Origin of the sequence: Planctomicrobium stercoris, assembly GCF_051465655.1 — a bacterium.
Taxonomy (GTDB): domain Bacteria; phylum Planctomycetota; class Planctomycetia; order Planctomycetales; family Planctomycetaceae; genus Planctomicrobium.
Map to the genome: position 1 here is coordinate 4,844,411 of NZ_CP195791.1, position 57,671 is coordinate 4,902,081.

Below are 57,671 nucleotides of genomic sequence, written 5' to 3' on the forward strand. Positions count from 1 at the left end.
GGTTCAGAACGAACTCCCGGGAGCAGCGACACCGCTTGCCGAGATGCCCACGGAACTCAACACCCGGTACTTCGAAGATCCAAAGTCCGTCTTCGCCGCTGCTCCCCCTGAGCAAAGACAGGTTCTGGCCCGGTTATTTGTCGTCGAACTTCTCTCGCAACGAATTCTGAACGTCGCGCGTCCCGACGGCAGCAACGCCTTTGAAATCATGGACCGCCTGCAGTCGGAAGTTCCCGAACGGCGTGACCTGATCGAGAAATACAGAGAGCTCGCCATCGCCTGGGGTCAGCAGAAAGTTGACGTCTTCACCCGCGCCCAGCTCGATGAATTCACAAACCGGCTTGAAAAACTCGGACAGAAGGAACTCTCCGAAGCGGTCAAAAGGAAATGGCTGACCGCGAGAGATCCGTTCTACCGGCAGGACGGGGCCCGTGGTCTGGCCGACCTTGCCCAGCAATGGATGTCACTGCTGAAAGACGAACCAGCTGCAGCTGCTTTGTATATCGATGCTTTAAAAGAGAACCCGCAGTACACGCCAGCCACGGAGTGGTTGACCGCGCATGGGTATCGTCAGGTCGGAGAGACCTGGCTGCTCGAAGCGGAAGTGGCAGCCATGCCGCTGAGCCCGCGCGAACAGGCCATCAGAGAAGGACGTGTCGAAACCGGCATGACCGCCAGTCAGGTGCAGGCTGCTCTCGGGACGGTCCCCAGCAGTGTCACCCGCCTGGCCAGTCGAAATCAGGTCACGGAATGGTGGACGTATCGCGAAGCTGGCGTTGTCATCCAGTTGGTGAAAGTCACCCGCGCTCCGGAGAGCACAGTTACCAGAGTCGAAAAGCTGCAGAGCCCCTGAGGACTCAAATTTCCAGTTACACCCGCAGTTCTTCTGCTGCCGCTTTCAGTTCTTGCGGGTAGCGTGCCCGGATGGGGTCGACCACGTCACGGATAAACTCATCGACCTGTTCGGGACTGCGACCGATGAAGCGCTTCGCATCCAGGGCGTTCTTCAGATCGACTTTCGCGAACAGCGGGTCTTTGGCAAGGCGTTCCAGCAGATCGTTCTGCAGACCATGCTCTTTCACCTGCCGGGCTGCTTCGACGCTGTGAATTCGCACCTGTTCATGCAGTTGCTGACGGTCCCCACCCGCCTGCACACCGGCCATCAGAATCTCTTCGGTCGCCATGAATGGAAGTTCTTCAGCCAGCCGGCGGGCGATGACCTGCGGATAGACCACCAGTCCTTCCGCGATGTTTCTGTAGAGAATCAGCACAGCATCGATCGCCAGAAACGCCTGCGGAATGGAGAGTCGACGATTGGCACTGTCATCCAGTGTCCGTTCCATCCACTGCACCGCAGCGGTCTGGTCACCGTTCTCCGCCAGGCTCATGGCAAAACGGGCCAGCGCACAGATCCGTTCGGCTCTCATCGGGTTGCGTTTGTATGCCATCGCTGAAGAACCGATCTGCTTGTCCTCTTTAGGTTCCTCGATCTCCTTCCAGCCCTGCAGCAGTCGCAGATCGCTGGCTGCCTTGTGAGCGGACTGGGCGATGCCGCTGAGAGTCGCCAGCACCTGGGCATCCACTTTGCGTGAATACGTCTGACCGGTCACCGGGTATGTCTGCTCGAATCCCATCTTCGCTGCGACCATCCGGTCGAGCTTCAGAACCTTCTCGTGATCTCCCTGAAACAGCGTGAGGAAGGTGGCCTGCGTTCCTGTGGTCCCTTTAACTCCGCGGAACCGCAACGTTGCCAGACGGTGTTCGACTTCTTCCAGATCGAGCACGAGATCATGGCACCACAACGTGGCCCGCTTGCCGACGGTGACGGGCTGAGCCGGTTGCAGGTGGGTGAACCCCAGGCAGGGGAGGTCACGGTACTGGGCCGCGAACGTGGCCAGACGGTCGATCACCTGCACGAGCCGAGCCCGGACCAGTTGCAGGGCAAGCCGGGTCTGAATCAGTTCCGAGTTGTCGGTGACGTAGCACGACGTCGCCCCCAGATGAATGATGCCGGCTGCCTGCGGGCACTGGTCGCCATAGGCGTGAACGTGAGCCATGACGTCATGCCGGACCTGCCGTTCGTATTTGGCGGCAGCGGCGAAATCAATGTCTTCCACATGCGCCCGCATTTCTGCCAGCTGCGCATCGGTAATCTCCAGTCCCAGTTCCTGCTCGGATTCCGCCAGGGCAATCCACAGCTTTCTCCACCACGAGTGTTTGGCCTGCGCGGACCAGATGCCGCTCATCTCCGGGGATGCGTAACGGGTATTCAACGGATTCTGGTAAATGAGATGATCCACGTGAGCAACCACATCTCTGAGTGCTGGAGAGTTGAAGAAAGGGTCTTCAGAGTTCCGCAGGCGGATGCATGGAAGTCCATGCACGACACGCCCGCATCACCTGCGGAGCAAGCTGCCCTGAGGAGAAGGGAAGGATCTGAAGAGATTTCCAGGATTCTGACTCAGACCTTGGAAAGAATCAACGACACGTTCTGTCCGCCGAACCCCGCGTTGTTGGTCATCACAGTGCTGACCTTCTTTTCACGAGTGACATTGGGGACGTAGTCCAGATCGCATTCCGGATCCGGGAACTCGTAATTGATGGTCGGGGGAATGATGCCGTCCGCGAGAGCCTTGAGCGAAAAGATTGCTTCCAGTCCGCCGCAGGCTGCCACGAGGTGACCGGTCATGCTCTTTGTGCTGGACATCGGAATCTTGTACGCATGGTCTCCCAGTGCGGTTTTCACAGCCTGTGTTTCCGTGCGGTCGTTCGCACCGGTGCTGGTGCCGTGAGCGTTGATGTACTCGATCTGGTCCGCATTCAGGCCCGCGTCGCGGAGTGCCATGCCCATCGCCCGGCTGGTGCCGTTGCCGTCAGGCGGAATGTCGGTAATCCGGTAGGCATCGCAGGCCACACCATATCCGCGAATTTCACCGTAGATCCGTGCACCGCGCTGGCGAGCATGCTCGTATTCTTCGAGGATCAGCATGGCAGCCCCTTCGCCCATGACGAAGCCGTCCCGCTCTTTGTCGAAGGGACGAGACGCTGCCTGCGGATTGTCGTTGCGGGTGGAGAGGGCCGTCAGCAGACAGAACCCGGTCACTCCGTAGGGGTGAATCATGCTGTGCGAACCGCCGACGATCATCATGTCCGCACAGTCATTGCGAATGAACTCGGTCCCTTCGCCAATCGCCTGAGCAGATGCCGCACAGGCGGTGAGGCAGTTGGCGTTGGGTCCGCCGGCATTGAACATCCCGGCAATGCGTGCTGCCAGCATGTTCGGTTCCTGATGCCGTTCCGACTCTGCATCGAGTCGTTGAAGGGCCAGCTTAGTGAAAATCTCCATGTCGAAGTCGCGCCCGGGGAGCGTCGCTTCGGAGATCATGTCCATGAAGATGTCAAAATCCTGCGAACCTTCCCCGGAGCCCATGTAGACTCCCAGCCGGGTCGGGTCTTTCAACGACTTCACATCGAGCCCGGAATCAGCGACAGCCTGAACCGCCGCTGCAATTCCGAACTGAATATTCGGTCCGGCCTTCTCCAGTGATTTCACCACGGCCGGTTCCAGCCACCGGTTGAGGTCGAAGTCCTTCACTTCACCTGCGATCTGAGTCGGGAAGTGCGAAGCATCAAACCGGGAGATCCGACCAATGCCGGACTTCCCTTCGCAGACTGCCTTCCAGGTGGTTGCTACATCGTTTCCGACAGGACAGACAGCTCCCACACCGGTGACTACAACACGTCGACGCATCTTGAACTCACTTCGCTTCAGGACTCAAACTCTTCCACTCTCCCGCTCCAGAGAGTGTAACATAATGAACGGGTTTGCCGAATTGCTGATAGACCTGATCACCTGATATCAACATCTGTTGAATTGACGGAAGATCACCCATGCGATTTTACCGAAACATGACAACTGCAACTTGATTGATGAAAAAATGTTACAAAGAATTGAACGCTCAAGGAGATCGAGAGTCAATTCGGGGAATTTTTCGTAGAGGCTTTAGGTATTCCGCAGGCGATAATATGGACTTTCATGTGTAAAAACGCCTGAATCGCCTGCACTCGGTAGAGCAAGCTGCTCTAAAAAATTGGTCCGGGGACCCAGGGGGCGAACTCCTCGTCCCCGATTCCCTGAACTTCACTCTTCGTCTTCTCGCCGCTGGCGACTGAGATGATTTTTTCGAAGATCTCACGACCCACTTCCTCGACCGATTTCTCGCCATCCAGAATCGTTCCGGCATTCATGTCCATGTCGTCCTCCATCCGGGAGTACGTCAGTGAATTCGTGGAGACTTTGATGGTCGGAGTCGGTTTGCTTCCAAAACAACTTCCTCGACCGGTCGTGAAGACCACAACGTTTGCTCCGCCAGCGACAATTCCCGTGACCGAAGTGGGGTCGTTCCCCGGTGTGTCCATGATCACGAAGCCTTTCTCCGTGACAGGCTCGGCATACTCATAAACAGCCCGCAGCGGGGCGGTTCCCCCTTTGGCAATGGCCCCCAGTGACTTTTCGAAGATGGTCGTCAGTCCGCCGGCCTTGTTCCCGACCGAGGGATTGTTATCGATCGTCGCACCGAACTTGCCGGCGTATTCTTCCCACCAGTGAATCCGCTCGATCAGCTTTTCGCCTACCTTCTTCGAGACAGCTCGACGTGTGAGCAGGTGCTCCCCTCCGTAAATCTCGGGGATCTCCGCCAGAATACTGGTCCCTCCCTGAGCCACCAGCAGGTCACTGGCGATGCCCAGTGCGGGATTGGCGCTCACTCCGCTGTAGCCATCGCTGCCGCCGCAATTGGTTCCGAGAATAATTTCCGACACGGGGATCGGCACACGCTGCACGTTGTTCACTTCGGGGAGAAGTTCGTGCAGGGCCTCAATGCCGCGACGGACCGTCTTGGCGACGCCCCCGACTTCCTGAATGTTCATGATCAACGGCTTTTTGGCTGTGGCACCGGAGTTCCCCAACTGCACGAGATGAAACTGCTCATCCAGAAAGGATGCCTGTCCCGTTTCACATCCCAGTCCCAGCAGCAGATACGCTCCGATATTCGCATGTCGCGCGTAACCAGCCAACGTGCGTGCCAGCTGACGATGATCCGAACCGCCGTACTCGAAAGAACAGCCCCCTTTATGAGTCAGCGCGATCACGCCGTCGATGTTCGGGAAGTCTTTCAGGATCGACTGATCGAATGCATTGACGATGTATCTGGAAGATGTCGCGGAGCAGTTCACCGTGCTCACGACCGCAATGTAATTCCGGGTGGCAGCACGGCCATCGGCTCGGCGATACCCCTGAAACGTCCGGACTTCGTTTGCGGGGGGAAGCTCCTTCACCCCCGTGCAGAACTGATAATCACGGGTCAGTTCCACCATGTCGACATTGTGCGAATGGACCCAGTCCCCAGCCTGAATGGGAGCCGTGGCAAAGCCCATCGGCTGGCCGAATTTATAGATCGTTTCTCCCTGCGCGATGGGACGGATCGCCATCTTGTGCCCCATCTCGATCCGTTCTCGGGCAACGACTGCGGGAGCCCCGTCAGACGGTGACCACAGACTCCCCGCTGGCGCCGTCAACCGGGCCAGGACAACGCTGTCGGCATCATGCAGCTTGAGAAAAACCGAGGGAATTGCCATCGCGATCACCGCTTTCGAACTCAGGAACGGTCGGCTTGACGTCGTTTCAATCTCAAAAGGATGAGTGCCCCAGATCAATCAGTTGTCGGGGGGGGTGTCGGACCTGGGCGAAACCAGTTGCTGATCGAAATAATTGACCCCCATCCCGGCATCGATGACCAGTCCCTGTGCGTTCAGTCCCGAGGAACGAGGGCTCAGCAGGAAGACGGCAGCGTTCGCCACTTCCTCTGTCTGCACAGCTGAGTGCCGGAGTGTCGCTTTCTCGGCAAACAGATACGAATCGACGTATCCCGGAATACCCGCGGACGCCGACGTCTTCAACAGTCCCGGGCAGACAGCATTGAACCGGACATTGGAAAAGTTCGAGAAGGACTTCGCCAGAAAGCAGAGTGAGGAATCGAGAGCCGCTTTCACCGGAGCCATGTAGCCGTAGTTCTCGGCAGCCATGCGTGTTGTCGAAATCGAGATCGTCACGACGCTCCCGTGCGGATCGAGCAAGTCGCGAAACGCATTGGAGACAGCCATCAGCGAAAAGCAGGAGATGTTTACCGCCTGCAGAAACGCTTCGCGTGGAGTTTCGTGGAACGGGAGCCAGCCCGCTGAGTAATCTGCAAAGGCAATGGAATGCACGATTCCATGCACCGTGGAACGGTCCTTGGTCACACTTTCCTTGAGAGCATCGATTTCGCTTTGACGTTCAACGTCGCAGACGTAGATCGGCAGGTTGGGGCCGACCAGCTTGCGAAGACTCTCTTTTCGGGCTTCGCTTCGCACGGAATAAAGCACGTCAGCCCCGGCGTCCGTCAGCAGCTTCCCGATCTGAAAAGCCACGCTTTTCCGGTTGGCCGCCCCCATGACGAGAATCGTCTTCTTTTCAAGCTGCAGAAAGTCCATTGTTCCATTCATTTTCTCAGGCGATCTCCCATGCAGCGATCACCTGACGTTTCACGTCTTCACTTGTTCCCTCGCCCCATCGAATCAGACGTGGAACGACTGGAACGGGCCGATCACGTGCAGGCGAGTCGGGATTTTCAACTTCTGAAAGTCCCGCACTTCGCCCGCAGCACGTGATCACACTGTTGCGAATCCGCTCTAGTCTGGAAGCCAGAGTTTCTTTTCGCTGGTCGAAGTCTGGGCCGTATCCGCGGACCATGCTCCGACGCCAATTCCAACTCCTCCTGCCTGTGGAGTGAGGATCGCTTTGTTCCACGGGGCTTCAATCCCCAGGGCCTGCACGAACTCATCCAGACGGGCGCGAACAGCCGGAAGCTTGGCTCCGTAGTGATTCCAGAGTTCGAGGAGCACTTCCTGGAACTTCGGATCATCCGTATCGCGAGCGCGGAGTGAAAGCTCTCGCATCTTCCACATCAGCTGCGTCTCGAACGGGGCGCCATGCGCCTTCGAGAACTGGAATCCGCGTTCCAGCCAGCTCAGTGCTTCTTCATCCAGAAGCGAGCGACTGCAGATGTCTGCCAGAGTCACATGAGCCTGTTCGGCTTCCTGTGTCTGCTGTTCCACGAGCTGCGGACGCTGATTCAGAAACTCCGACAGCAGCCGATATCCGAGTCCGCAGTGCTTCACCACGAGAGCCCGCTGCATCAACCGCTCGAACAACTTGTCGGACAGTTTCGACGTTTCGAGCCGCTCGAGTTGAGCGACCGCCAGCGTATTCAGGTCTGTCTCTTCCGCAGGAACGATGGGCGATGCTTCCGGGAGATTCAGCTGAGTTCGCAGCGGCTCCTTGTTGAGGATCACGCTTCGACGATCCATAAAGGAGTCGAACACCCGCAATGCGGCAGCGAGTGCAACTTTTAGGCTTTCATCGCCGGCGGCCTGTGAAGGAGACTTCCCGCCCAGGGCCACGGACGGGGTTGCGAGCCAGGTCTCTTCGCTGCACTTCTCGACGAATTCACGCCGCAGACTGTTCCGCAGCTGATTCGAAGTCTTGGGCGGGAAGAACGCCGACTCCGAGAGGGCGAGCTCGTCCGAAGAATACCAGCCGAGGACATCGCTCCCCTCATCATTCCCTTCCTGCTTTTCAGCAGGCTGCGGTTTGGCGAGTTCTCCTGCAGCCGCTTCGAAGATCCGGACGGACTCGTTGAGACGATCTCCTTCCAGACCGTTGACATGAGCCACAGCGGGGGAACCGTCTTCCTGTCGGTCGAACAGAGTCACCTGACCGATGGTGCGTGGGACAGTCGCAACAGTCAGAGTCGACAATTCGCTTTCTGGAGGAAGCGGTCGATCCAGAACATCGTAGCCGGCAGCCACACCCGAACGGATGGCTTCTCCCAGCAGCGGGATGCGGCTGAGCCGGTCTTCGTTGTCCAGCCGTGTCAGCAACCGCGAGAGAGAATCAATTTCGTAAGTGCGGACCCGGGCAGCGATCAGATTCTCAGGCTGACGCCGGTCCAGCAGCTGGGCGATCGTTTCGACATCCACAGCCTGATCGAATTGTGTGTACAGCTTGGCGGCACGGTGCAGGGCGGCTGCCGCACGGGCTTCATCCCCGTCCCAGGCCCGCATGAGTCCGATCGTGTGCCACAGCTTCGGAGATTCCGAGTCCTGCTGGGCGATCTGGTCGAGGATGTCGGCCGCTTCGGAGAAGCAGGCATGCACGTAAAGTCGTTGAGCCTTCTTGAACTGCGCGAGCTGATCTTCAGGCGGCTGATACTGCGGGAGCGGCTGAGCACCCCGCAGCGGATACGGAATGTTGGTGTCCGCATCCATTTCGAGCATGGCCATCAACGTGCGCTGACGCTCTTCTTCGCGCTCCAGACGCAGGACGACCGCCATGTGCTGGCGGGCCGCCATATCCCGGCCGGCTGCCATGAAGCTATCGACCAGCTTCCCGGCGAGAATTGCGACGATACGAGGCTCGGCCGCCATGCTCTTCAGGAAGGCGCGATGAATCACCTTCTTGCACTGGGCGACCGGCTCGAGTTCCGTCATCGACAGGGCCAGCAGGCCGTTGGACAGGGGATGATCCGGGTTCTTGCGCAGGAATGCGACCAGCCCGTCTCGAGCCTCTTCATACCGCTCGTCGCCAATCAGCGCCATCGCGCGCTGGTTGTTCAGCCAGGCGTTGTCCTGGTGGTCTTTGAGTAGTTTGTCGACCAGCTGCAACGCCATGCGGGGCTGGTTGTTTTGCTGCAGACGTTCAATTTTGCCCATTTCCGGCAAAATGGCCTGACAACAGAATTTGACTTTTTTGCCGCTGCCACACGGACAAAGTGCATACGAATCCATCAGTCTTGATCTCCTTGTGCCGAAAACACCCCATGCCTCTCAGGTCATGGCGGTTGTCCAGCTGCAATTCGGGATGAGGCGAAAGTGATTCCATTGAATACGCACCCGGAGACCGTCGGACTGGACATTCAGCCGCGGCACCCGGAGCCAGCGCACCATAAGTGGTTGATTTCCATTCAGTTTAGATGAAATGGCAGGGATTTCACAGCCTGCCTGCGGTTCACCCGACCGACGTAGAAAACGTCAGGAAATCGCCATTCCGCCCCACTTCTCCGGGGGGAAATGGGCGATCACGTCGCCCAGCCTTCGCTCGCATCTTCCGGTGGCGGAGTGAATTGCAGCGAATGGGCGGCACGCCACGTCTGCCATCGCTGCATCGCTCGTCGGCGAGTCTCATCCGTGGTGAGGATCGGAGCATTCGGGTTGAATCGCTGGTCCACATCGATTCGGATCGAAGTAAATCCGTAGTCGTCCGGGTCCTGACCAGTCAGCTGCAGCAGTCCCAGAAGTGCCAGATCGCTGATCTGATGCTCCGGGACCTGGGTGCCTGCCCCCTTCGGCGCGGTCGTCTCCGGAATCGGCTCGCGTTTCAGAACTGGAAGATCCGATTTCGCCGAATTCAACAATGGCTCGAGATCGTTGACCGCGTTCAGCGGACGATAGGTCGTGATGAACCGAATCGCATTCTGCAGCTGCGTCCGGGACGCCCCGACCGCATTCCGGTTTGCGATGATCTCCCGGGCCGCTTCCACTCCGGCAGGCAGCTGATACTTCGTCGCCAGATCCAGCCGGCTCGATGGCGAAGTGTGTCCGGAACGTCGCACCCATTCGCTGAGCAATGCCCGGCAGACTTTCTTTTCTCCTTCCGAGCAGCTCTGAACGTAATTGTAAAACGCAGAGTCGATCAGCATGGTCGAGATCGTCTGCGAAGAGAACACGTTCAGTTTGTTCTCAGGGTGATCCGCCAGGAATAACAGCGTCAGGACGCTGACCGGAGCGAGCTCTCGACTCGGACGCCGATCGACAAACGTCCGCAGATCCGCACAGCGGCGTTCGAATTCCTGTGTCCACCGTCCCGGATGCAGGGCGACCGCGAGCATCAGCCCCCCTTCCTCTTCAATCATCCTGACATAGAGTTCGCGGGATTCCTGTCCGTCTCCGCAGATCGACTGATAGACTTCCCAGGCAGGAGCCAGTTCCAGCGGAGCGGTCCAGGGATTGTTCAACACCCGGTCCCGCTGTTCATGAAATGCTGTCTTTCTCAACATTTCAAGCAGCCGCAAAGAGCGCTGTCGAATCTCAGGATCGCTGGAATGAACGCCCGCTTCAATCAGATTCAGGCTGGCCGAGCCCTGTTGAAGTAGAATCTTCTCCGCTTCGACCCGCCTGTGAAACTGGGCATCTCCCAGTTGCTGAATCAGCGGAGGAACCGGTTCGTTGGCACTCAGCTGAGAGCTGCATAAAACGGGCAGCGCCAGCCAGAATGAACGAAATCGCTGCCGATCCAACATGGAAATGAAGTCTGTTCGCCCGTCGTGACTGATTGAGAACTTTCTTCAGGAACTTCGACCTTCAGGCCAGCACGAACAGATACAACGACCGCAGCACCCGCTCCGTGGCTTCTCCATGATCGACATCCCCGGCGAGGATGGCAAGATCAACCCGGAGAATTGACCGGTTCTTCCTGCGTCCGGACGTACAGCGAGGGATCACTCCTGGGTGTCTCGTCCAAAGAACAGGAGTCGTCGTCATCCTCAATCACTGGCCGATCCTTGCGAATCAGCCAGATGATCAGCAGAGCCGAAATAATGCCGCAGACAATCAGGGTCGGCCATTGAAACTGCAGCTGTGCCCCTTCGTCAGACTCTTTCAGAGAAACGATCCACTGCGCCACCGGTCCTTGAAGATGGGCAGAGGTCAGGCGGGTCGCCAGTACCTGCGTCCCGTTGAAGATGAAGTGAAACACAAGACCCGGCAACTGACTCCCGCTGCGAACCGCCAGCAGCCCCAGCACGATTCCCAGAAGCGCCGCATTGAACTGCTGCTTGGGGATCATATGAATCACACCGAAGAGCAGTGCGGAAATCACGATCGGCAGCCAGCGACGTCCAGATCGCTGCAACCCGCTGAGGATGAATCCCCGGAAGGCCAGTTCTTCGCAGACGGCGGGACCCACCGCAAATGCCAGAAGCGTGAGCCACAGCGGAACAGAATCGGTCCCCATCGCCTCCAAAAGTTGTTTCGCCCCCGGTGGAAGCGGCGGAAAGAACGGGTCCAGCCAGGTCATCAACTGCAGGGCCAACGGCTGCAGTGAAAAAGCAAGAACAATGCCTGCTGCCAGCATCTGCCAGCTCGGCAAGGTGAGTTTCAACGTCTTGCGGATGTCCGTCGTCAGCAGCACTGCCATGAACAACGGCGGTGCCCCGACGGTCGCAATCAGATAGATCAATTGAACTGTCACCAGCTTGCTGGGCGTGTCCAGAAACTCCGGAGATCCCTGCATCGACGTCAGGAACAGGAACTGCAGAAGTGCGATGATGACGAAGCAGACAGCCCCTTCCGCGAAACTGGGTGTCGATTCCTTTTCACGCAGAAGATGCTTCAGCCACAATCCCAGTTCGAATCGCTCCGACTCCCGGAACAGGACGTCTTCGCGATTGAACTGTTCGGTCGCCCACCACAATGCCAGAGCACTGTAGCCACAGCTCGTCACCAGGACGGGCAGGGCATAGAGCAGCACCTGCGTCTCCAGATTCCCCAGCAGCAGGGCTTTGAGCAGGAGCGCCGGACCAGTGACCGGCAGAACGCTGTAGTATGCATTCAATTCGACGGCTGGATTGAGACAGAACATCGTCAGTCCCATCGTCACCAGCAGGAGCGGCGTGAGATAATATTGACCTTCTTTACTGCTGCGGGCGAACATCGCCAGAGACAGGCTCAAGGCACTGAACAACGCTGCCAGCGGGATCGCCAGGAGGACGACCCACATCAACGATTCCCAGGGCGGGAACGAAAGGTCCCCGAGGGCATTCGACTTCGCGGTACCGATAGCCGTGAGCATGTGCTTTCCGGTGAACCCCATGCTGCAGAGATTCAACAGGGCGGTTGACAGGCTGAAGACCATGACCGTCAGAAACTTTCCGAAGACAATTTCTGTGCGGGATGCCGGGGAGATCAACAGGGTTTCCATCGTCCCCCGTTCCTTCTCTCCCGCCCCCAGGTCGATGGCCGGATAAAACGCCCCCGTCACCGACATGATCACCAGCAACGCCGGGAAGATCTTGCTCCAGACGTTGGCAGCCAGCTGGGACTCTTCCGCGAGATCCACTTTCGTCATGGGGACCGGATGGGGAAGCGAGAGCGGCAGCCCCGCCGACTGCAGTCGATGCTCGAGGAGCACCTGTTCCCAATTCTGGATGGCATGTCGCAGACGCTGGTACGCGATCTCCGACTTTTCGTTGGCGCTGTTATGAACCATCACCGGACGAGGAAGGGAAGCCTCTCCGAGTTCGCCTCGCTCCCCCTTCTGCAATTCTTCCGAGATGTGGTCATACTTCTGCAGGAAGCCGGGAGGAAAGACAATCAGAACCTGTGCTGGAGCGCTGGCGAACCAGGTTTCGATTTCCTGTCGCAGAATTTTTTCTTCCGCGACGAGTGTCGGCGCGATCGGGGAGGTCGGACTGATCGACTCGATCTCCTGCTGCACTTCTCCCAGCCGGGCAATCCGCGAACGACGTTGTTCGACCTGTTCGAGCAGATCCTGCAGTTCCTTCCGGATCTCCGGATCTTTTTCGTCGTCCAGAGAGCCGGGACGGTCCGTGATGAGTTTCAGCTTGTCCGTCGTGGAGGGGGTATCAAAGTAGGCAGGATCAAATCGATTGCCGTCCAGCAGCGAGGGGCTCGGAAGCTGATCAGCCCCGATAATCACCACACGGCGGACCTGTTCCGCGAAGGTCACCGTCATCTGCACCATGCCGACCCCCAGGAGGGGATACAACAGCAACGGGAGGACTGCGACCATGAACAGCGTACGGCGGTCGCGGAGTTGATCCCGGACTTCCCGCTGAAATATCAGTTTGACGTTCTTCCAGCTCATGATCGAGGGGGAGTTGACCTTGCTGCCTACGCGGTTTCGAGTGAGTGATCCAGGTCTCGAATCAATTTGAAGAAGACCTCTTCGATGTCTGGCTGCTGATGCTGTTCCACGAGATCCTCCACGGTTCCCATGGCCAGAATCCGTCCGCGATGGATGATGGCCACCCGGTCACAGAGTTTTTCGACTTCGCGCATGATGTGCGTCGAAAGGATGATGCATTTCCCTTTGGATTTCAGGTCGGCAATGGTCTCCAGCACGGCGCGGGCCACCAGCACGTCCAGACCGGCCGTCGGCTCATCGAAGATCAGGACCGGGGGATCATGCACAATTGTACGCGCGATGGAGACTTTCTGCTTCATGCCGGTGGACATCTTACTCCCCAGCACGTCGCGGATTTCATTCATCTGCAGCGTCTGAAAAATGTCATGCAGACGCGCCTGCAGCTGTTCTTCCGGAATCCCGTACAGACGCCCGTAGTATTCCACCATCTCCCAGGCGGTCATCCGGTCGTAGATCCCGGTATTGTTGGACATGAACCCGATGTTCGATCGGACTTTCTCCGGATGTCGAACGACGTCATGGCCAGCGATGATCGCCCGGCCGGAGGTGGGTTTCAGAACGGTGCTGAAGATTCGCAGACAGGTGGTCTTGCCGGCGCCATTGGGCCCCAGCAGTCCGAAGATTTCTCCGGGATGAACGTCGAACGAGACGTGATCGAGCGCGTACATCGGTCCCATTTTGAGGTCCGTGAACTGCTTCGTCAGAGATTCCACATGAATCATAAGTTTAGTCTGGTTCGATTCCGCGAACCGCTCCCCCGCCATGGTGAGTGCATCATACAGCCCGGAAGGTCAAACGAGGCTCGTCACGTCCGACAATTCCGGGAGTTCCCTAACTCTTACCGCGCGGACCGTCATGACGGGGACGGAATTAACCTTCTGGGGACATTTCCCTGACGCAAAATGCAACACCCTTCCAGAACCCGCACATTTGGACCAGCTTCCCAGTCGGAATCGGCTCGTCAGAAATCGAACAACCGTTGCAATCGAATTCATCGATTCCAAACGCAATTTTGCGCCGAGCGGACGACGTCAGTCTCCCGATCGTTACGGTCACTTTTGCGATCATCGGGAGACTCACGTCTCCCGCTCGCCGATCACTCATCGCTGATCTTCACCCGCACCAGCTTCATGATGCGCCCGGAGACGTTCCAGTCCTGCACGTACAGGTTTCCATCCTTGTCCCAGTACGAACCGTGGGTCCCGCTGAAGATCCCTTCTTTCCATTGGTCCTGCGGAACATTGAAATTTCGACCCAGTGCAGGGTCCGGGTTATTCCCGAGTACAGCGATGATCGTGTTGTCTTTGTTCAGAATGACAAGGCGGCCATGCAGGTCCGGTACAGATACAAAATCGCCCTGAATCGCAGCTGAGGTGGGCATCCCCAGTCCTGTGACCACTTCTTCAATGAAGTTTCCATCGAGGTCGTAGTGCACCAGCCGCCCTTTGGGCTCATGGTTGCGGTCGCAGATGAGCAGTCGAGGAGGATCGTAACGGGTGTCCAGCACCATGCCGTGTGCGGTATTGAACTGCTTGAGATCGTTCCCTTTCACACCGAAGTGCTTCAGGTATTTGCCATCCTTGTCATACTTGAAGATGTGATTGCTGGCATAGCCGTCGGAGAGGAAGATGTCTCCATTGGGGGCCACCGTAATGGCAGTCGGATGAAACTTGTCCAGCTTCAGCCCGGACTCTTCGGGGAACCGCAGCTTCAATACGATTTCACCCGTCATCGAGTCGAACTTGATCCCCTCGGCATTGTTGTTCCGGGCTCCATACAGGTACTCGACCCCTTCTTCCTCCCGGATCTTCAGATCGTGAATATTCGCATACTCTTCGCCCAGAAACTTGCGAATGACTTCCCCGGCGGGGGAGAAGACGAAGACACCGATCTGCGCACTGGTGTAGATGTTGCCCAGACTGTCGACCACCACTCCGCCATGCGTCGGTCCAAGAACTGACTTTCCTTCCGGACTCAGCCCCCATCCGGGAACGGTGTCGAAGGTCATGCTTCCGCTTCCCATCCGCACCGGTTCCACCGGATCGCCTCCGTGGGCGGGGAGAGTCAGGGCCAGCATGAGGACCGGGACCAGAAACTTCGAACTTGGGAGCATCAGCGCGATTCCTGATTTCGAGTTCAACAAAGGGTCAAGCAGCTGAGTATCTATTTTCGAACCCATTTATACAAACGTACGCTCACAACCTGGAAAAGCCGAAACCCGGTGAGTTTATGAACCACCGACAGACCGAGGTTTTCGTCGGACGGGACTTCTCTTGGCTCATTTGCCCGAAAATCGCTAATCTTCCCGAAGTTGCCAGTTGTTCAGCAGATTTCACGACTTGTCACGAAGAAAAGTGACCCGGTAGTGGAATCGGCCTCCCCACAACGGCAGCGTACGGAATCCAAATCACACGGAAGGTCAGGGAACAGATGTCGCTTCGCGTCTACAACACACTTACCCGCGAAAAGCAGGAGTTTCAGACGATTCAGCCGGGCCAGGTTACGATGTACCTGTGCGGTCCCACGGTCTATAAGCCTGCCCACATCGGCCACATGGTCGGCCCCGTCATCTTCGACACCATCAAGCGCTACCTGACCTACTCCGGCTACAAAGTCACCTTCGTCGTGAACATCACCGACGTCGACGACAAGCTCATCAACAAGGCCCGCGAAAAAGGGATGGAAGTCAAAGCCCTCGCGGAGCAGATGACCGAAGATTACTTCGACAACCTCAAGCTCATGGGAGTCGATACCATCGATCACTTCCCGTATGCCACCGACTACATCGGCGCGATGCAGGAGATGATTCAGGGGCTCATCGACAAAGGGTCTGCATACGAGCTGAATGGCGACGTCTACTTTGCAGTCACGCAGGATGCCGACTACGGCAAGCTGAGCGGCCGCAGCATCGAGCAGATGCTCGCAGGAACGCGTGTCGAAGCCAACGACCGCAAACAGAACCCCGCCGACTTCGCGCTGTGGAAATCCTCCAAAGCCGATGAACCGGCCTGGGACAGCCCCTGGGGACCCGGTCGTCCCGGCTGGCACATCGAATGTTCCGCCATGAGCAGCAAGCTCCTGGGCGACTCCATCGACATTCACGGCGGCGGACTCGACCTGATGTTCCCGCATCACGAAAACGAACTCGCCCAGTCCGAATCCGCTTCGGGCAAGACCTTCGTCAAGTACTGGCTGCATAACGGACTCATGCAGTCCGGGAAGAACACCGGCAAAGTGGGCGGGGCCCACAGCAAGCACGGCGACATTCCGGATTCGGCGAGCGGGGGATGTCAGTCCCCCGATCACTCGCACAACCACGACGCCCAGATCGCCGGAAAACTCGCGGGTTCCGCGGGTGCAGAATCGGTCAAGACAGCCGTCTTCGCGCACCACGCCCCGGAAGTCGTTCGATTCTTCCTGCTCTCAACTCATTACCGCAGCCCGATCGACTTCTCGCTGGAGAACATCGCCAACACCGGAAAGTCGATGGACGGGTTCTATCGTCTGTTCGAAACCGCTGGTCGAATTCTGGGAGTCAGCTTCTACGACCTGAAGGTTCCGGCCACCCGCAACGAAACCACCAACCTCGAAGGTCTCCCCGCTGACATCCGCAGCACGGTCTCCGAACTCCGCGACCGCTTCTGGGAAGCGATGGACGACGACTTCAACACCGGCGGCGCGATCGGCATGCTGTTCGAACTCCGCCGGGCCACCAACGGCTTCATCAGCCAGAACAAACTGGAAGAGGCTGCGACAGCAGAACAGAAGGCCCAGCTGACAACACTGCTCTCGCTGGTGAAAGAGCTGTCCAACGTCCTGGGCGTCTTCCGCCAACCGCAGCAGAAGAACGCCGCGGCCGATGACAGCTTCGTGAACGGCCTGATGGATCTGATCCTGGCAATCCGCAAAGAAGCCCGCGCCACCAAGAACTGGGCCGTCGCCGACCAGATCCGCAACAAGCTCACGGAACTGAAAGTGACCGTCGAAGACGGCAAAGAAGGAGTCCGCTGGACCAGAGGGTAGCTGAGTGTTGAGAGACGAGGGGTGAGTGTCCTGTTGCTGACAGCATTTGAGACTGGCACAGGTCCGCACAGCGGACCCTACTTGCTACCGTCTATCGCTCCTCAACTCCAGTCAATTTGCTCCAGCATCGCTTGCAGCCTCTCCGCTTTCTGCTGATTCAGCTGCCTGACATAGCCGATTCTGCCCGCCAGATGCGAGCGGAAATCGACGTGGCCTTCGTGATTTTGCGACTGTGGTCCTGCTTTGATGCAATTGTGAAGAATGGCATGCAGCGTCTTATACTGTCTTCGTTCCACATTTAACTTCTCATTGAACACGATTCCAAGAGAATGTTGTCTGCGGCTCCGTCGCATGATTCGCGATTTACTTGGGCGAATGAAAAAACCTTCATTCAAAATGATTGCCATCGCATGAATACGAAAGGCTTGCAGGTGCTTCCGAAAATATTCGCCACCAGAAAATAAGAGATCGTCTGCATATCGCGAATATTGGCCCTCGAATTTCTTCGCAAGCCCATTCAAACGGCAATCCAGCCCATACGCGACCAGATTCGCCAACGCCGGCGATGTCGGAGCCCCTTGTGGGAGATGCCACGCCCTGCCCAGACGCTGCAGCTCCAGTTGCCGGTCGCGGCTGAGCGTCCTTTGAATCGTATCAATCACAGGCGTCGGAATGGCGTTGGTGGTCAGCATGGCGAGGACGTCTGCCAATGACTCCGGATAACCCAGGAGCCGAAAGACTCCCGTCACTCGGAACCGGGGAATCGACATGAAGAAACTGGCGAGATCCAATGTCCAGGCAACGCACTGACCGGCGTGCGGTGCAACGCCACTCAGCGTCGATCGTCCCTTCCGAAATCCATGCGAGCAAGGGTGAATCGGGACCCGGTTGAGGATGCCGTCAAGCAGCTTGCGCTGAAGATTCCGCAGTGCAGGGCAAGGAACTTCGAGAATTCGGCGCCGGCCGGATCGCTGGACTTCAGAGCGGATTGAATATCGCTGCCATTTGGAGTGAGCCGACCGGGCCTGAAACCGACCGCAGAGCCAGTCGAGTTGAGCTGGCGAAACCTGCAACCAGGCCGCTAATTGGCCAGCGCTGTGTAAGGCGGGAAGCCCCCAGCCCCGGAACTCTTCGCTCCAGACTTCGAATTTCGGCCCGGAACAACGAGAGACATCAATTTTGTAATATTCGCACACCGCAGAACGCGGCAGAGATCTTAAAAAGTGACACAGCACTTGCTTCCTCGGAGGAAGCATGCAACTTCCGAATTCCGCACTCACGGACGCGACTACGAGCTGTATCCAATCCCTGGGACTGGGTGACTGTGGCGCATCTCCAGATCTCAAAAGCGAAGCGTGAAGGCGAGTTGCCATTTCCAAGGGCTCAAGAGAACCGTTGAGAATGACGTCGGCCAGCGACTGATAGAATTCCTGCATAGATCTGGAAGATACGCTGCGTTTTCACCAAACCAGTCCGGCCGGAGTCATCCTCCGCGTAAGCGGAGTGCCACTCCGGCATCTATTCTGCAAGTGAAATACTGTCCTCGGAGTGTCCCCGAGATGATGATTCTACCGAAGTAAAATCATCCGCTGAAAACGCAGCGCGATTCAACAATAAGTGGGCGAATGCCAAACTGCAATTCTCATGGCACCATCGGTAATATACAAGCCGCCGGGACGTCCACGACTTTTAGAAAAAGACACTGATGATGTCACACCGCCACACCTCTATGAACTCACCCTATCCCACCGTTGTTCTTGCCAGCCGCAATTTGAAGAAGAGTGCGGAGATTCGGGCGTTGCTGGAGCCGTTTGGGATTCCGCTGTTGTCGGTTGCGGATTTCGCACACGCTGAAGAAGTCGTGGAGGACGGAAAATCGTTTCAGGAGAACGCCGAAAAGAAGGCGGCCCAGACGGCATTGGCGCTGCATCACTGGGCCATCGGCGAAGACAGCGGGCTGCAGGTGGATGCACTCAAAGGGGCACCCGGGATCTACTCCGCCCGTTTCAGCGGTGAGCACGCCACGGACGATGCCAACAACGCCAAGTTGATCGAAGAACTCAAAAATGTTCCGGATGAGAAACGGGGAGCCGGTTACGTCTGCCACGTGGCTGTCGCTGATCCCAATGGCGCTATTCGTCTGAATGTGGAAGCGACCTGTCGCGGCCGGATCGGTCACGAACCTCGCGGCAAAAACGGTTTCGGCTACGACCCCTACTTCCAGATTCGCGAATACCATCAGACATTCGGTGAACTCAGCCCGCTGGTGAAGCAACATCTCAGCCACCGCGCCCGCGCCTTCGAACGTCTCATCCCGCAGCTACTCCAGGTCCTCTCCGCGAACGAAGACGAATCGGCGTGAAGAGCTGGGAGCGAACAGCGGTCAACTTCCTCTCAACGCGAATTGCGTCACTTCCCTTCAACCTTCAACCTTCAACCTTCAACCTTCAACCTTCAACCTTCAACCTTCAACCTTCAACCTTCAACCCTTTTTCAAATCGTCATCGCCGAAAAGCCGCCGTCAACCACGATGTTGGCTCCTGTCAGGAAGCTGCCCGCGGTGTTAGCTGCCATGAGCAGGACCGCACCAGCGAGTTCTTCAGGGGTGCCGAAGCGGTTCATCGGCGTGTGCCCCATGATCTTGTTGACCCGGTCTTCTGTCAGAATCTTGCGATTCTGCTCAGCGGGGAAGAACCCGGGCGAAAGTGCGTTCACGCGAATGTTCTTCGTGGCCCATTCCCGGGCCAGATTCTGAGTCAGATTCAGGACGGCTGCCTTACTCGCGGAGTATGCAAAGACTCGAGAGAGCGGGGTGATCGCTGACAGAGAAGCAATGTTGATGATCGAACCGGCGGTGTTGGTGCTGAGCATGTAACTGCCGAGCACCTGACAGGCGATCCGCACAGCACTGAGATTGACGCGAAGGATGCGGTCCCAGTCTTCGTCGGTGATTTCAAGGAACGGAACCGCAGCGTTGACCCCCGCGCCGTTCACGAGAATGTCGCAGTTGCGTCCGTGCGACTTCAGATGTTCGACGATCGCTTCCAGATCAGACCGAGAGCTGGCGTCTGCATGGAAGAATGTCGCCTGTCCCGGCCAGCGATCGACGACTACCTGTCCGGCATCACGGTTCATCCCGACGACGTAAATATGTGCACCGGCGCTGGCAAGCGTGTCACAGATCGTTCCTCCAAGGACTCCGGTGCCGCCGATGACAACCGCAGTCTTGTCCTGCAGCCCGAACAGTTTCTCGAGATATCTGGAAGGAGATTGATGCATCATGGTATCAAGCGGCGCGAAATGAAGATGAATCGGAATGCAATGATGTTAAAGGGAGTCAGTAAAAAGAGAAAGGGGACGAGTCTCGAAAGAGATTCTCACGCCCCCCGCTGGTATCTATCCCCGAGCGGACCAGCAGTAACCTGTATCCTGTAGATGCTTTACGCCGCGCAAGCATTCCGAGACGGAGTCGGTTTCTCGCCGCGTGATCGTGAGTCGAAGACAACCTCCCGGCAATCGATCGCCTACCTCAGAACCTCGCCAGCCTCGTCCCCGGAGTCGACTTCCGCAGATTTCGGAACGCCCGGCTGTTCCAGCGTCACCGTCATCCAGCCGTCGACCAGTGTGACATTCTGAACTCGCATCTTGAACGCGGGGCGATCGTCCTGACGGGGAACCTCGAAGTTCCTTGCGAATGTCGACTCCTTCAATCGCTGCTCGATTCCCTGTCGGATCATCATGGAGGCAGCGATTCCGAGTTGCCCCTCTTTGCCCGGAACCAGCGGCTCGATCGAGCGCAGCGTCGGTTTCAGCGTGAGTTGATCGTCCGTCAACGTCGGCTGCAGGACCACTTTCACAACCTGAGTCGGAATCTCCGGGCCAACGACGGGGCGAATCCCCAGGCGGATGGACACCACAAATTCACCACCATCAATTTCCGCAGTGACCGGTTGTTCTTTGGCAATCAACAGCGTGTAAAGCTGCGGCTTCGCATTCTCACCTGATGCTGGTGCGTCCCCAAAGAGACGTTGCACCTGCGTATCCGGAATCTCTCGACCAGCCACGCGGAACCGGTCCGCCAGATTCTCGATCAGCGAAGCGTGAATCAGCAGGCAGGCACGATCCCGCAGGGTCTTCGCATCCAGAGAATACGGCGTGGGAGCTTCGAGAAGCGATTCAAAGCCGGACTGCGATTCCAGCGTCGGCACCAGTCGCCGGGTGATGAGTTTCGTGGGGGCTCGCTGCGTGACCGCCAGAATCTGTGCACCACTGGAATCAGCTGCTTCGGCCAGTGGTGGCTGGAATTCAAACCCGCACAGCAGCGCATCGTCCGTTGTCATTGTCGAAATGCGGCTGGGGAGCATCCCTTTCGCAGCCATCTGATTCTTCAACGGACCGTGAAGTTGCTGATTCAACTTGGCCAGTTCCTGATCCAGACGCGAATTGAACTGCGGTGCGACCTGCTGAGTCACCCGGTGGGCCGCGATGTTTTCAGACATCGGCTTTCGCTGTTCAGCGACGTTCAGCACGATGTTATTGGCCAGTGGACCGAGCAGGGGAACATTGCTGACTGCCGTTTCCGCCCCCAGGTGTTCCTGTCGAATCTTCATGAACGCGGAAGGACTCCAGGTCCGGATCGCCTGCCCGTTGAATTCGATCTGCTTCGTCATTTCGAATTCGAACGTGCCTGCAGATCGAATCGCCGCGCGCTGCACGAGTGCCACGGTTTCATTCGCGGTGACCCCCTTCAGCACATACAGCATGCGGGCTGTATTTGGGTCGGGGGTGAAATCGAGGGTGGTATGGGCCTTGGTCTTCTGGGTTCCGTTGACCTGCGCCCCCATGACGAAGTCCTGAAAAGGGCCTTCGTCAGTCGTGTCTGTCCCGACGAAGCTGCTGGCGAGCCCTTCACCGACGACCAGACAGACGGAATGTCCGGAAGCAAGATTCACCAGTCGTTGATGGGTGCTGACTTTAGGGGCCGCTGGGCGGACGGGAGCGGTCGCAATCAGAGGAGGCCCCTGAATGTACGGACGGCCTGGAGGGACCTGACCGGGAAACTGTGCCTGAGCCTGGGGCGTGCTTGCCCAGAAGCCCCCCGCAAACGCCAACAGGAACCCTCCTTGACGAATCCATGAGCCGGCCCGCAATTGACTTCGAAAGCAGTACGGTTGTTGAAGCTCGATAGTTCGACGTGCGGATTCACTCAGAAGACTGGTCTTCATACTTCACCACCTTGGCCCGGACTCGGTCCACTTCACTTGCAGAACATGAAAGTTTAACCCCCCAGCAGTTTCGAAGAGGGGTCGAATTTTCGAATTGATCCATGTTCGTTCATTCGAAACAACCGACAATTTCATCAATACGGAGCAGGGAAGCTGATCCGGATTGGAAATCCTGGTTGCTCAGGGGATGTTTTACACGTATTTCATGTTGGGGGACCCCTGTTTTTCCCGTCCAAGGGCTGATTATGTGGAATATTTCGAAACATTGGGATCTACTGGTTCTCGCGGGAGCCGTGATTCTCGTCGTCGGAGGTGTGATTGCCTTTGACCGCAGCGGGCTGAGTGCGAAATCCGATGCCGAAGACGTTCTGAACGGGAAAGACTCGCTTTATCACCCCACGGAACGTCCGATTGCCGCCCAGATCGCTGACGCTCCTCAAGAGAGTCCAGCCTGGCTCGATGACGAGGACAACGGACCACGCGAACGGTCCCGACCAGTTCCAGCCCCTTACCAGAAGGGCGTCGTGCAGCTGGGACCCGGTGCGTCCCTGGGGGGGCAACTCCCGTTCCCCGAAGACGATCCGTGGAATCAGCGAATCGATCATCTGGAAGTGGATCCGCTTTCAGATGTGATCATTGCGAAAATCGGTTGTGAAAAGAATCTGTACGGGGATTTCGGCTCGGGAAGCTGGAACGGCGCTCCGATCGGCATTCCGTACGTCGTGGTGGATGGCCAACAGGAACGCTTTCACATCAAGTACACCGCCTACGGAGATGAAAGTGACCCGGGCCCATATCCGATTCCCCGCGATGCCCCGATCGAGGGAGACCCGAATATCGATGGCGACCGTCACGTCATCGTCGTCGATCGGGACAACTGGAAGCTCTACGAACTCTTTCGAGCGTTTCCGATTGCCGACGGCCAGCTCTGGCGGGCCGAGTCGGGAGCGATCTTCGATCTGACTGGCAAACAGAAGCGACCGGTAGGCTGGACCAGCGCGGATGCTGCCGGACTCCCGATCTTCCCGGGACTGGTCCGCTACGAGGAAGCGGTCGAACAGGGAGAGATTCGCCATGCCCTGCGGTTCACCGTTTCCAACACCCGCAACGCCTATGTTCCTCCCGCCAGCCACTGGGCCAGTCGTCAGTCGGACATCTCGCTCCCTCCCATGGGAATGCGGGTTCGCCTGCGTGCCAACTTCGACATCACCCCTTATCCGCCGGAAGTACAGGTCATCCTGACCGCCCTCAAACGTTATGGAATGATCCTGGCCGATAACGGCAGCGACTGGTTCATTTCCGGGTCCCCCGATCCCCGCTGGAACGATGACAATCTGCGAAAGCTGAAGGAGCTGCAGGGGTGCGACTTCGAAGTCGTGCTGATGGAGAACATTGTCGAGGAAGAGCCGTGTGATTGTCCGGAAGAGAAGGAAGCCCTGAGAAGAAAGTTTTCAAAGGGCGCAGCGAAGGAACTGGTGCCGACGCTTTCCCGAGATTCCTTCCTGAAGTAGAACGATCGACCGGAAGACTCTGACTTTCGGCTGCGTTCTCTGTCGGACATCACCCGCTGATTACATCATCGAGTTGATCAAAGGACGCACTCCAGCCCTGCGTCATACTCCCCAGCGTATCAAGGAATGCTTTGACCTCTTCGTCAGTGACGGTCCCCAGCGGTACTGTCGTAACAGTGACCCGGGTGTTCTGTTCATCCTCCGCAGCGAAGAGTACGGTCACCTCCAGTGACGGAGGAAAGACGGGCAGCCCCGGATGACGTGAGATGTTCCCAGCGGAATCGCAAAATTGCTGGATGTAGACCAACCTCGCTGGCGCGTTCAGTTCCTGATACTGAAATCTGCCGTGAAGCGTCATATCGGCGCCATCGCTCATGCGAAACAGGCACTCGCATCCGGTTCGAATTTCACCGCTGAGGACTTCCATGGTGAACCCTGGGGGCGGGAGCCATCGACAGAGATGCTGCGGGTCGGTCCACATCTCAAAGAGCAGTTCGGGCGATGCGGCGAAGCTGCGATTGATGACAAAGCTGTGCCGGCCGTTCGTCTTCGCATCGAGAAACTCGGCCAGACGATCCCAGGTCGCGTTTCCGCCAGCAGCTTTGATGAACTTTCGGGCAGCTGCCGCCTCTTCAGCGGTCGGAAGCGTCATGGTCATTTCCATGGTCGTCTTCCCCTTCGACTCTGCAAACTCCACGGTGACGCGAAACATCGGTGGGCGATCCACGTACGCGCCATGGTCGTAGACCAGCTTCCGGAACTCTTCCACCTCGTGGTACAGCGTCATGTTGGGGTAATCGACCCCGTCCGGCCCGTGCATCGTGTAGTGCCAGATCCCCCCGGGCCGCAACTCCTTGCTATGGGTGGTTAACGAGAAGCCGCGCGGTCCCCACCACTGCGCCACCTGCTCGGGATCGGTCCACGCATCCCAGACCATCTCGACCGGGGCGTCGTAAACGCGTGTGATGTGAATTTCATTTGGTTGACTTCTTGCCACCATCGGAGTTCTTCCCTTTGGATTTCTGGTGCGACGATTGTTTTTGCCTGGCGGTCACGGTTTCCAGATAGGCTCCGAGCTGATCAAACCGCTGTTCCCACATCTGGCGATATAGTTCGAGCAGTTCGGCGGTCTCTTTGAACCCTTCGGGATTCAGATCACAGAGTCGACGCTGGGCGTCCTGCGTTTTTGTGAGGAGTCCGGCGCGCTCGAGCACCTGCAGGTGTTTGGTGACCGCTGGAAGGCTCATCCGCTCCAGAAACGGCGCGGCGATTTCAGAGACACTTGCCTGCCCCTGTGCGAGGCGTGCGAGCATCGCCCGCCGCGTGGGGTCTGCAAGGGCTGCGAACTTCAGGCTGAGCGGATCCTGCACCGGAACGCCTCGTTTACCACTCATTTAATTAACCACTTAGTTAAGTTTAAAAACCATTGCCGTCGATGTCAATCCGCTCGTCCGGATTCAACAAGATTTCACATTCGAAGGCTCGTCAATCTGCCACCCAGCGTCCCCGGGTTTCCCGGAATCACTTCTGACTCTGAACACCTTACTCACATCTTCTTCACATGAAATTCACAGTGCATCTTAACAATTCCTGTCGATGAAATTGTTAACGACAGCGAGACGCCTCCCGCAGTGCGATCCTTCTCCAAGTGAACGTGACATGCCCGCAATCTTTCAGAAAGCTCTTCTCGTCAGCGTGCTGGCCTCAATTGCATTGGCACACGGATGCGGACAAGTGGGCTTCGGTCATTCCGTCTCGAAAGTGGCTGCGAACAGCTCCCACGTGGATGGTGAGGCTCCGCTGGATGCAGATCCCGAGCTGCCTGCACCGCCACAGCCGCGTGGTCAATTGCAGCTGTTCCCCCTGGGGGGCCATGAACATGGTGGAGCTTCCGGCGCGGAAATCTCCGCTTACGACGTCCATTCTATGAGACTCTTCACGGTCAACGGCGCAGCTGACTCTCTCGACATCCAGAACATCGCCGATCCGACAGCACCGCAGCTGATCACTTCTGTCTCGCTGAAGGATTTGGGACGTCCAACTTCCGTCAGTGCCCGACAGGGGATGATTGCGGTCTCTGTCCTTCCCGATGAACATGCACGAAAGGGCTCGGTCCTTTTTCTGACTGAAGATGGAGACGTCATCAAGAAGCTGGAAGTCGGATATGGCCCCGACATGCTCACCTTCAGTCCCGACGCTCGCTGGCTGCTGGTGGCGAATGAAGGAGAACCGGACTCCGATTACGCCTTCGATCCTCCAGGTTCCATCAGCCTGATCGACGTCCGCAAAGGGCCCGCGATGACCGAACAGGCGGACGTTGTTTCCATCGGCTTTGAAAAGTTCAACAAGCTGCGAGAAGCCCTCGCCCCCAGCATTCGCATCTACAGCCACAGCGAAAGTGTGGCTCAGGACCTTGAACCAGAGTACATCGCAGTCTCCGCGGATTCCCGGACAGCGTGGGTGACCTGTCAGGAAAACAACGCGATTGCGGTCATCGACATGGAATCGCGTGAAGTGACCCAGTTGAAAGGTCTCGGTTTCAAAGACCACAGCATCGCCGGACAGGGACTGGATGCCAGTGATGAAGATGGAAAGATCCGCATTCGCCCATGGCCGGTTCGTGGGATGTATGAGCCTGATGGAATCGCTTCCTTCCAGATTGATGGCCGCACGTACTTAGCCACCGCCAACGAAGGTGAGCTCCGGGAATACCGGGCACTCAATGAACAGAAACGCGTCAAAGATCTCGCGCTGAACGTTCAGAACTTTCCGCAGGGGAAAGAACTCAAGGAGGAGCCGAATCTGGGTCGGCTCCGGGTGTCAAATGCCTTTGGCGATCATGACAACGACGGCGTGTTCGAAGAGCTGTTCAGTGCCGGCACGCGGTCTTTCTCGATCTGGAGCGCCGACGTGGAACAGGTCTTCGACAGCGGAAATCAGTTCGAACGCTATCTCGCTCACGCCCATCCACAGCACTTCAACAGTGAACATGAGGCACTGAACTTCGACGATCGCAGCGACAACAAAGGCTGCGAACCGGAGTCGGTCACCACCGGAGTGATCGATGGTGGTACGTATGCATTCATCGTGCTCGAGCGGATGGGGGGCGTGATGGTCTATGACGTCACTTCGCCGCATTCGCCGGTCTTTGAAAGTTACACGAATACCCGCGGCTTTGACGGGACTGTGGGAGACACCGGCCCGGAAGGGGTGCTGTTCATCACAGCTGAGCAGAGCCCGATCGGGAAGCCACTGCTGGTGGTCTCCTATGAGATCAGTGGAACGACCCGCATCTTCGAATGCCGACAGAATCAGAACGCGCCCCGGCCGACAGCACAGCTCTGAACTCAACTGCAATCACCTGCGCCCGCCTGCGGCGCGGTCTGCACGGCGATGGATCCACCATCTCCGCGCTCAACTCACACACGAATGATTCTTTGAAAATGAATGACTGGAAAGACGAAATGATCACGAACAAGACTTCATCACGACGTGGATTCACTCTCATTGAACTGCTGGTGGTGATTGCCATCATCGCTGTGTTGATTGCCCTGCTGCTTCCCGCAGTTCAGCAGGCTCGCGAAGCTGCCCGCCGCAGCCAGTGCAAAAACAATCTCAAGCAGATGGGCCTCGCGCTGCACAACTACCATGAAACCCACAGCGTTTTCCCGCCGGGTGCTTTGTCCCTGCAGTCGAACGGGACCGCCTGGCCTGAAACAACGTCCAACTGTTCCAGCAAGCCTTCGAAGTCGAGTGTCGTAGGAGGTTGGGGCTGGGGAACCTTCTGCCTGCCATTCATCGACCAGGCCCCGCTGTACAACACACTGGCTCCCAACGGAAACAACTTCCCCGCGGTCACCGTCAATGTCAGTAAGACAACACTGACGGTCTTTCGCTGTCCATCTGAGCCGAGCGGTCCTCTCATCACCAACACCGACTTCGGAGGGGACGGTGCCGGAAATGGATACGCAAGTGCCTCCTATGCAGCCGTCATCGGCAGCGGCGGACTGGAGTATCACATCAACTGCGACGGCAACAATCCCAACCCCGAAGCTCGCTATGGAACCTTCTGGTACAACAGCCGCACCAGACTTCGTGATCTGACAGACGGGGCAAGCAATACTGTCCTCGTCGCGGAACGGATGTGGGACGGCACTCCGGAGAGCACCGGCGGGACTGGAGCGATCTGGGCCGGACGCCCGACGAACTCCAACAAGTATTGCACGCTGCTCCGCATGAACGACACTCCCGCATTCTCGATCAACGGAACCAACGACAGTGCCGCTCGCAGCAAGCATGTCGGCGGAGCACACTTCCTCCTCGGAGATGGAGCTGTCCGTTTCCTCAGCCAGAACATGGATGCCATGACTTATCGTCTTCTCGGCCAGAAGGCAGACGGCACTCCGCTGGGTGAGTTCTAAAAATCTCGGTCAAGTTGCTTTGTACTGCCGCCCCTGTCCATGTCCTCCTTCCAGGGCGGCAGATAACGCCTTCAAAACAGTATCCGCACTCCGAACAACTGGAATGCAGAAGACTCCTTTCTTGAAATCGTTCTCGATGCTCAGATCTCTTTCAGCTCATGTCGGCACACTTTCACTGATGACATTCCTCCTGAGCGGATGTAGCGGCGCTCAGGACACTCCGGGCCTTGTGAAGGTGACCGGCCTGGTGACGATGAACGGCGCTCCGCTCCCGGGGGCGGAGGTGACGTTTCGACCGGAGAAAGGCCGACTCTCCTCCGGCATCACCGACGACTCTGGTCGTTACTCACTCGTCTACATGCAGGGAGTTCCTGGAGCACTGCCGGGCAAGCACACTGTCTCCATCAGCACGCTCATCGAAGCGAACTCCGATTCCGATGACCCGCTCCAGCGTGACGGCCGACCGGAATCCATCGCTGCAAAGTTCAATACGCAGTCCACGCTGGAGGCGAGCCTCCCGGCCAAAGGGGCCGTCGAACTCAGCTATGACGTGGAGCCTGCACAGAACTCGACGAAGGTTCGCAAGAAATAGAGGCAGGTCCGGCATTTTCTGCCGCACTCCGGGGCGAAATCACCCTCGACACGACATTTTCGTAATGAAGTCAACAAATTCGGTTGCATCGGTCAGAGAAGAAATTCCGATAAAACCGATTGTGACGGACGAGGGTGCGTGATCAGATCGCTCATCAGCGAGGCAGGTCCGTCGATCAGACCGACCCTCCGCTCCGCGTGATTTCATGCCCCATCAACATGCTGACCGCTGCATTGTTGACGGGATCTTACACCGTCGAAGACTGCAGCTGCTGAGGCTGCTCTTCGCGTGCGTTGCGATACTGCAGGTGTCGTTGGTCGCGATTGCCGGGCCAGTCTTACCCGACATCCCCGATGATCCCGACCTGTTCACGTCTTTCGACACGGAAATTGCGCAGTCTGGATGGGCTACCATCGGCGACAGCTGTGTTCCCGAATCGTGTCCGGAGGAGGGCCTGACATTTTTCGCAGACCTCCTCTACTGGAAACTGACCGAGGGAGCTGCGGACAACTGGGCTCAGGTGATCACTCCCATGGGGACCGGTACAACGGCCGGCACCGCCACGTTGATTGAAGCGCCCTTCAACTGGAAAGCTGGCATTCGAGTCGGCATGGGGTATCAGCGCAGCCAGGATCTGCTCGACTTCTCACTGGCTTACACCAACTTCCAGACCAATGCCGCCAGTCAGGCAGCGGGTGAGGTGTATTCCGCGTTCCTCGCCAATTTCTATGCGAGCAATACGGACGGGAGCGGATTCGGTCCGCACTATCGCGGCGCCAGCATGGACTGGGACTTTGCATTTCACACCATCGACTTCGAAGCGGGGCACAACTTCGAAATTGACGAATCCCTGCAGCTGCGCCCGTTCCTGGGACTCAAAGCTGCCATCATCAATCAGTCCATGCATTCGACCTGGCGGGACCCCATCGACACCACGTCCCAGACGTATCTCTTCGATTCCGCAACAGAAAATCTGAAGCAGGACTTCTGGGGAATCGGCCCTTCCGTGGGGGTGGTTGCAACGATCCCCTGGGTTCAAGGTCCCCATAAGTCGCTGCGATTCTTTGCCTCTCCATCGGGGTCAATCATGTACGGCAACTGGACGTTTCAGGACCGCTATCAGAACGACGGCCCGACGTCGACCACTGTCCCTACGCAATCCACCATCTCCATCAACACGAGTCCCATCCGCGGAGCAGCCACGATGTTTCGGGCAGTCCTCGGAGTGGAATGGAATCAATATTTCTCACGAGCCACCACCACAGTCCGACTCAGTTACGAAGGCCAGATCTGGCTGAATCAGATGCAGTTTTATTCCTACAACATGGGCAGATTGAACAACCTGATGTCGCTGCAAGGAGGCGTTCTGGAGTTGTGTCTCAACTTCTAGAGAGCACTTTGCCTGACCGACCGGATTCAGGCGTGATGAAACATGAAAGTCCAACAGATCGCCTGAGGAAGGCAGACACTCTTTCGAAGAATGTCCTAAGCGAAACACGTCAATGATCCAGTTCACCCGTATCACCGCTTTTCTGAGTGTCCTGCTGGGATGCTGCAGCGCGAGTGCGCAAGGGATCAAACCTTTCGCGGACGTGCTCGTCTGGCAGGCCTCTGAAGAGACCTCGGCGGTCTGGGCCAGCGTGATCACTCCAAGTCCCGTCACTCCCAGCTCGCAAAGCAGCTTTATTGCGATGGAAGATGAGTTCGGCTGGAATGCGGGTCTGAGAACCGGGGTCACGATCGAACCGGAATCCGATCAGTGGAACCTGTCTGTTTACTGGACGTACTTCCCCACATCCCGCGAAGCAATGATCGCCCCTGGGAACCAGATTGTCATGCCGGAGCTCTTCAGCGGCTTTCTCGGTGGCGACGCCTTTGATTTCACCGCCGGTTCACTCAACTGGGGACTGAACTTCAACGCCTTCGATCTTGAGGTCGGCCGCGAACTGGCACTGAGCGACACGTTCTCCTTCCGCCCCTGGATCGGCATCAAGGGAGCAGTCATCACGCAGGCAATCCGTGCGACCTGGGCCGACCCCGACACAGACCTCCTGGCACGTGAAAAAGTGGATCACAACTTCTACGGGGTTGGTCCCAGCTTCGGAATTGCCGCACGGTGGATCGTCCCCAGCTGCGAAGAACTCAGCCTGGTTGGTTCGCTTTCGGGAGCGATCCTCGCGGGACGATGGAATGTGACAGACACGTATCACCGCATTTCACCCGCCACCGCACCGAACACGTACGACACATTCACCAGTACCTTGTCCGACTCCTCACTGGGGTCGGTCATGGTGCGATACTTCGTCGGGATCGAGTGGACACATCAGTCGACTTACCCCATCACAGCCCATCTGGGATATGAACTGCAGTGGTGGGCCAATCAGCAGAGATTATTGACGTTCCAGCAGCTGCCGATGCATGGAGATCTGACTTTACAAGGTGGCTCATGCGGTCTCTCGGTCTGCTTCTAACCCTGTTGCTGTTCCCGGTGCAACAGCTCTGCGCGTCGGAGCTGTTCGGGGAATTTCTGTACTGGAAGATGACCCAGCCAGTCGACTGGGTCCTCGACACGAATCGTCTCCCGGTCGATCAGTTCGTCGCCTATCGGTCGCTGGAGTACGACTTCCAGCCGGGTCTGCGGGTCGGGATCACCCATGAATCGGAACTCGATGCACGACTCACGTACACCCACTACCAGACAGAAACATCAGACTCGGCCACCGGCAGCCTCACCGGCGCGTTTCTCGGCAGCAAATTTGCGCAGCCACCCGCACCCGTCTTCTACTTCGATGCCGGACAGATCGAAGCCTCTCTCAACTACAACATGTTCGACGCGGATCTGGGGAAGAAATTCCGCCCGACCGACTCCCTGATGCTTCGCCCCACGGTCGGTCTGCGCGGCGGATGGATCGATCAGTCCATTCGTTCCTCTTTCCAGGCCGAATACAAATTCCTGGGGCTTCATTTCGACCAGGATCTGCAGGAGAACATGCGGAATGACTTCTGGGGGATCGGCCCGAAAGTCGGAATTGAAAGCGTGCTGAATCTGTGGAAGCGGGAGCAATGTCACTTCAACCTGATCGCCAACTTCTCCGCAGCTTACCTCGTCGGGCACTGGTCGATCAGCGATGTGACCAACTACCTGACAACGATCGACGGTCTTCCGACCACGTCACAGAGGACTGTCGATGTCCCGAAGCGGGACTTCGGCGCAGTCGCGTTTCAGGCTGTCGTGGGTCTCAACTTCGAATCCCCACGCTGGTCAGGAACATTCGGCTATGAACTGAACGACTGGCTGAACCAGTGTCAGATCATGGACGACGCCACCGGGCCTCACAACAACGACCTGCTGCTGCAGGGACTCACTGCCCGTCTGGCATTTCGCTGGTGAAAGGCGAAACAAACTCAGGCTGCTTTCGCCACGGTGCTGAGCTTGCGGGACGGGGAATGGTACAACCGGTGATAGATCGGGCAGGTCTCCAGCAGCTGAGCATGGGTGCCCGAGGCAACAATCTTTCCGTTTTCCATCACCACAATCCGTGTCACAAAGTCCAGAAGGCTCTGTGAGATCATGTGCGAAATCAGGAACGTCGTCCGGCCTTTGACGAACTCCTTGAGCGCCTGATGAATCAACGCTTCACTCTCGGCATCCGCTGCGGAGGTGGCTTCGTCCAGAATGAGGATCGCCGGATTTCTCAAAATCACGCGGGCGAGCGCGACACGCTGACGCTGTCCACCGGAAAGGTCTTTCCCTTTCCCGCCCAGCAACGTGTCGAACCCCTGCGGCAACGTCTGCACGATCGGCAGGACATGTGCCCGCCGGGCCGCTTCCTCAATGTCTTCGCGGGTTGCCGATTCATTGCCGTACCGGATGTTGTCCAGCAAGGTCCCGTCAAACAGGACGGTATCCTGAGTGACGATTCCGACCTGATTGCGCAGTTCGGCCAGTGAAATCTCTTTCATCGAACGGCCGTCGATGAGCACGTCCCCCTCCTCGGGGTCGTAGTACCGCGGCAGCAGGTTCACCAGGGTCGACTTGCCGCAGCCGTTCTGACCGACGATCGCCACAACTTCGCCGAAGTTCACCTTCAGATCGACATGCTCGAGTACCAGTCCCCGCTGCGATTCCTTGTGACGATGCTGATACCGGAAGGAGACATCCTGGAATTCAATGCTCTGGTGATGACGTCCGAGCGGCTTGGCTGCAACGGGATCGACAATCTGACTTTCCTGTTCCATCAGATTGAAAATGCGGTCAATCGCAGCGGTGGACCGTTTGAGCCGGGGAAATATGCCTGACAGCTTACGGCACGGGTCCAGCAGTCCCGCGAGCAACGCATAGATCAGGCCCAGTTCCGCCCCGTCCATGACATTCTTGGTCAACTGCACGCCCCAGATGTCCGTCTTTCCTCGCATGACGAGATAAGCACCGGGGACCAGTGCTGCGAACATCGCCATCAGCCCCAGCAGTTCGAGCAACGGCTTCGCTGCAGCGTCGATCCGCACCACCTTCATCGCTTTGCTGAAGTAGGCGTTGTACTGCTGATCAAACAGCCGGCGATGATGATCTCCGCTGTGATATCCGATCACAATCTTCAGGCCGTCGAACGTTTCTTCGAGAACCTTGTAGATCTGCGACATGCTTTCCATCATCCGGCGGCTTGCCCGTTTGAGCATCCAGCCGACCCGGCTGAGGAACAGGCCTAACAACGGAATAAAAATGAGAGAAAGCAGTGTCAGTCGCCAGTTGAACCAGATCGCCAGAACCATGCAGGCGATGCACTTGAGGGGCTCGCGGATCATCCGCCCGCCGAGCATCGTCACCCCCTGGGAAAGCTGTTCGGCATCGTAAGTGAAGCGGGACATCAGCCCGCTGGGGCCTTCATGTGTCAGGGACTGATAGTCGAGCTGCAGGACCTTGTGCAGCATGTCTTTTCGCAAGCCCATAATGGCCGATTCCGCAACATTCCCGATCAGCACATCCTGAATGTACATGAGCACCGACTTCACAGCGGTAGCCACGATCAGAATGACAATCAGCCAGCAGAACGTCTGGAATTCGCTTTTCGGGATATAGGGAAGCAGATAGACCTTCACCCAGTTGAACTGGTAGATCGTGCTTTCCCGACCAGCCAGGGCCGACCGCTTACGGGCCAGCGACTGCTGCAGGTCGACATACTTGGCGTCGTTCTGTGGAACCTGTTTCGAATTGAATTCTTCCAGCCGAGCCTCCAGACGTCGCTGATCTTCGATCAACCTGTCCTTGTCCTGCGTCGCCGTTTCAATGGTCTGATCGACATACTCGTGGAGACTGGTGTGCTCCATCAGCAGCTTGACGATCGGGAATGCGACCGTCAGATTCGCCCCCCAGAGCGCTGCAATGATGAACCCGAGAACGACGGAGGTTGCCAGTCGATTGCGATAGGGACGCAAATACGGCCAAAGTTTGGGAAAGCTGTCCACGCGTCGATCCGTGACTATCTCAGAAACCAGTGAAAGGGCAGTGTGGCCGGGATTTAACTCCGATTCGCCCGTTTGTGTCCAGACGAATTGTGGCCTGCCAGACCCTCACTCGATAAGCTGACTCAGATTCCCGGGGGACATCCCTCCACACCACGGAAACAAACCGACCCATTTTTCCCAATCCTCCTGAATTCGCATGACCACCTACGCCCAGCGCCTCCATGAGCAGATCCGCCTGAAGAAAACCCCCGCGCTCGTCGGACTGGACCCCCGCTGGGAACAGCTCCCAACCGAACTTCGCGTTCGCGCAGAAAGCCTTGGGGGGAATCAGTTTTCGATCCGGGCCTCCGCATACGAGGAGTTTTGCAAACGAGTCGTCGATGTGGTCGCCCCCTTGGTTCCGGCGGTCAAACCACAGTCGGCATTCTTCGAAGAATGCGGGCCCGCTGGGGTCGCGGCACTGGAAAACGTGATTCGACATGCCCGCAAAGCAGGGCTCATCGTGATCTGCGATGCGAAGCGGGGGGACATCGGCTCAACCGCGGAGGCGTATGCTGCTGCATATCTCGCCGGCGTCGATCCAGACGCCGCTCCCTTCGCCGCCGATGCACTCACGGTGAACCCGTATATGGGAATCGACACGCTGCAGCCGTTCGTCGAGCGGGCTGAAAAAGTCGGGGCAGGACTGTACGTTCTTGTGCGGACGAGCAACCCTGGCGCGAGAGATTTTCAGGACCGTGTGACGGATGGCGAAACCCTGTATACAACCGTCGCCCGGAAAATCGAAGCACTCTCAGTACAGACTGCAGGCGGAGCCGATTACGGATCGATCGGGGCCGTTGTCGGGGCGACGTACCCTGAAGAACTCGCCCAGCTGCGACAGACGATGCCCCACGTCCCGCTGCTGGTTCCCGGCTACGGCAGCCAGGGGGGAACATCTCAGGATGCTGCTGCGGCATTTGATGCACAGGGGCTGGGAGCAGTCGTGAACAGCTCGCGTGGAATCCTCTTCGCCTTCCAGAAGGGAAAGCTCGCTCAGGAGTTTGGAGAAAGTCGCTGGGAGCAGGCCGTCGAAGCCGCGACCCGACTCATGATCGACGATCTGGCAGCAAACACCCCCAGCGGGACCCTGCGGTAGGAACCGTTCGGGTGGCCCAGACAAAGTCTGGGTTCCGGAGGAACAAGAGGCCTGTCAAGACGCGATCAAGCGTCTGTAAATCGTCCTATCAGCTGAGAAGTACCGGACGAGCACCCCTCGAACAAATGGGAGTTATCCGGGCAGCCTCTTGCGGCTGCGCCGCCCAGACACCGTCTGGGCCACCCGCCGCTTACTTCGAGACGTTCATCTCGGCCAGCAGGCTCGCGAGTCCCACTTCCACGACGTTCTTCTGGCTGACACCGGAAGGAATGCCTGCTTCCGCTTCGCTCAGATGAGCAAAGACGATTTCCGCTTCTGCCACCAGTTCATCACCGCAGTGGGCCGTGACCATGGTCATTCCCCCTTCGTCGCGGGATTCCTGCAGCGTGGCGGTGTAGATCAGCTGATCGCCGGGCCGTGCCGGGCGATGCGAAACGAATTTCGGGACCTTGGCGAGGAACACCAGATATTTGAACTGATGACTTTCGCCCAGCAGAATTCCGCCGGTCTGAGCCATCCCTTCCATGATCAGCGAACAGGGCATCACCGGGAAGCCCGGGAAATGATCATGCAGATGTTCTTCGGCAAGCGAGACGTTCTTGACAGCACGCGCCTGTTTTCCACTTTGAAATTCGATGAACTTATCGATCCAGAACCAGCGCATGACGTCTCCTGAGTTTAGCCGCACACGCTGGGTGTACGGCTAAACGTTCCTTCCAATACTCACTCCGGCAAGACTATTTGATCTTGCTGGCGATGAACTTGCAGACCATTTCCACGGTGAACAGATCCTGCACGTTCGCCACTTTCGGATCGGCAGCGAGCTTATCCACATTCGCGTGCGGCATGCGTGCACGGAATTCCTTGATTCCCTCTTCGGTGATCTTGCCGTCTTTGACAAATCCCGAATCAGCGGACATCAGGTTTTCCGGGAACAGTTCTCCACGCGGAATCTTGACGTCAAAGGCCTTTTCGAGACGAAAGACGATATCCAGGAAATCGATCGATTCGGCTCCGAGGTCACCCATCAACGTAGCAGTCGGAGTGACTTCATCGTCGTCGACTCCCAATGCATCCACCAGGATTTCCTGCACCTTGGCAAAAACCTGTTCTTCACTCGCCATTTCTAAAACTCCGTATTGAATGTCCGGGACGATCCCCTGAGGCGTTTGCATTCAGCTCATGCCGGATTCTGAACCCGACACGCTCTTCTGCCGCCGAAGGCAGTTCAGTCCAAATGGACGGCTTCTCACCGCGGGACCCCTGACCAGATCAGACTCGCAGACGACGGTGAGCACGTCCCGAACTGAAACAAAAACTTCAAGATGCGCCGCATCACATCTGACCTCTGTGAACGGCCATCCTTGATTCCGATGTTACTGATGAAGCGTTCCTGACGGAAACACTTCCTCCAGCGTTCTACAATTCGGCAGACTGGACCGGAAACTCTGTTAAAATCCACCCAGAGTCAGGCCGCCATCCACGACCAGCACGTGTCCGGTGATATATCCCGCCTCGTCACTGGCAAGAAATGCCACTGCATTGGCAATATCTTCCGGTTTCCCCAGGCGACGCACCGGGATCTGCTTCTTCAGATCTCCTTCAGCCACGGACCGGACCGCCTCGGTCATATCCGTTTCGATGAATCCCGGAGCAATCGCGTTCACGGTGATATTCCGTCGGCCGATTTCCGTGGCCAGACAGCGGGTCAGACCTTGAATCCCCCCCTTGCTGGCTGCGTAGTTGACCTGCCCCTGATTCCCGAACTCCGCAGCGACGCTGGACATATTGATGATACGTCCGTATCGCTGAGACATCATCTGCCGCATTGCTGCCTGGCAGAAGTTATAGACGCTGTTCAGGTTTGTATTGATCACCGACAACCAGGCGTCTTCTTCCATGACCGCCAGCAGACCGTCACGGATGATCCCGGCGTTGTTCACCAGAATATCGAGACGTCCCCATTTCTCGATCACGGCAGCAATAATGCGGTCGGCGTCGGCTTTAATCGCCACATCCCCTTGCAGGGCCATGACTTCAAAGCCCTTTTCCGCCATCTCAGCGACAATCTTATCCGCTGATTCTTTGCTGGATTTGTAGACGAAAGCGACTTTCGTACCCTGCTTCGCCAGCGTTTCGACAATCGCCTTGCCGATCCCTCGGCTTCCCCCGGTCACCAGGGCTGTTCGTCCTTCTTTACTCATGATTCCACTTTCTTCCGAATTAGGTTGCCAGCGTCTGATCGATGTTTCCAGCGAGCGGGGGATGTCAGCCCCCCGATGAAGTGAACAGGAGTCTGACGTCTCCCGCTCGCCGCGAGACTCTCAATGACTTCCTTCTGGCCACAGCACTGCAAACAAGCTCTTCAGGCTCGCGACCTGTGTCTCATCCGAACTTTTCATTTGGGGAGAACGGTCCGCCAGATTGTACTGTTCCAAAACCAGCCGGGCATTAACAGCGTTCACGCCGTCCACGGTTCCCGCCGTTTTGAGCGTCCACTGCCCGGCCTCCTTCTTATGGACCGTTGCAGTGATTTCCAGGGTTTTTCCGGGTGAAACGAAACTGTTGAACTTCACAGCCCGGGCTTCCTTCAGCAGCACTGTGCTGTAACGGAAGTCTTCACTGGCCCGCATCAACCAGGCACTGGACTGAACCATGGCTTCGACCATCAGCACTCCCGGCATGATGGGAAAACCCGGAAAGTGGTCTTGAAGGTACTCTTCAGCCAGCGACAGCGTCTTAATAGCTGTCAGCGATTCGCCGGGTTGAAGCTGAGTGATTTTGTCGATCAGTGAAAATCGCATCGTCCAGGCCGTAGCGCGCAGGGACCGTGTGTATGTACTCCGCCGCGAATCAACTTGGAAACGCTGAGGATTGACGGATCAAATTTGAACAAATGACTATAGAGCAGATTCCAGGTGGGCACAACTACCGGCAGGCGACGGGGAAATGCGGAACCCAGGAGAGCATTCTGTTGAATCCCGCGACGTCCTGAACGTGCCCACAATCGGTCACCTGCCATCAGCTCCGTCATTGCTCTGCGATGGCCTCTTCGACGACCGCGCTTCCTCTATCGGAAACCTCGGCCCGACGGGACAACCTATTACAAACGGCTCTAACTATCTGTGCATCAGAGTGTTCCGTCAGTCTGCCCGTGTCGGTTTTGCCGGTTTTGGCAGTCTGATCTCTTGGATCTCTCGAAAACGAACGCCGACCGGCAAATCCGCTCAGTATCGCGCATCAGGAGATTCGATCCTCGAAATGTGAAGTTCTATACGAACTCGGAAATTGCTTGCGCCCGATTTCGCTCTTAAAATTTGAATCTGGGCAATTTGGACCACGACTGAGGATCGCGAGGAACACGCTGTGGGTAAACTGGGTCTCGCTGGGACATCACTGGCAGCCGCCATACCGGGCGCGTTTCTCTTCTACATCCTCCTGATGGCGGTGTTGAAGAGCCTGGAGCCGATGCCCATCACGATGAAGGTCGCGGCGCTCCTCATGCTGGTGATCGCCCTTGTCATGGCGCTGTTCCCTGCCTATCTGCTTATCTGGTTCCGCCGGGACAAAGTCTCTCTGGCCAGCCAGAAAGGTGCCGCGGGTGCAGCCGCTCTCGCTGGGGGAGCCGATGCCGAGGTCTTCGCCGAAGATCTCGTCGGTCAGGAGTTCGACGATGCCGAGGATCTGGCACCCGCCGATAACTGGGCTGACTCGGAAACGATTGGTGACGACACCGAGTCTGCTGACGGCGGACTTCCGGATCTCGACGATGTCGAAGCAGTCGCAACTGTCGATGAGGACTCCTTCCCGACTGCCGAATTCGAAGTCGATGACGACCTCGAAGCGTCCTTTGGAGCTGAGGACAAGTTCGATCAGCCTGCCGGCGCTTCTGACGACTCGATGCAGACCATGGAATTCGAAGCTGAAGAAGTCGACGAATTCGGGCAGACGCTGCAGGAGTTCGGGTCGGCAGAGGAAGAAGAGTTCAATCCGGCCGTCGACTTCGACGACGAATTCACCTTCGACGACTTCGAAGACGACGACGATATGAAAAAGAAGTAGCCGTCACGCGTCTCTCCGCGCCCTCTGTTCTGCTCACGATTCGGGTGTGTTGAGCGACCGCCACCGACCGCTCTGGCTCAACAGATCTCCCAAAAAGGCGACCAGACAAGGTCCAATCCACAGACCAGCAGCATCCGTCATGCGTCCGATGGGTGGACAGACGACGATCACGAGAATCAGACTCATCGCCGCGTAGGCTGCTGCAATGACGAATAGCAGTCCTGCATTCTCGAAAGTCCGGTACGGGATGATCTTCGATTTCCAGATCCAGCGCGTCACAATGTGAAGGCTGATGAAGACCACACCCACGAACGTCAGCAGCCCTCCCATGGGATTGAAGACGAAATCTCCCAAGAGCTTGAAAATGCATTGCCGGCTCGCCTTCAGCAGCCAGATCACGTACAGCCGAGGGTGCTTTTCGACAAGTTCCAGTCCCAGGCGTTTCAGCTGAGTGTTGACCAGCACTGGATCGTCCCCATACACCTCGTGAGCCGCCGGAGTAAAGACGCTCCAGATGAACAGATCGCTGTTCGACTCCATCCTGATGTAGCTGGTCGGTCCCAGCTCGACATACTGGAAATCACGCAGTGGAATCGACCGCAGTCGGTTCATCGCTGCCTGCGCAAGTGGACGAAGTTCTTCCGAGATGAGCGGGAGAGTCTTCTCATCCATGAACTGGCCGGAGATTCCGATCAGGTTATAGCCTCCGAAAGCCACGATCGAAAACTTGCCGACCACCGCCAGCCGCAAGCTGCAATAGAGAATCAGCGGCACCAGTCCGATCACACTGCAGATCCCCAGACTTCGAAGAAATGAAAGGACATTCCCCGATTCCGGTCGCGACCGTAGTCTGAACAGCGGAGTCAGCACCAGAACGAATGGGACGAGAAACAATGCCGCTGGCCGGATCAGCCAGGCCGACAAAACAGATGCCGCAAGAAGGATTCCCCACAACACGGATCGTCGCGGATCGCTTCCCCAGAGCAACATGAAGCCCACGCTCGCAATGCCGCAGGCCCCTCCAAGGGTGTCGGTCGCGATGGTCGAGACGAACAGCCACAGGTTATTGGTTGCCAGCAGCGCTCCCGCGATCCAGGGACTTAACCACGGCGGAGTTCCGCTGGCGAGCAGACCAGCATGAAAAACCATGACTGCGAAAGCAAAGCAGCCATACTGCAATAACGACACTGGTCTTAAGTCGCTGCCCAGCTGTCTCACTGCTGCAAGAAAGAGGGGATACCCCGGCGTCCTCTGGTGGTTCAACGTGCCCTTCAACGAGTTGAGAGGCATGTTTGCATAGGACGCAGTGTCGTTCACTTCGACAGAGACCAGTTGCCCCGTGGCCGCCAGCAGGCAACCGGTCATCAGAATCAAAATGACAAGCAGCCCCCAGGCGAATCCTCGAGTCGAAATCAATCGCAACATCACTGTGCCCTCCAGTTGCAATGACCGACCACATCGAGCAGCTGTACCATCCCATTCAACAAAGGTGCGGCCGGCGCGATGTCGTCTTGTTCACCGCTGTTCTCTTGCAACATTACGAAGGATCTCTGCCCCCCGCAGCAGGGTTTCATCCGGAGCTGCATAGGAAATGCGGAAGTGAGTGTCCTGCTCGCTGAAAACGTTTCCTGGAATGATCAGCAGTTCATTCTCAATGGCCCGTTTCACGAATTCCGTCCCTGTTCCCCACGGGGCACGCGGGAAGAGATAGAACGCTCCCTGAGCCCCTTCAATTTCAAAGTCTTCCGAGAGTTCGCGAATCATCAGTTCGCGCTTCCGCTGGTAGTCGGCAGCCCGGTCGCTGATGTCGTAGTTCCACGCTGTGCACGCGGCCCACTGCACCGGATGGGGAGCACACACGAATGTGAACTGCTGCAGCTTGATCATCTGCTGCAGAATGTGTTCGGGACCATGGCACCAGCCAATCCGCCAGCCCGTCATTGAATGGGACTTGCTGAACCCGTCGATCACAATGGTCTGATCGTAGAACTGAGCCGGACTGACAAACTTTCCTGGAGGCGAGAAAGCGCGGTAGATCTCGTCGCTGAGCAATGCGATGTCATGCTCCCGGGCGATTTCGGCCAGTCCCCGCACTTCTTCTTCCGAAGCGACGTAGCCTGTCGGGTTGCACGGGCTGTTCAGAAGGATCAGCTTTGTCTTCTCGTTGATCGCTTCCCGGACCTTGTCCAGCGGGATACGAAAATCAGGGTACGTGGAAATCGAGCGGATCTTTCCCCCCGTCAGCGTCGTGAGATGCTTGTACATCACGAAATACGGATCGAAGACAATGACCTCATCTCCGGGATTGAGCAGCGTGCACAGCGTGAGCATCAACCCGCCGCTCGTGCCGCTGGTGATGAACGCCTTGCGGTCCGAATGGTGATATTCTTCTGTGATGCTCGCCTGGATCATCTCCAGCAGAGGCTTGATGCCCTGGGTCTGGCTGTAGGCGTTCTTCCCCTCTTCCACTGCTTTCTCGAGTGCTTTACGGATCGGCTCCGGCGTTTCGAAATGTGGCTGCCCGATGCTCAGATTGACCGGGTTGGCCATGTTCGCAGCCAGATCGAACACTTTCCGAATCCCGGAGGCATCGATCTTCGTCATCCGGTCGGCGATCCAACGTTCACTCATAAGGTCACTCGAATTCATTGCATCTGATGCCCGCTAAGGGGTCAGATTGAACCTATTGCATTTTGAAATTGGAAAGTCTGTGGCAGCCCCGGAGGGCGAAGCTCCTGACGAGCCGCAAGCGTCAAGTACGCGTGAACACTCATGAGGCTCAGCAGGAGCTTCGCCCTCCCGAATTCGGAATTACTCACTCTGTGTGGGATCAGGCATTCCTGCTTCAGCGAATCCTTTCAGCCGCAACTGACAGGCATCGCATCGGCCGCACGGACGGCCATCCGCATGAGGATCGTAACAGCTGTGGGTCCCACCGTAATCAACTCCCAGCTCCAGCCCCTTACGGATGATTTCAGATTTTTTGAGCTGAAGCAGGGGAGTGTGAATCCGGAAGTGACCAGTCCCTTCGACCCCCGCCTTGGTGGCAAGGTTCGCCAGCCGTTCGAACTGCTCAATGAATTCAGGTCGGCAATCGGGATAGCCGCTGTAGTCAACCGCATTGACCCCGATAAAAATATCAAACGCTCCCAGGACTTCCGCCCACGCCAGTGCCAGCGACAGGAACACCGTGTTCCGGGCCGGGACATAGGTCACGGGGATCCCGCTGGACAACGTGGATTCATCCCGATCCTTCGGAACTTCCACAGCTGAAGTCAAAGCAGACCCTCCCCAGCGGGCCAGGTCCAGCTTCAGCGTGACATGTTCGACGACACCAATCGCGGCAGCGGTCTTTTCAGCGGCTTCCAGTTCAAAGCGATGCCTCTGACCGTAGTCGAACGACAGGGCGTAGCAGGCAAACCCTTCGCTTTTCGCGATGGCCAATGCTGTGGCGGAATCGAGACCACCACTTAACAACACCACCGCACGGGATGAAGTATCCTTGTTCGGCGACATCTCTTCTCCATCCCTTTCCGCACAAGAATTCAGCAGTTATCCACGCATCTCATCCAGCACACTCTGCGGTGCGAGATCATACTTCAGCGGCTCCATGGAGTACGAAGCGCGACCTTGAGACAGGCTGCGGACGTGCGACGAGTACCCGAACATCCGGGCCAGCGGAGCTTCGGCCTGAAGTGCTGTCAGATGTCCGCGGTGTTCGCTGGCGAAGATCTTGGCATGTCGCTGATTGAGATCGCCCTGAATATTCCCGACGAACTCCGAAGGAGTCACGACTTCCACTTTCATGATCGGCTCGAGCAGGCCAATCTCGGCATTCGTCAAAGCACTTTGAACCGCGTGTGACGCTGCGGCCCGCAATGCTTCTTCCGTCGTTTCCCCCGGACGATATCCGACTTCCAGAATCGTCAGCTTCACGTGCAGCAGCGGATACCCAAGCACGCCGCCCGACTGCGCTGAGTCTTTGACGGCTTCCCGCAGCACCATGTCCAGTTCCGGCGGAAGCGTTTCCGGAGGCAGGGCCGAGAGGACCGTAATCGGCTGTTCGGATTCAAATGGCTCGATCCGCACTTTAACGCTCGCAAATGCGGATTCACCGGCGTTCGTGCGATGGAACGACTCTTCCGCTTCGGACTTCCCTTTGACCGTTTCGCGATAAGACACCCGGGGCCGGTGCACGCGGACGTTCAGGTTGAAGTCACGCTGCAGACGCTCCTTGAGAATTTCCAGATGAAGTTCACCCATCCCGCTGATGAGTGTCTGTCCGGTCTCTTCGTTCACCTTGGCCTTGAACGTGGGGTCCTGACGCGAAAGCCGGACCAGAGCATCTTCCAGCTTCTTGCGGTCCGCATTGGTTTCCGGCTCGACCGCCATCGAGATCACGGTTTCCGGAAACGCGATCGACTCCAGCAGCAGCGGCTGTGTCTGCTCGCAAAGTGTATCGCCGGTGGCGACATCCTTGGGCCCAATGACTCCGCAGATGTCTCCCGCTTCAACGTAATCTGTTTCAATCTTCTCCCTGGCATCCGCCTGGATGTGCCACAGCTGGCTGCAGAACTCTTTCTTTCCGGTGCGGGGATTCAACAGACGCGAACCTGATCTCAACACTCCGGAATAGACTCGCACGAAACACAGGTCGGCATGCTTGTCGGCGACGATCTTGAAGATCAACGCTGCCAGCGGGTCTTCCTTTGTGGGATGGCAGAGAATCTCGGCGGGCTCGTTCTTCTTCGGCTTCGGATTGCGATTGATCGCCTTCACCGGCGGGATGTCCAGCGGGCTGGGAAGATACCGGGCGACCCCATCCAGAATCGGCTGCACACCCACGTAATCCAGCGACGAACCTGTGAATGTCGGCTGCAGGTCGCCGGCGATTGTCGCTTCGCGCAGAAGCCGGTGAATCGTCTCTTCCGGGAGATCACCGTCGGCGAAGAACTGTTCCATCGCGGCGTCATCACGCTCGGCGATCGTATCGATCAACTTGCTCCGCCATTCTTCAGCGATCTCGACGTACTCTTCCGGAATCTCTTTCTCTTCGATGTTCTGCCCCATCGAAGCGGAGTCGAAATACAGGGCCTTGCGGCGGACCAGATCCACGATTCCGGTAAAACCGTGTTCAGCACCGATCGGGATGAAGAGCGGAACCGGATTGGCATTCAGGCGCTTCCGCATCTGCTCGAGCGTGCGCTCGAAGCTGGCACCGATCCGATCCATCTTGTTGATGAAGCACAGTCGGGGAACGTGGTAGCGGTCGGCCTGGCGCCAGACTGTTTCACTCTGGGCCTCCACTCCTTCGACGGCACTGAAAACAACCACAGCGCCGTCGAGCACACGGAGACTTCGTTCGACTTCCGCCGTGAAGTCGACGTGTCCCGGAGTATCGATCAGGTTGATCGTACAGTCCCGCCAGCGGCAGGTGACAGCTGCGGAATAGATGGTGATCCCGCGTTTGGCTTCTTCGGGATCAAAGTCGGTCTCGGTGGTGCCGTCGTCGACGTTCCCCATTTTGTGGATCGCGCCGGCGTAGAACAGAATCCGTTCGGTAGTCGTCGTCTTGCCGGCATCAATGTGGGCAACAATGCCGATGTTTCGCAGCTTTTCAATGGGACCGGGCATTGTTTTTCAGCACTCGACGGGAAAATGATCGGTTCATGAAACAAGTTTAGCCACACACTTGAAGTGAGTGGCTAAACGGGAAATCAATTCAAGCAGTAAACGACACTCTCACCATGCAAAGTGAGCGAATGCCTTGTTTGCATCAGCCATACGGTGGACGTTTTCCCGCTTGGTCATGGCTGTTCCTTCGCGCTTGTAAGCGGCGATGAACTCTTCAGCCAGCGACTGAGCTGCAGGACGGCCTTTACGACCGCGGACAGCTTCGAGGATCCAGCGAATGGACAGGGCCTGCTGCCGCTTGTAGTTCACGGGAGTCGGCACCTGATAGGTGGCTCCCCCGACTCGCTTGGAGCGGACTTCGATGTGCGGCTTCACGTTTTCAATGGCGGTATTGAAAACTTCCAGCGGAGCAACGTCGGTGATCTTCTTCTCGATCACTTCCATAGCGTCATAGAAAACGCCGAAGGCGACGCTCTTTTTGCCGTCATGCATCAGGCAATTGACAAACTTGGTCACCAGTTTGGAATTGAAGCGGGGATCCGGCTTCAGCTGGGTTTTGCTCGCTGTAAAACTCTTGGCCATGAATCGTTCTCGACAACAACGCAGACAGTCTTGGTAATGTCAGTCGCTGAAGGTTTATGGTTGAAGGTTAAAGGCCGGAAAGACACTCTTTCCCACCCTAACAGTTCCAGGCATTGCCTGATTATTTAGGACGCTTGGCTCCGTAGCGGCTGCGAGCCTGACGGCGCTTCTGCACGCCCAGGGTATCCAGCACACCGCGGATGACCTTATATCGCACCCCGGGCAAGTCGCGAACACGACCGCCGCGAACCAGCACAATGCTGTGTTCCTGCAGGTTGTGGCCTTCACCGGGAATATAGGCAGTCAGTTCTTTGCCGTTCGACAACCGGACGCGGCAGATCTTCCGCAGAGCCGAGTTCGGCTTCTTCGGAGTCATGGTCCGCACCTGCAGACAGACGCCCCGTTTTTGCGGAGCCCCTTCCAGCAATGGAGTCTTGGTCTTGGAAGTCTGCTTTTTCCGAGGCTTGCGGATCAGCTGGTTGATTGTCGGCATGGAACCGTTCGTCGCGTCTGAAAGTCAATACTGGCCATAACTTAACTAAAATCTCCCCAGCCGCCACGCTCAGGCGGCAAGAAAGGGAATCTCGAAATGTATCGAGGCACGCAAAGCTGGTCAAGCGAGTGACGATTCAACCACAATTTTCCACATGATTTCCACAAAACCGCACGAACCCTCGCCCAGCCCCCTTGCAGTCCCCGGGTTCATACAGATCACTGGATCGTTGCCGACAAATTCGAGCCCGTGAACTTCAGCCACTCGACGACACCCCCTATGATTGCTGGCTCAAAAAAAAACAGACACAGCCTCCGGAGCCGACTCAATGCCCACCCCACACGAAATGTACGATGAAGCCGTCAAACTCAAAAACGACGGAGACCTGACCGGAGCAATTGCCAAGCTTCAGGAAATCACCGCTGCCCACCCAAACCACGCGGACTCACATTCCGCCCTCGCTGTCTACCTGCAACGACAAGGACGATTCGAAGAAGCGATCGAGCACGCCAAGAAAGTGTGTGAACTCGTCCCGAACGACGCCTTCTCCTACACGCAGCTCTCCGTGATCTATGTCAAATGCGGAAAGATCCCGGAAGCAGAAGAAGCCAAAGCCCGCGCCCACATGGTGCAGGCTGGGATGGGAATGCGGTAAAGAATCGCGAATTTTCGCGACAGTCCGAAGAACATCAACATCCAATCGGCGGTTTTGCCACACACTTCAAGTGTGTGGCAAAACACCCACACTGCAATCAGGCGATCAGGACAGTTTCGCGAAGATCAGTTCGCGAACCAGCTTCGGGTCGGCCCCTTTCACCTGCTTCATCACTTTCCCGATGATCGCCCCCAGGGCCTGCTGTTTCCCGGCTCGGAAATCCTCAATCGCGCGGGCATTTTCCGCCATGGCCGCTGTGATGGCTGCCTCCAGCGCCCCGGTGTCATTGACCACTGCCAGACCGCGCTCTGCGATGAGTCGGTCGATGTCGGACACGACAGGAACCGTATACTCTTCGCAGCTCTCGCCCTCCTCATCGTCCCGTTCAGGGGGAAGCAGAAGCGAGAAAACTTCGCGGGCACTTTTCACCGTCAGAACCTTGTCAGTGACTCGCTTCAAGAGAGTTCCGAGCACGTCGGAGCTGATCGGAAACTCATCAACGGACAGTCGGCGGTCGTTCAGCTCCCGCAGCACATCCTGCGTCACCCAGTTGGCTGCCTGCTTGGCATCACCACAAAGAGCAAAGACCTGTTCATAGTAGTCAGCGACCGCTGAGCCCTGATTCACGAGGACATTTGCATCATACGGACTCAGCCCAAGTTCCTGTTGAAAGCGGTTCCGACGCCGGGCAGGGGACTCTTTCAGCGAGGAACGGATTTCCTCAATGGTCTCCCGGGAGACCGTCACTGGCAGCAGGTCGGGGTCGGGGAAGTAACGATAATCGGCAGCGGCTTCTTTGCCTCGCTGGGCGAACGTCAGATTCCGATTGGCATCCCAGCCGCGAGTTTCCTTCTCTACCCCGGGATCACCGAGCTTCTTCCCGGTCGCAGTGAATTCCTTGAGCTGCCGCTGAACTTCATACTCGATGGCTGCCTCGACGCCACGGAACGTATTCAGGTTTTTGATCTCCACAATCGGCGTGGCGATCTTCTCGCCCATGTCGATATGCAGGTTCACATTCGCATCGCAGCGCATGCTCCCTTCCTGCATGTTGCAGTCGGAGACCCCCAGAAATGTCAGCAGCAGGTGCATTTCTTCGAGAAATGATTTCGCCTCAGCTGCCGAGCGAATGTCTGGCTGCGTCACGATCTCCAGAAGCGGCGTCCCGGCACGGTTGAGGTCAACCTGACTGTCGGCTCCGCGACCGGACTCATCGTGAATGTTCTTCCCGGCATCCTCTTCCAGGTGAGCACGGAGAATCCGCACCTGGCTGGTCGTGCCGTCCGCCCGTGTCGCTTCCAGATAGCCGTCATGGCTGAAGGGGAGATCGTACTGGCTGATCTGATACCCCTTGGGAAGGTCGGGGTAGTAATACTGCTTGCGGTCCCACTTGGTGAACGGGGCAATCTCGCAATTGAGCGCCAGTGCTGTGATCAGCGAGAGCCGAAACGCCTCCTGATTCATCACAGGCAACGCACCGGGAAGCCCCAGACAGACTGGACACGTCTGCGTATTCGGGGCGTCTGGATTGAACCGGTTCAGGCAGCCGCAAAAGATCTTGGTCTTAGTCTGCAGCTGCACATGGACTTCCAGTCCGACGACGGTGGTGTATTGCATGGGAAGAAGGGGACAGGGGTCAGGGGACAGCGAAGAGAGAGTAGTGTATGGAACTGGTTGCGTTTGTCACATCGGATGGGGATTTGAAACGCAGAGATCGCCGAGGACGCAGAGAGGAGTTGCCCAGCACTCTCCCTTGCACCGATTCCGTCCTCCCCCCACCAATCCAGCAACGTCTTCCAAACCGCGACGCGTCCATCTCTCCCTAGATTTCTCTGCGCTCTCTGCGTTTCAAAATCTTTCTCCCACCCCCCGGACACGGCCACCACCCCCGTGGCAGTCAGAGCCCAGATTCCGCGACCAGAAATGTGCAAAAGGTGCAAACAGCTGAAAAATGAAGACCCTTCTCTGAAAACTTGACCGCGGGCTTTCCGAATACTAGACTGTTCCACTTATTCTGGGCTGGGCGATCTATTCAAAACACTTATCAATCCCGTGAACCTCCGAAACACCGAAATCTTCTGTGACATTGCCACGCACCGCAGCTTCTCCAAGGCTGCGGCGTTTCGGCAGATTTCACAGCCTGCTGTCAGCCAGGCGTTGCAGCAACTTGAAGATGACATTGGTGTTACGCTGATCGACCGTTCCAAACGCCCGATCGAACTTACTGCCGCCGGCAGTGTCTACTTCGAACGATGCCAGAAATGGCTCATCGATTACCGGGCCATCGAAGACGCGGTCCATCAATTCAGCGGACGTGTGGTGGGGAAGGTTCGGGTTTCGTCAATTTACTCGGTCGGTCTTCTGCAGATGTCGTCGTACGTCGCCCGTCTGCGGGAGGAATACCCGGATATTGAACTGCATCTCGATTACGGGCATCCGGACGCCATTTACAACCGGTTGCTGCGAGACGAGGTGGATCTGGGGATTGTTTCGTTTCCGCGGGACGGCGGAGAGATTGGATGCATTCCCTGGCAGGATCAGGAAATGGTGCTGGCGGTTCCGGCGGGACATCGCTGGGCGGGCCGGGACCAGATCAGTATTCAGGAACTGGACGACGTTGATTTTGTCGCATTTACCGCAGACCTCACAATCCGCCGGAAGACAGAAAAATTATTGAAGAATGCGGATGTCGCGGTGAACGTGACCCATCAGTTCGATAACGTGGAGACCATCAAAAGGGCAGTGGAGATTGGCCTGGGAGTTGCCATTCTGCCGCTGCCGACCCTGCGACGCGAAATGGAATTCGGCGTTCTGCACCCTGTGCCGTTTTCAGATGTGAAATTCGTTCGTCCGCTAGGGATCGTGCATAAGCGCCACAAGCACTTGTCCCGTGCTGCTGAGAAGTTTGTGGAGTTATTGCATGAAGATCCAGGTGATGGGGCCATCGCCAGCCCTCAGCTGACGGCCATGGGCAGTCAGATCTGAATCACCTTGTCGATTGAAATCCTTGTTTGAATTCACCTTGCCGAATGGGTCGGCGTCACAGCCTTTGAGCTGAAGTTCCCGTTTTTTTGTCCTCCAGGTTCGAGAATCCAATGGTCACTCTGACACGGTACATCACGGCCGAAGAATACGGTCAGATGCCTCGTTCGGGGACCGTTACGGAACTGGTGCGAGGAGAAATTGTGGATTTCAACCAATCATTCCCGCGTCAGGGACAGGTCTGTGCTGCGGTTTCCTATGCACTGAGCAGACATCTGGAATCCGCACAGCTGGGTCATGTCGTCGTGAATTCCGGCATCCTCACGTCCCGCAATCCGGACACGGTGCGGTGCGGGGATGTCTGGTACGTCTCGTATCGCAAGGTTCCTCGCGGCCCCTTGCCAAAAGGCTATCTGGATGTTTCGCCGGACATCGTGTTCGAAGTGAAATCACCCGGTGACCGCTGGGGCCAGATTCTCGCGAAAGTCGCGGAGTATCTGGATCTCGACGTGGGAGTGGTGTGTGTCCTCGATCCCGAGGAAGAGATGGTTCGGCTGTACTACGCCGACCGCCCGGAAGTGATTCTGGCGGGAGAAGATCCCGTCACGTTTCCCGAGCAGCTGCCCGGGTTCGAAGTTCAGGCACAGAAGTTTTTTCAATAGAGAACGCGTTCACGGGTGAGCGGGCGATTCGTCCGTCAGTCAGGTTCGCATTGTAGAAGTCGTTTCAAGTTGGCAGGAATTGTAATGGAAGATTCGCCTCTCAAACTGCAGCAGTCCGGTTTTCCCGAAGATTACGGACTGTACTCCAGCGAAAACGAACACGATTCCTGCGGAGTCGGCTTTGTGGCCCATATCAAAGGCCAGGCTTCGCACCAGATCATTCTCGATGCCGACCGCATCAATCGGCACATGAATCACCGTGGAGCGTGCGGGTGTGAAGAAAACACCGGCGACGGCGCGGGGATTCTCACCGCAATTCCGGACAAGTTCCTCCGCCGGGTCGCCAAGTCCGAACTCGGCATCGATCTCCCGGCTGCCGGCAAGTACGGGGCTGGAATCGTCTTCCTGCCGAAGGACGAAGCTGCACGCGAAGACTTCAAGCGACGCGTCGGCGCACTGATCGTCGAACATGGCCAGAAGCTGCTTGGATGGCGGGATGTCCCCCAGCGACCGGAAGCAGCCAACGTCGGACCTTCCGCACTCTCTGTCGAGCCCGATATGCAGATGCTGCTGGTCGGAGCCGCCGATGGTCTTGACCAGGACAGCTTCGAGCGGAAGCTGTACGTCATCCGGAAGATCGCCAGCCATCAGATTCGCGAAAGCGATCACCCCCAGGCGCTGGCGTTCTATATCTGTACGCTCTCCACCCGCGTCATCGTTTACAAAGGAATGCTGACACCCGGTCAGGTTCTGGACTATTACCCGGACCTGCAGGATGAAGATTATGAATCTCATCTGGCGATGGTGCACAGCCGATTCAGCACGAACACCTTCCCGTCATGGGATCGTGCCCAGCCTCTGCGCTGCATCGCTCACAACGGTGAAATCAACACCGTCAAAGGGAACAGCAACTGGATGTTCGCCCGTCAAGGGGCGCTGGAATCCGGCCTCTTCGGCGATGACCTGAAGAAGCTCTTCCCGGTCGTGGAAGCTCACTGCAGCGACTCCGGAAACTTCGACAACGTGATGGAACTGCTCTATCACGGAGGACGCCGCCTCCGCGAAGTCGCCATGATGATGATTCCGGAAGCCTGGCAGAATCATCACGCCATGTCCGATGAAAAGCGGGCATTTTACGAATACTTCTCCGCACTCATGGAGCCCTGGGACGGCCCCGCGAGCGTGTCGTTCACCGACGGTCGCTTCATCGGCGCCTGTCTGGACCGGAACGGTCTGCGCCCCAGCCGCTACTACGTGACACACGATGACAAAGTCGTGATGGCGAGTGAAGTGGGCGTGCTGGAGATCGAACCTGCCAACGTCAAACTCAAAGGACGTCTGCAGCCGGGCAAGATGTTCCTCGTCGACTTCGAGCAGGGACGCCTCATCCCGGATGAAGAACTCAAGCACGAAGTCGCCAGCCGCAATCCGTATTCGCAATGGCTGCAGCGACAACGCGTGGAGCTCAGCGACCTGCGTGCCGGATGGGAGAAGGCCGGAGGCCAGCTCTCGCCGATGCGGGGTGAGGAACTCCTCAAGCAGATGCAGGCGTTCGGTTACACGACCGAAACGATGCAGTTCATGCTGCTGCCGCTGATCAACGCCAAGAAGGACCCCATTTACTCGATGGGAGACGATGCGTCGCTGGCCTGCCTCTCCGACCAGCCGCGGCTCCTTTACGATTACTTCAAGCAGCTCTTCGCACAGGTCACCAATCCGCCGATCGACTCGATCCGCGAAGAAGTGATCATGTCGCTGGAATGCTACATCGGTCCGGAAGGAAACCTGTTCGACACCACCGAGAAGCAGTGCCATCGCCTGCGAGTGCCACATCCAATTCTGACCGATGAAGAGACCGCTGCCATCAAAGGTCTGACGGTCAGCTACGGCTGGAAGACCAAGACCATCGACGCCACATGGCCCAAGTCCGAAGGGACCAAGGGGCTGCTCCCCGCGATCGAACGCATCTGCCAGGAAGCCGAAGATGCGATCGCTGAAGGGTATGCACTGGTCGTCCTGAGTGACCGACAAACCGGTCCGGACCGCGTCGCCATCAGCTCGCTGCTCGCCTGCGGAGCGGTGCATCATCATCTCGTCCGGAAGGAACTCCGTACCCGCATCGGACTGATTCTGGAATCGGCCGAGGCTCGTGAAGTGCATCACTTCTGCCTGCTGGCCGGTTACGGTGCTGATGCCGTCAACCCGTACCTCGCCTTCGACACCATGCGGGACGCCCGCAAGCATGGTCACCTGAAGGACGACTACTCGGAAGAGAAGATTGTCCAGACCTACCGCGAAGGGGTGAGCAAGGGAATGCTCAAGGTCATGGGCAAGATGGGAATTTCGACTCTGCAGTCCTACAAGGGGGCGCAGATCTTCGAAGCTCTCGGACTGTCTCCGGAAGTGATCGACAAGTGTTTCCGCGGAACCGCCAGCCGGATTCGGGGAATCGGCTTTGAGATCCTCGCTGAAGAGACCATCCGCCGTCATGAAATCGGATACCCCTCCCGCAGCGAAACCAAGGCACTCCCTGTTCTTTCGAACATGGGTCTGGTTCACTGGCGGCATGGGGGCGAAAAGCACGGTTGGAATCCGTTCACCATCGCTGAGATTCAGCAGGCAGCCCGCGCTGGAGATAAGGACGCTTACAAGCGATTCGCGCATCTGGTGAATGAAAGTAATCACCGGCAGGGGACGCTGCGCGGGTTGATGCGGTTCAAGCCCGGCAATCCGATTCCCATTGAGGAAGTCGAACCGGCCAGCGAGATCGTCAAGCGGTTCTGCACCGGGGCGATGAGCTACGGCTCCATTTCCGCTGAGGCGCATGAAACCGTCGCCATCGCGATGAACCGGATGGGAGGCAAGAGCAACACCGGAGAAGGGGGCGAGGACTACGAACGCTTCAAGCGCATGCCCAATGGCGACCTCAAGCGGTCCGCCATCAAGCAGGTGGCGTCCGGTCGGTTCGGTGTCACCTCCTGGTACCTGACCAATGCCGATGAGCTGCAGATCAAGATCGCCCAGGGTGCCAAGCCCGGTGAAGGGGGAGAACTCCCCGGCCACAAGGTCGACAAGATCGTCGCAGCCACCCGTCACGCCACCCCCGGAGTGGGACTCATCAGTCCTCCTCCTCATCACGACATCTATTCCATCGAAGACCTGTCACAGCTGATCTTCGACCTCAAGAATTCCAACCCCAGCGCCCGCGTCAGCGTGAAGCTGGTGTCGGAAGTCGGGGTCGGAACGATTGCTGCCGGGGTGTCGAAGGGACATGCCGACAAGATTCTCATCTCCGGTGACGGCGGTGGAACCGGGGCATCGCCGTTGACGTCGATCAAGCACGCTGGTCTCCCGTGGGAGCTGGGGATCGCTGAAGCCCATCAGACTCTGGTCATGAACGACCTGCGGGGTCGGGTGCGACTGGAGACCGACGGTCAGCTCAAGACCGGTCGCGATGTGGCGATCGCCTGTATGCTGGGGGCCGAAGAGTTCGGCTTCGCAACAGCCCCGCTGATCACGCTGGGCTGCATCATGATGCGGAAGTGTCACTTGAACACCTGCCCGGTCGGAATCGCGACTCAGGATGCCGAGTTGCGCGCCCGCTTCGCAGGCAAGCCGGAATACGTCGTGAACTACCTGTTCATGGTGGCCGAAGACCTGCGAGAAGTGATGGCCAGCCTCGGGTTCCGGACCATCAACGACATGGTCGGCCGCGCCGATATGCTCGAGTGGAACAAGGACATCGACCACTGGAAGGCAAAGCACCTCGACCTGTCTCTGGTGCTGAAGCTTGCCAAGAGTGCGTACCCGAACGCCGGTCGGTACTGCGTGGAAACTCAGAATCATGCTCTGGAAGAAACACTCGACCAGAAGCTGCTGATTCCATGCTGCACCGAAGCGATCGAAAAAGCACAGCCGCTGTTGCTGGACGTTGACATCCAGAACATCGACCGCGCTTTCGCCACCACCTTGAGCCACATGGTCTCGAAGAAGTGGGGCCCCGAAGGTATGCCGGAAGACACTCTGCGTCTGCGTTGCCGCGGATCAGCAGGTCAGTCTCTGGGAGCCTGGGCTGCCAAGGGTGTCACGATCGAAGTCATCGGGGATGCCAACGACTACGTCGGCAAAGGCCTCTCCGGCGGCAAGATCATTGTCTATCCTCCGGAAGAAAGCACTTTCGAAGCGGACAAGAACATTATCATCGGTAACGTGGCCCTGTACGGTGCGACGAGCGGTGAAGCCTACTTCCGCGGCATCGCTGCCGAGCGTTTCTGTGTTCGAAACTCCGGAGCGAAAGCTGTTGTCGAAGGAGTCGGCGATCACGGTCTGGAATACATGACCGGCGGAAAAGCGGTCGTCCTCGGACCGACCGGTCGAAACTTCGCAGCAGGGATGTCCGGCGGTGTTGCCTACGTGTACGCCCCTGACGTCGACGAACTGCGGATGAACACCAACCTTGAGCTGGTCGACTTCGAAACAGTCGAAGACATCGATGATGTCGCTGAACTGAAAGAGATGATCGAAAAGCACCAGATGTATACCGGTTCGCCGGTCGCCCAGAGGATTCTGGACAACTGGGATCAGGCTCTGTCGGACTTTGTGAAGGTCATGCCCCGCGACTACAAACGGGCCCTGGCCGAACGCAAAGCAGAAGCAGCCGCCGAAGCCGCAGGAGAAGCCAGCCCGGCTTTGGTGTAGCGGAGAAAAAAAGATTTCACCACGGAAGGCACGGAAATCACGGAAGAAGAAATTGAATTGAGGTCTCTAACTCCCTGTGAGGCAGTTGGAGTGATCGGAGACTTAAAAGTAAAAACAAGTTAAACGTCTGACTGAAAGATCAGGGCTGCCGGACGAGAAGTTTTTCCGTGCTTTCCGTGTCTTCCGTGGTTAAAAAATTCTTCAGGTCAAGTCATGGCGCTGATTTACGAAGAAGAGTCGTACGCCATCCTTGGAGCATGTTTTGAGGTTTACAACGAGATGGGGCCAGGGTTTTTGGAGTCGGTATACCAGGAGTGCCTCGCGTTAGAATTCGCTTCACGAGGCATTCCATTTGTTGCGAAGACAGGCCTGCTGCTTCAATACAAGAACGTGAAACTCACTCAGACTTACGAAGCCGATTTTGTTTGTTTTGGGAAGATTATCCTCAAGATTAAAGCGGTCAGCAGCCTGCATGAAGTTTTTCGAGCTCAGCTCTTGAACTATCTGGCTGCCACGGACTTCAAGCTTGGATTTTTAGTCAATTTTTGCAGCCACCCTAAATTGGAATATCAAAGAATCGCACGTTAGTGAAATTCATCTGTCTTCTTTCATTTCCGTGCATTCCGTCTCTTCCGTGGTTAAGAAGTATTCGTCATGGGTAAGCCAACAGGTTTTATGGAGTTTGATCGTCAGGTTGCACTCGAGGCGTCGCCTCGGGAGCGGATCAAGCATTGGGACGAGTTCGCAGAGAAGATCGAGCTGAAGGTCCTGCAGACGCAGGGGGCCCGGTGCATGGACTGCGGTATTCCGTTCTGCCACACCGGCGACCTGATGGCCGGGATGGCTGCCGGGTGCCCGGTGCACAACCTCATTCCCGAATGGAATGACCTCGTTTATCACAACGACTGGCGTGAAGCGCTGGATCGGCTGCACTCCACCAACAACTTCCCGGAGTTCACCGGCCGGGTCTGTCCTGCTCCGTGTGAAGGATCCTGCACGCTGGGGATCAATGCTCCTCCGGTGGCGATCAAGACCATCGAGAAGAACATCGTCGACCGGGGCTGGGCCGAAGGGTGGATCGTTCCCAATCCACCGGAAACACGCACCGGCAAAAAGGTCGCCATCGTCGGCTCCGGCCCTGCTGGACTCGCTGCTGCTGCCCAGCTCAACAGTGCCGGCCACACCTGCACGGTGTTCGAACGGGCGGATCGTGCGGGCGGGCTGCTCATGTACGGCATTCCGAACATGAAGCTCGAAAAGTGGATGGTCGAACGACGCATCGAGCTGCTGGAGAAGGAAGGGGTCAAGTTCGTCCTCAACACCAGCATCGGGAAGGACATCACAGCCAACCAGCTGATGAAAGACTTTGACGCTGTCATTCTCGCGACGGGAGCAACCGTCCCGAATGACTTCTTCGCAAAGACCCCAGGGCGTCAGCTCAAGGGGATTCACTTTGCCATGGAATTCCTGCATGGTAATACGAAGAGTCTGCTCGATTCCCGGCATGCCGACGGCAAGTACATTTCCGCCAAAGACAAACATGTCGTGGTGATCGGCGGGGGAGACACCGGGAACGACTGCCTGGGAACCAGCCTGCGTCACGGCTGCAAGAGTCTGGTGAACTTCGAAGTGGTTCCGCAGTCTCCCGCCCAGCGTGCTCCCAACAATCCTTGGCCGCAGTGGCCGAGGATTCACCGTGTCGATTACGGGCATGCCGAGGCGGCCAGCGTCTTCGATTATTCTTCGGATCCCAAGAAGACGTTGAAGAACGACCCGCGCGAGTACAGTATTCAGACGGTCGAATTCCTTGGCGACGACAACGGGAACCTGAGAGCACTGAAGACTGTGAAGCTTGACTGGTCCAAGCCGGTTCCAGGGGGATCACCCTTCAGTCCGGTTCCGGGATCCGAGCAGGAATGGCCTGCCGATCTCTGCTTCCTTGCACTGGGATTCAAAGGTCCCGAACAGTTGATTGCAGAACAGCTGTCGATCACGACCGACAAGCGGAGCAACTTCCAGGCAGAGTACGGCAAGTACGCCACAAACGTTCCGGGTCTGTTCGCAGCAGGCGATTGCCGTCGCGGACAGTCGCTCATCGTCTGGGCGATCAACGAAGGCCGTGAAGTCGCTCGCGAATGCGACCGCTATCTCATGGGATCGACGAAGCTGCCGTAAACAACGGTAGAAATGCTACAGGCAGAAATGTCTGGGGCAGCGGAACGTCAAAAACCGCAACCTGAAGAATTCTCTCCCTTGGGCCGCATGCTTCTGGCATGCGGCCCAATTTTCATTTTCAGACCTGGGAATTCGATCCCCGTCTCACTCAGAAGATCTCTCACAACCGCGTCGGACGGAGAAGTCGGCAGGGGAACCTGTTGCAAAATTGCAACTTTCCCACTTCACCCCGGCTCGCTGCGGGATAGGAATTGGTATCGAACATGTGTGATACGGAGTTGAGATATGCCTCACCTGAACGCCACCCTCCGCA

General features: G+C 57.2%; 46 protein-coding genes (2 of these 46 running past the window's edge). 20 read left to right on the forward strand and 26 right to left on the reverse strand.

Annotated features, from left to right (window positions below; all coding sequences use genetic code 11):
* Window positions 1-853, forward strand: the 3' portion of a protein-coding gene (locus SH661x_RS19520; protein WP_437225069.1) for a hypothetical protein. The gene continues 695 nt to the left of window position 1, outside the view; 853 of the gene's 1,548 nt are visible here — the last part of the coding sequence; its start codon lies beyond the left edge, outside the window; its stop codon occupies window positions 851-853.
* Window positions 854-869: 16 nt separating this feature from the next.
* Here the strand turns inward: SH661x_RS19520 and purB are convergent, their stop codons facing one another.
* The 4 genes from purB to SH661x_RS19540 all read right to left on the reverse strand — a co-directional run bounded on the left by purB (window position 870) and on the right by SH661x_RS19540 (window position 6,531).
* On the reverse strand, window positions 870-2,300 hold the full coding sequence (purB, locus tag SH661x_RS19525) for an adenylosuccinate lyase (RefSeq protein WP_437225072.1): 1,431 nt from the start codon (window positions 2,298-2,300) through the stop codon (window positions 870-872).
* Window positions 2,301-2,461: 161 nt separating this feature from the next.
* Window positions 2,462-3,751 carry a beta-ketoacyl-ACP synthase II gene (gene fabF, locus SH661x_RS19530; RefSeq protein WP_437225074.1) on the reverse strand — a complete coding sequence of 430 codons (1,290 nt, stop codon included), beginning with the start codon at window positions 3,749-3,751 and terminating at the stop codon, window positions 2,462-2,464.
* A gap of 332 nt (window positions 3,752-4,083) precedes the next feature.
* Window positions 4,084-5,637, reverse strand: a complete 1,554-nt coding sequence (locus tag SH661x_RS19535; protein WP_437225076.1) for a UxaA family hydrolase — start codon at window positions 5,635-5,637, stop codon at window positions 4,084-4,086.
* A 78-nt stretch (window positions 5,638-5,715) separates the two neighbouring features.
* Complete coding sequence (locus SH661x_RS19540) at window positions 5,716-6,531, reverse strand: enoyl-ACP reductase FabI (RefSeq protein ID WP_437231223.1); 816 nt, start codon at window positions 6,529-6,531, stop codon at window positions 5,716-5,718.
* Window positions 6,532-6,561: 30 nt separating this feature from the next.
* Between SH661x_RS19540 and SH661x_RS19545 the strand changes: the two genes are divergently transcribed.
* Window positions 6,562-6,708, forward strand: coding sequence for a hypothetical protein (locus tag SH661x_RS19545; RefSeq protein ID WP_437225079.1), 147 nt, complete (start codon window positions 6,562-6,564; stop codon window positions 6,706-6,708).
* A gap of 21 nt (window positions 6,709-6,729) precedes the next feature.
* On the opposite strand, the gene SH661x_RS19550 is transcribed toward SH661x_RS19545, so the two are convergent.
* From SH661x_RS19550 to SH661x_RS19570, 5 genes are all read right to left on the reverse strand, one after another.
* Window positions 6,730-8,886 (reverse strand): hypothetical protein, encoded by a 2,157-nt coding sequence (locus tag SH661x_RS19550; protein ID WP_437225082.1) that lies wholly within the window; start codon window positions 8,884-8,886, stop codon window positions 6,730-6,732.
* Between the two features lie 290 nt (window positions 8,887-9,176).
* Window positions 9,177-10,397 carry a hypothetical protein gene (locus tag SH661x_RS19555; RefSeq protein ID WP_437225084.1) on the reverse strand — a complete coding sequence of 407 codons (1,221 nt, stop codon included), beginning with the start codon at window positions 10,395-10,397 and terminating at the stop codon, window positions 9,177-9,179.
* Between the two features lie 146 nt (window positions 10,398-10,543).
* A complete protein-coding gene (locus SH661x_RS19560; protein ID WP_437225087.1) occupies window positions 10,544-12,982 on the reverse strand; it encodes an ABC transporter permease subunit/CPBP intramembrane protease in 2,439 nt (812 codons plus the stop codon).
* Window positions 12,983-13,008: 26 nt separating this feature from the next.
* The gene (locus SH661x_RS19565; RefSeq protein WP_437225090.1) at window positions 13,009-13,764 is read right to left on the reverse strand and encodes an ATP-binding cassette domain-containing protein; all 756 of its coding nucleotides are present in this window, start codon (window positions 13,762-13,764) and stop codon (window positions 13,009-13,011) included.
* A 374-nt stretch (window positions 13,765-14,138) separates the two neighbouring features.
* Window positions 14,139-15,155: a 6-bladed beta-propeller gene (locus SH661x_RS19570; RefSeq protein ID WP_437225092.1), complete on the reverse strand. Its 1,017-nt coding sequence runs from the start codon at window positions 15,153-15,155 to the stop codon at window positions 14,139-14,141.
* Between the two features lie 317 nt (window positions 15,156-15,472).
* On the opposite strand from SH661x_RS19570, the gene cysS reads away from it, so the two are divergent.
* A complete protein-coding gene (cysS, locus tag SH661x_RS19575) occupies window positions 15,473-17,065 on the forward strand; it encodes a cysteine--tRNA ligase (protein ID WP_437225094.1) in 1,593 nt (530 codons plus the stop codon).
* 101 nt (window positions 17,066-17,166) lie between these two features.
* On the opposite strand, the gene SH661x_RS19580 is transcribed toward cysS, so the two are convergent.
* Window positions 17,167-18,501 carry a reverse transcriptase family protein gene (locus SH661x_RS19580; protein ID WP_437225097.1) on the reverse strand — a complete coding sequence of 445 codons (1,335 nt, stop codon included), beginning with the start codon at window positions 18,499-18,501 and terminating at the stop codon, window positions 17,167-17,169.
* 269 nt (window positions 18,502-18,770) lie between these two features.
* Between SH661x_RS19580 and rdgB the strand changes: the two genes are divergently transcribed.
* Entirely contained in the window at window positions 18,771-19,427 is a 657-nt protein-coding gene (rdgB, locus tag SH661x_RS19585) for an RdgB/HAM1 family non-canonical purine NTP pyrophosphatase (RefSeq protein ID WP_437225100.1), read from the forward strand.
* 131 nt (window positions 19,428-19,558) lie between these two features.
* Here the strand turns inward: rdgB and SH661x_RS19590 are convergent, their stop codons facing one another.
* Complete coding sequence (locus SH661x_RS19590) at window positions 19,559-20,347, reverse strand: SDR family oxidoreductase (protein WP_437225101.1); 789 nt, start codon at window positions 20,345-20,347, stop codon at window positions 19,559-19,561.
* Between the two features lie 242 nt (window positions 20,348-20,589).
* On the reverse strand, window positions 20,590-22,290 hold the full coding sequence (locus SH661x_RS19595; RefSeq protein WP_437225104.1) for a hypothetical protein: 1,701 nt from the start codon (window positions 22,288-22,290) through the stop codon (window positions 20,590-20,592).
* Window positions 22,291-22,535: 245 nt separating this feature from the next.
* On the opposite strand from SH661x_RS19595, the gene SH661x_RS19600 reads away from it, so the two are divergent.
* Window positions 22,536-23,801 (forward strand): hypothetical protein, encoded by a 1,266-nt coding sequence (locus tag SH661x_RS19600; protein WP_437225106.1) that lies wholly within the window; start codon window positions 22,536-22,538, stop codon window positions 23,799-23,801.
* 49 nt (window positions 23,802-23,850) lie between these two features.
* Here the strand turns inward: SH661x_RS19600 and SH661x_RS19605 are convergent, their stop codons facing one another.
* Both SH661x_RS19605 and SH661x_RS19610 read right to left on the reverse strand, forming a co-directional pair.
* Complete coding sequence (locus tag SH661x_RS19605; RefSeq protein ID WP_437225108.1) at window positions 23,851-24,801, reverse strand: SRPBCC domain-containing protein; 951 nt, start codon at window positions 24,799-24,801, stop codon at window positions 23,851-23,853.
* On the reverse strand, window positions 24,776-25,195 hold the full coding sequence (locus SH661x_RS19610; protein ID WP_437225111.1) for an ArsR/SmtB family transcription factor: 420 nt from the start codon (window positions 25,193-25,195) through the stop codon (window positions 24,776-24,778). Before SH661x_RS19610 ends, SH661x_RS19605 begins: the two co-directional genes overlap by 26 nt.
* Before the next feature lie 265 nt (window positions 25,196-25,460).
* On the opposite strand from SH661x_RS19610, the gene SH661x_RS19615 reads away from it, so the two are divergent.
* The 6 genes from SH661x_RS19615 to SH661x_RS19640 all read left to right on the forward strand — a co-directional run bounded on the left by SH661x_RS19615 (window position 25,461) and on the right by SH661x_RS19640 (window position 32,205).
* Window positions 25,461-27,146, forward strand: coding sequence for a choice-of-anchor I family protein (locus SH661x_RS19615; RefSeq protein ID WP_437225114.1), 1,686 nt, complete (start codon window positions 25,461-25,463; stop codon window positions 27,144-27,146).
* Between the two features lie 119 nt (window positions 27,147-27,265).
* Window positions 27,266-28,222: a DUF1559 family PulG-like putative transporter gene (locus tag SH661x_RS19620; protein WP_437225116.1), complete on the forward strand. Its 957-nt coding sequence runs from the start codon at window positions 27,266-27,268 to the stop codon at window positions 28,220-28,222.
* A gap of 136 nt (window positions 28,223-28,358) precedes the next feature.
* Window positions 28,359-28,814, forward strand: a complete 456-nt coding sequence (locus SH661x_RS19625; protein WP_437225119.1) for a carboxypeptidase-like regulatory domain-containing protein — start codon at window positions 28,359-28,361, stop codon at window positions 28,812-28,814.
* Window positions 28,815-29,121: 307 nt separating this feature from the next.
* A complete protein-coding gene (locus tag SH661x_RS19630; RefSeq protein ID WP_437225122.1) occupies window positions 29,122-30,204 on the forward strand; it encodes an Lpg1974 family pore-forming outer membrane protein in 1,083 nt (360 codons plus the stop codon).
* A 112-nt stretch (window positions 30,205-30,316) separates the two neighbouring features.
* A complete protein-coding gene (locus tag SH661x_RS19635) occupies window positions 30,317-31,285 on the forward strand; it encodes an Lpg1974 family pore-forming outer membrane protein (protein WP_437225125.1) in 969 nt (322 codons plus the stop codon).
* A complete protein-coding gene (locus SH661x_RS19640) occupies window positions 31,261-32,205 on the forward strand; it encodes an Lpg1974 family pore-forming outer membrane protein (protein ID WP_437225128.1) in 945 nt (314 codons plus the stop codon). Before SH661x_RS19635 ends, SH661x_RS19640 begins: the two co-directional genes overlap by 25 nt.
* 14 nt (window positions 32,206-32,219) lie before the next feature.
* On the opposite strand, the gene SH661x_RS19645 is transcribed toward SH661x_RS19640, so the two are convergent.
* Window positions 32,220-34,277: an ABC transporter ATP-binding protein gene (locus tag SH661x_RS19645; RefSeq protein WP_437225131.1), complete on the reverse strand. Its 2,058-nt coding sequence runs from the start codon at window positions 34,275-34,277 to the stop codon at window positions 32,220-32,222.
* 196 nt (window positions 34,278-34,473) lie between these two features.
* Here SH661x_RS19645 and pyrF point away from each other — a divergent pair, with 196 nt between their 5' ends.
* Entirely contained in the window at window positions 34,474-35,415 is a 942-nt protein-coding gene (gene pyrF, locus SH661x_RS19650; protein WP_437225133.1) for an orotidine-5'-phosphate decarboxylase, read from the forward strand.
* Between the two features lie 190 nt (window positions 35,416-35,605).
* Here pyrF and SH661x_RS19655 read toward each other — a convergent pair whose 3' ends face one another.
* The 4 genes from SH661x_RS19655 to SH661x_RS19670 all read right to left on the reverse strand — a co-directional run bounded on the left by SH661x_RS19655 (window position 35,606) and on the right by SH661x_RS19670 (window position 38,219).
* Window positions 35,606-36,079: a 3-hydroxyacyl-ACP dehydratase FabZ family protein gene (locus tag SH661x_RS19655; RefSeq protein ID WP_437225136.1), complete on the reverse strand. Its 474-nt coding sequence runs from the start codon at window positions 36,077-36,079 to the stop codon at window positions 35,606-35,608.
* 73 nt (window positions 36,080-36,152) lie between these two features.
* A complete protein-coding gene (locus SH661x_RS19660; protein WP_437231224.1) occupies window positions 36,153-36,539 on the reverse strand; it encodes an acyl carrier protein in 387 nt (128 codons plus the stop codon).
* A 327-nt stretch (window positions 36,540-36,866) separates the two neighbouring features.
* Window positions 36,867-37,619: a 3-oxoacyl-[acyl-carrier-protein] reductase gene (gene fabG / locus SH661x_RS19665; protein ID WP_437225138.1), complete on the reverse strand. Its 753-nt coding sequence runs from the start codon at window positions 37,617-37,619 to the stop codon at window positions 36,867-36,869.
* A 120-nt stretch (window positions 37,620-37,739) separates the two neighbouring features.
* Window positions 37,740-38,219, reverse strand: coding sequence for a 3-hydroxyacyl-ACP dehydratase FabZ family protein (locus SH661x_RS19670; RefSeq protein WP_437225141.1), 480 nt, complete (start codon window positions 38,217-38,219; stop codon window positions 37,740-37,742).
* A gap of 562 nt (window positions 38,220-38,781) precedes the next feature.
* On the opposite strand from SH661x_RS19670, the gene SH661x_RS19675 reads away from it, so the two are divergent.
* Window positions 38,782-39,477 carry a hypothetical protein gene (locus tag SH661x_RS19675; protein WP_437225143.1) on the forward strand — a complete coding sequence of 232 codons (696 nt, stop codon included), beginning with the start codon at window positions 38,782-38,784 and terminating at the stop codon, window positions 39,475-39,477.
* Window positions 39,478-39,510: 33 nt separating this feature from the next.
* On the opposite strand, the gene SH661x_RS19680 is transcribed toward SH661x_RS19675, so the two are convergent.
* The 6 genes from SH661x_RS19680 to rpsL all read right to left on the reverse strand — a co-directional run bounded on the left by SH661x_RS19680 (window position 39,511) and on the right by rpsL (window position 46,186).
* Window positions 39,511-40,902, reverse strand: coding sequence for a hypothetical protein (locus SH661x_RS19680; protein ID WP_437225146.1), 1,392 nt, complete (start codon window positions 40,900-40,902; stop codon window positions 39,511-39,513).
* 90 nt (window positions 40,903-40,992) lie between these two features.
* Window positions 40,993-42,108: a pyridoxal phosphate-dependent aminotransferase gene (locus tag SH661x_RS19685; RefSeq protein ID WP_437225149.1), complete on the reverse strand. Its 1,116-nt coding sequence runs from the start codon at window positions 42,106-42,108 to the stop codon at window positions 40,993-40,995.
* 180 nt (window positions 42,109-42,288) lie between these two features.
* Window positions 42,289-42,993 (reverse strand): 7-cyano-7-deazaguanine synthase QueC, encoded by a 705-nt coding sequence (gene queC, locus SH661x_RS19690; protein ID WP_437225152.1) that lies wholly within the window; start codon window positions 42,991-42,993, stop codon window positions 42,289-42,291.
* Window positions 42,994-43,029: 36 nt separating this feature from the next.
* Window positions 43,030-45,111 (reverse strand): elongation factor G, encoded by a 2,082-nt coding sequence (gene fusA / locus SH661x_RS19695; protein ID WP_437225155.1) that lies wholly within the window; start codon window positions 45,109-45,111, stop codon window positions 43,030-43,032.
* 108 nt (window positions 45,112-45,219) lie between these two features.
* Window positions 45,220-45,693 carry a 30S ribosomal protein S7 gene (rpsG, locus tag SH661x_RS19700; RefSeq protein ID WP_437225157.1) on the reverse strand — a complete coding sequence of 158 codons (474 nt, stop codon included), beginning with the start codon at window positions 45,691-45,693 and terminating at the stop codon, window positions 45,220-45,222.
* A gap of 121 nt (window positions 45,694-45,814) precedes the next feature.
* On the reverse strand, window positions 45,815-46,186 hold the full coding sequence (gene rpsL / locus SH661x_RS19705; protein WP_437225160.1) for a 30S ribosomal protein S12: 372 nt from the start codon (window positions 46,184-46,186) through the stop codon (window positions 45,815-45,817).
* A 328-nt stretch (window positions 46,187-46,514) separates the two neighbouring features.
* Between rpsL and SH661x_RS19710 the strand changes: the two genes are divergently transcribed.
* Entirely contained in the window at window positions 46,515-46,841 is a 327-nt protein-coding gene (locus tag SH661x_RS19710) for a tetratricopeptide repeat protein (RefSeq protein ID WP_437225162.1), read from the forward strand.
* A gap of 105 nt (window positions 46,842-46,946) precedes the next feature.
* On the opposite strand, the gene gatB is transcribed toward SH661x_RS19710, so the two are convergent.
* A complete protein-coding gene (gatB, locus tag SH661x_RS19715) occupies window positions 46,947-48,458 on the reverse strand; it encodes an Asp-tRNA(Asn)/Glu-tRNA(Gln) amidotransferase subunit GatB (protein ID WP_437225164.1) in 1,512 nt (503 codons plus the stop codon).
* Window positions 48,459-48,893: 435 nt separating this feature from the next.
* On the opposite strand from gatB, the gene SH661x_RS19720 reads away from it, so the two are divergent.
* The 6 genes from SH661x_RS19720 to SH661x_RS19745 all read left to right on the forward strand — a co-directional run.
* Window positions 48,894-49,826 (forward strand): LysR family transcriptional regulator, encoded by a 933-nt coding sequence (locus SH661x_RS19720; protein WP_437225167.1) that lies wholly within the window; start codon window positions 48,894-48,896, stop codon window positions 49,824-49,826.
* Window positions 49,827-49,936: 110 nt separating this feature from the next.
* Window positions 49,937-50,485 (forward strand): Uma2 family endonuclease, encoded by a 549-nt coding sequence (locus SH661x_RS19725; protein WP_437225169.1) that lies wholly within the window; start codon window positions 49,937-49,939, stop codon window positions 50,483-50,485.
* 84 nt (window positions 50,486-50,569) lie between these two features.
* On the forward strand, window positions 50,570-55,183 hold the full coding sequence (gltB, locus tag SH661x_RS19730) for a glutamate synthase large subunit (protein WP_437225171.1): 4,614 nt from the start codon (window positions 50,570-50,572) through the stop codon (window positions 55,181-55,183).
* A gap of 213 nt (window positions 55,184-55,396) precedes the next feature.
* Window positions 55,397-55,771 carry a GxxExxY protein gene (locus SH661x_RS19735; protein WP_437225173.1) on the forward strand — a complete coding sequence of 125 codons (375 nt, stop codon included), beginning with the start codon at window positions 55,397-55,399 and terminating at the stop codon, window positions 55,769-55,771.
* A gap of 66 nt (window positions 55,772-55,837) precedes the next feature.
* Window positions 55,838-57,358, forward strand: coding sequence for a glutamate synthase subunit beta (locus SH661x_RS19740; protein WP_437225175.1), 1,521 nt, complete (start codon window positions 55,838-55,840; stop codon window positions 57,356-57,358).
* 285 nt (window positions 57,359-57,643) lie between these two features.
* A protein-coding gene (locus SH661x_RS19745; RefSeq protein WP_437225177.1) for an STAS domain-containing protein crosses the window boundary here: on the forward strand, window positions 57,644-57,671 show its start. Its footprint extends 326 nt past the window's final position; 28 of the gene's 354 nt are visible here — the first part of the coding sequence; the start codon lies at window positions 57,644-57,646; its stop codon lies beyond the right edge, outside the window.

Bases quoted from the DNA above. Each gene is read 5' to 3' on its own strand.
- fabF (WP_437225074.1), bottom strand. From the start codon at position 3,751: ATGCGTCGACGTGTTGTAGTCACCGGTGTGGGAGCTGTCTGTCCTGTC.
- SH661x_RS19535 (WP_437225076.1), bottom strand. From the start codon at position 5,637: ATGGCAATTCCCTCGGTTTTTCTCAAGCTGCATGATGCCGACAGCGTT.
- SH661x_RS19540 (WP_437231223.1), bottom strand. From the start codon at position 6,531: ATGGACTTTCTGCAGCTTGAAAAGAAGACGATTCTCGTCATGGGGGCG.
- SH661x_RS19545 (WP_437225079.1), top strand. From the start codon at position 6,562: ATGCAGCGATCACCTGACGTTTCACGTCTTCACTTGTTCCCTCGCCCC.
- SH661x_RS19550 (WP_437225082.1), bottom strand. From the start codon at position 8,886: ATGGATTCGTATGCACTTTGTCCGTGTGGCAGCGGCAAAAAAGTCAAA.
- SH661x_RS19555 (WP_437225084.1), bottom strand. From the start codon at position 10,397: ATGTTGGATCGGCAGCGATTTCGTTCATTCTGGCTGGCGCTGCCCGTT.
- SH661x_RS19560 (WP_437225087.1), bottom strand. From the start codon at position 12,982: ATGAGCTGGAAGAACGTCAAACTGATATTTCAGCGGGAAGTCCGGGAT.
- SH661x_RS19565 (WP_437225090.1), bottom strand. From the start codon at position 13,764: ATGATTCATGTGGAATCTCTGACGAAGCAGTTCACGGACCTCAAAATG.
- SH661x_RS19570 (WP_437225092.1), bottom strand. From the start codon at position 15,155: ATGCTCCCAAGTTCGAAGTTTCTGGTCCCGGTCCTCATGCTGGCCCTG.
- cysS (WP_437225094.1), top strand. From the start codon at position 15,473: ATGTCGCTTCGCGTCTACAACACACTTACCCGCGAAAAGCAGGAGTTT.
- SH661x_RS19580 (WP_437225097.1), bottom strand. From the start codon at position 18,501: ATGCAGGAATTCTATCAGTCGCTGGCCGACGTCATTCTCAACGGTTCT.
- rdgB (WP_437225100.1), top strand. From the start codon at position 18,771: ATGATGTCACACCGCCACACCTCTATGAACTCACCCTATCCCACCGTT.
- SH661x_RS19590 (WP_437225101.1), bottom strand. From the start codon at position 20,347: ATGATGCATCAATCTCCTTCCAGATATCTCGAGAAACTGTTCGGGCTG.
- SH661x_RS19595 (WP_437225104.1), bottom strand. From the start codon at position 22,290: ATGAAGACCAGTCTTCTGAGTGAATCCGCACGTCGAACTATCGAGCTT.
- SH661x_RS19600 (WP_437225106.1), top strand. From the start codon at position 22,536: ATGTGGAATATTTCGAAACATTGGGATCTACTGGTTCTCGCGGGAGCC.
- SH661x_RS19605 (WP_437225108.1), bottom strand. From the start codon at position 24,801: ATGGTGGCAAGAAGTCAACCAAATGAAATTCACATCACACGCGTTTAC.
- SH661x_RS19610 (WP_437225111.1), bottom strand. From the start codon at position 25,195: ATGAGTGGTAAACGAGGCGTTCCGGTGCAGGATCCGCTCAGCCTGAAG.
- SH661x_RS19615 (WP_437225114.1), top strand. From the start codon at position 25,461: ATGCCCGCAATCTTTCAGAAAGCTCTTCTCGTCAGCGTGCTGGCCTCA.
- SH661x_RS19620 (WP_437225116.1), top strand. From the start codon at position 27,266: ATGATCACGAACAAGACTTCATCACGACGTGGATTCACTCTCATTGAA.
- SH661x_RS19625 (WP_437225119.1), top strand. From the start codon at position 28,359: ATGCTCAGATCTCTTTCAGCTCATGTCGGCACACTTTCACTGATGACA.
- SH661x_RS19635 (WP_437225125.1), top strand. From the start codon at position 30,317: ATGATCCAGTTCACCCGTATCACCGCTTTTCTGAGTGTCCTGCTGGGA.
- SH661x_RS19640 (WP_437225128.1), top strand. From the start codon at position 31,261: ATGCGGTCTCTCGGTCTGCTTCTAACCCTGTTGCTGTTCCCGGTGCAA.
- pyrF (WP_437225133.1), top strand. From the start codon at position 34,474: ATGACCACCTACGCCCAGCGCCTCCATGAGCAGATCCGCCTGAAGAAA.
- SH661x_RS19655 (WP_437225136.1), bottom strand. From the start codon at position 36,079: ATGCGCTGGTTCTGGATCGATAAGTTCATCGAATTTCAAAGTGGAAAA.
- SH661x_RS19660 (WP_437231224.1), bottom strand. From the start codon at position 36,539: ATGGCGAGTGAAGAACAGGTTTTTGCCAAGGTGCAGGAAATCCTGGTG.
- fabG (WP_437225138.1), bottom strand. From the start codon at position 37,619: ATGAGTAAAGAAGGACGAACAGCCCTGGTGACCGGGGGAAGCCGAGGG.
- SH661x_RS19670 (WP_437225141.1), bottom strand. From the start codon at position 38,219: ATGCGATTTTCACTGATCGACAAAATCACTCAGCTTCAACCCGGCGAA.
- SH661x_RS19680 (WP_437225146.1), bottom strand. From the start codon at position 40,902: ATGTTGCGATTGATTTCGACTCGAGGATTCGCCTGGGGGCTGCTTGTC.
- SH661x_RS19685 (WP_437225149.1), bottom strand. From the start codon at position 42,108: ATGAGTGAACGTTGGATCGCCGACCGGATGACGAAGATCGATGCCTCC.
- queC (WP_437225152.1), bottom strand. From the start codon at position 42,993: ATGTCGCCGAACAAGGATACTTCATCCCGTGCGGTGGTGTTGTTAAGT.
- fusA (WP_437225155.1), bottom strand. From the start codon at position 45,111: ATGCCCGGTCCCATTGAAAAGCTGCGAAACATCGGCATTGTTGCCCAC.
- rpsG (WP_437225157.1), bottom strand. From the start codon at position 45,693: ATGGCCAAGAGTTTTACAGCGAGCAAAACCCAGCTGAAGCCGGATCCC.
- rpsL (WP_437225160.1), bottom strand. From the start codon at position 46,186: ATGCCGACAATCAACCAGCTGATCCGCAAGCCTCGGAAAAAGCAGACT.
- SH661x_RS19710 (WP_437225162.1), top strand. From the start codon at position 46,515: ATGCCCACCCCACACGAAATGTACGATGAAGCCGTCAAACTCAAAAAC.
- gatB (WP_437225164.1), bottom strand. From the start codon at position 48,458: ATGCAATACACCACCGTCGTCGGACTGGAAGTCCATGTGCAGCTGCAG.
- SH661x_RS19725 (WP_437225169.1), top strand. From the start codon at position 49,937: ATGGTCACTCTGACACGGTACATCACGGCCGAAGAATACGGTCAGATG.
- gltB (WP_437225171.1), top strand. From the start codon at position 50,570: ATGGAAGATTCGCCTCTCAAACTGCAGCAGTCCGGTTTTCCCGAAGAT.
- SH661x_RS19735 (WP_437225173.1), top strand. From the start codon at position 55,397: ATGGCGCTGATTTACGAAGAAGAGTCGTACGCCATCCTTGGAGCATGT.
- SH661x_RS19740 (WP_437225175.1), top strand. From the start codon at position 55,838: ATGGGTAAGCCAACAGGTTTTATGGAGTTTGATCGTCAGGTTGCACTC.